Annotated in this window: 55 protein-coding genes and 1 pseudogene; 19 read left to right on the top strand and 37 right to left on the bottom strand. The window is 67.7% G+C overall.

Annotated elements, in window-relative coordinates:
* From BST44_RS30695 to BST44_RS21580, 4 genes are all read right to left on the bottom strand, one after another.
* Nucleotides 1-697 (bottom strand): hypothetical protein (locus BST44_RS30695; protein ID WP_142274626.1); only part of this gene is annotated, 697 nt, incomplete at its 3' end.
* A 40-nt stretch (nucleotides 698-737) separates the two neighbouring features.
* A complete protein-coding gene (locus tag BST44_RS21590; RefSeq protein WP_083179132.1) occupies nucleotides 738-1,205 on the bottom strand; it encodes a lipoprotein LpqH in 468 nt (155 codons plus the stop codon).
* Between the two features lie 146 nt (nucleotides 1,206-1,351).
* A complete protein-coding gene (locus BST44_RS21585) occupies nucleotides 1,352-1,999 on the bottom strand; it encodes a S1 family peptidase (RefSeq protein ID WP_083179131.1) in 648 nt (215 codons plus the stop codon).
* 171 nt (nucleotides 2,000-2,170) lie between these two features.
* The gene (locus tag BST44_RS21580; protein WP_208619865.1) at nucleotides 2,171-3,037 is read right to left on the bottom strand and encodes an alpha/beta fold hydrolase; all 867 of its coding nucleotides are present in this window, start codon (nucleotides 3,035-3,037) and stop codon (nucleotides 2,171-2,173) included.
* Between the two features lie 62 nt (nucleotides 3,038-3,099).
* On the opposite strand from BST44_RS21580, the gene BST44_RS21575 reads away from it, so the two are divergent.
* Nucleotides 3,100-4,584: an amidase gene (locus BST44_RS21575; protein ID WP_083179130.1), complete on the top strand. Its 1,485-nt coding sequence runs from the start codon at nucleotides 3,100-3,102 to the stop codon at nucleotides 4,582-4,584.
* Here BST44_RS21575 and BST44_RS30490 read toward each other — a convergent pair whose 3' ends face one another.
* On the bottom strand, nucleotides 4,585-4,761 hold the full coding sequence (locus tag BST44_RS30490) for a hypothetical protein (RefSeq protein WP_167380239.1): 177 nt from the start codon (nucleotides 4,759-4,761) through the stop codon (nucleotides 4,585-4,587).
* 189 nt (nucleotides 4,762-4,950) lie between these two features.
* Nucleotides 4,951-6,099: a TDT family transporter gene (locus BST44_RS21570; protein ID WP_083179129.1), complete on the bottom strand. Its 1,149-nt coding sequence runs from the start codon at nucleotides 6,097-6,099 to the stop codon at nucleotides 4,951-4,953.
* Between the two features lie 105 nt (nucleotides 6,100-6,204).
* Between BST44_RS21570 and BST44_RS21565 the strand changes: the two genes are divergently transcribed.
* On the top strand, nucleotides 6,205-6,432 hold the full coding sequence (locus BST44_RS21565; protein ID WP_244184893.1) for a hypothetical protein: 228 nt from the start codon (nucleotides 6,205-6,207) through the stop codon (nucleotides 6,430-6,432).
* Between the two features lie 278 nt (nucleotides 6,433-6,710).
* Complete coding sequence (locus BST44_RS21560) at nucleotides 6,711-8,267, top strand: LCP family protein (RefSeq protein WP_142274625.1); 1,557 nt, start codon at nucleotides 6,711-6,713, stop codon at nucleotides 8,265-8,267.
* A 125-nt stretch (nucleotides 8,268-8,392) separates the two neighbouring features.
* On the opposite strand, the gene BST44_RS21555 is transcribed toward BST44_RS21560, so the two are convergent.
* A complete protein-coding gene (locus BST44_RS21555) occupies nucleotides 8,393-9,184 on the bottom strand; it encodes an SDR family NAD(P)-dependent oxidoreductase (protein WP_083179126.1) in 792 nt (263 codons plus the stop codon).
* 76 nt (nucleotides 9,185-9,260) lie between these two features.
* Between BST44_RS21555 and BST44_RS21550 the strand changes: the two genes are divergently transcribed.
* Nucleotides 9,261-10,154: an NAD(P)-dependent oxidoreductase gene (locus BST44_RS21550; protein WP_083179125.1), complete on the top strand. Its 894-nt coding sequence runs from the start codon at nucleotides 9,261-9,263 to the stop codon at nucleotides 10,152-10,154.
* On the opposite strand, the gene BST44_RS21545 is transcribed toward BST44_RS21550, so the two are convergent.
* From BST44_RS21545 to BST44_RS21530, 4 genes are all read right to left on the bottom strand, one after another.
* Nucleotides 10,137-10,967, bottom strand: a complete 831-nt coding sequence (locus BST44_RS21545; protein ID WP_083179124.1) for an SDR family oxidoreductase — start codon at nucleotides 10,965-10,967, stop codon at nucleotides 10,137-10,139. The two genes, BST44_RS21550 and BST44_RS21545, sit on opposite strands and share 18 nt — an antisense overlap.
* A 104-nt stretch (nucleotides 10,968-11,071) precedes the next feature.
* Nucleotides 11,072-11,995, bottom strand: a complete 924-nt coding sequence (locus BST44_RS21540) for an enoyl-CoA hydratase (RefSeq protein ID WP_083179123.1) — start codon at nucleotides 11,993-11,995, stop codon at nucleotides 11,072-11,074.
* 64 nt (nucleotides 11,996-12,059) lie between these two features.
* A complete protein-coding gene (locus BST44_RS21535; RefSeq protein ID WP_083179137.1) occupies nucleotides 12,060-12,857 on the bottom strand; it encodes an ABC transporter permease in 798 nt (265 codons plus the stop codon).
* Nucleotides 12,854-13,534, bottom strand: coding sequence for an ABC transporter ATP-binding protein (locus BST44_RS21530; RefSeq protein ID WP_208619864.1), 681 nt, complete (start codon nucleotides 13,532-13,534; stop codon nucleotides 12,854-12,856). The genes BST44_RS21535 and BST44_RS21530 overlap by 4 nt, the downstream gene beginning before the upstream one ends.
* Nucleotides 13,535-13,550: 16 nt before the next feature.
* On the opposite strand from BST44_RS21530, the gene BST44_RS29690 reads away from it, so the two are divergent.
* The 3 genes from BST44_RS29690 (at nucleotide 13,551) to BST44_RS21520 (ending at nucleotide 15,845) form a co-directional block, all read left to right on the top strand.
* Complete coding sequence (locus tag BST44_RS29690; protein WP_007166428.1) at nucleotides 13,551-13,715, top strand: hypothetical protein; 165 nt, start codon at nucleotides 13,551-13,553, stop codon at nucleotides 13,713-13,715.
* Complete coding sequence (locus tag BST44_RS21525) at nucleotides 13,716-15,197, top strand: alpha,alpha-trehalose-phosphate synthase (UDP-forming) (RefSeq protein ID WP_083179122.1); 1,482 nt, start codon at nucleotides 13,716-13,718, stop codon at nucleotides 15,195-15,197.
* Between the two features lie 69 nt (nucleotides 15,198-15,266).
* Nucleotides 15,267-15,845, top strand: a complete 579-nt coding sequence (locus BST44_RS21520) for a hypothetical protein (RefSeq protein WP_083179121.1) — start codon at nucleotides 15,267-15,269, stop codon at nucleotides 15,843-15,845.
* Nucleotides 15,846-15,851: 6 nt separating this feature from the next.
* On the opposite strand, the gene BST44_RS21515 is transcribed toward BST44_RS21520, so the two are convergent.
* From BST44_RS21515 to BST44_RS21460, 12 genes are all read right to left on the bottom strand, one after another.
* Complete coding sequence (locus BST44_RS21515) at nucleotides 15,852-16,343, bottom strand: mammalian cell entry protein (RefSeq protein WP_083179120.1); 492 nt, start codon at nucleotides 16,341-16,343, stop codon at nucleotides 15,852-15,854.
* Nucleotides 16,343-17,032, bottom strand: coding sequence for an Rv1363c family protein (locus BST44_RS21510; protein ID WP_208619863.1), 690 nt, complete (start codon nucleotides 17,030-17,032; stop codon nucleotides 16,343-16,345). The genes BST44_RS21515 and BST44_RS21510 overlap by 1 nt, the downstream gene beginning before the upstream one ends.
* Nucleotides 17,032-18,756, bottom strand: coding sequence for a virulence factor Mce family protein (locus BST44_RS21505; protein WP_083179118.1), 1,725 nt, complete (start codon nucleotides 18,754-18,756; stop codon nucleotides 17,032-17,034). The genes BST44_RS21510 and BST44_RS21505 overlap by 1 nt, the downstream gene beginning before the upstream one ends.
* 13 nt (nucleotides 18,757-18,769) lie before the next feature.
* The gene (locus BST44_RS21500) at nucleotides 18,770-19,924 is read right to left on the bottom strand and encodes a virulence factor Mce family protein (protein ID WP_142274624.1); all 1,155 of its coding nucleotides are present in this window, start codon (nucleotides 19,922-19,924) and stop codon (nucleotides 18,770-18,772) included.
* On the bottom strand, nucleotides 19,925-21,361 hold the full coding sequence (locus BST44_RS21495; protein ID WP_083179116.1) for a virulence factor Mce family protein: 1,437 nt from the start codon (nucleotides 21,359-21,361) through the stop codon (nucleotides 19,925-19,927).
* Nucleotides 21,358-22,389: a virulence factor Mce family protein gene (locus tag BST44_RS21490; RefSeq protein ID WP_142274627.1), complete on the bottom strand. Its 1,032-nt coding sequence runs from the start codon at nucleotides 22,387-22,389 to the stop codon at nucleotides 21,358-21,360. Before BST44_RS21490 ends, BST44_RS21495 begins: the two co-directional genes overlap by 4 nt.
* A 22-nt stretch (nucleotides 22,390-22,411) precedes the next feature.
* On the bottom strand, nucleotides 22,412-23,464 hold the full coding sequence (locus BST44_RS21485; protein WP_083179114.1) for a virulence factor Mce family protein: 1,053 nt from the start codon (nucleotides 23,462-23,464) through the stop codon (nucleotides 22,412-22,414).
* Nucleotides 23,464-24,666 (bottom strand): MCE family protein, encoded by a 1,203-nt coding sequence (locus BST44_RS21480; protein ID WP_083179113.1) that lies wholly within the window; start codon nucleotides 24,664-24,666, stop codon nucleotides 23,464-23,466. The genes BST44_RS21485 and BST44_RS21480 overlap by 1 nt, the downstream gene beginning before the upstream one ends.
* 19 nt (nucleotides 24,667-24,685) lie before the next feature.
* Nucleotides 24,686-25,528 carry an MlaE family ABC transporter permease gene (locus BST44_RS21475; RefSeq protein ID WP_083179112.1) on the bottom strand — a complete coding sequence of 281 codons (843 nt, stop codon included), beginning with the start codon at nucleotides 25,526-25,528 and terminating at the stop codon, nucleotides 24,686-24,688.
* Nucleotides 25,529-25,535: 7 nt separating this feature from the next.
* On the bottom strand, nucleotides 25,536-26,300 hold the full coding sequence (locus BST44_RS21470; protein WP_083179111.1) for an MlaE family ABC transporter permease: 765 nt from the start codon (nucleotides 26,298-26,300) through the stop codon (nucleotides 25,536-25,538).
* Nucleotides 26,301-26,536: 236 nt separating this feature from the next.
* Nucleotides 26,537-27,451, bottom strand: coding sequence for a 3-oxoacyl-ACP reductase (locus BST44_RS21465; RefSeq protein ID WP_083179110.1), 915 nt, complete (start codon nucleotides 27,449-27,451; stop codon nucleotides 26,537-26,539).
* Between the two features lie 44 nt (nucleotides 27,452-27,495).
* A complete protein-coding gene (locus tag BST44_RS21460; protein WP_007166442.1) occupies nucleotides 27,496-27,687 on the bottom strand; it encodes a ferredoxin in 192 nt (63 codons plus the stop codon).
* 201 nt (nucleotides 27,688-27,888) lie between these two features.
* Here BST44_RS21460 and BST44_RS21455 point away from each other — a divergent pair, with 201 nt between their 5' ends.
* From BST44_RS21455 to BST44_RS21435, 4 genes are all read left to right on the top strand, one after another.
* Complete coding sequence (locus tag BST44_RS21455) at nucleotides 27,889-29,070, top strand: acyl-CoA dehydrogenase (protein WP_083179109.1); 1,182 nt, start codon at nucleotides 27,889-27,891, stop codon at nucleotides 29,068-29,070.
* A gap of 37 nt (nucleotides 29,071-29,107) precedes the next feature.
* Complete coding sequence (locus BST44_RS21450; protein WP_083179108.1) at nucleotides 29,108-30,205, top strand: acyl-CoA dehydrogenase family protein; 1,098 nt, start codon at nucleotides 29,108-29,110, stop codon at nucleotides 30,203-30,205.
* 4 nt (nucleotides 30,206-30,209) lie between these two features.
* Nucleotides 30,210-31,745, top strand: a complete 1,536-nt coding sequence (gene fadD17 / locus BST44_RS21445; protein ID WP_083179135.1) for a long-chain-fatty-acid--CoA ligase FadD17 — start codon at nucleotides 30,210-30,212, stop codon at nucleotides 31,743-31,745.
* Nucleotides 31,746-32,073: 328 nt separating this feature from the next.
* A complete protein-coding gene (locus tag BST44_RS21435; protein WP_083179106.1) occupies nucleotides 32,074-32,787 on the top strand; it encodes a serine hydrolase in 714 nt (237 codons plus the stop codon).
* Here BST44_RS21435 and BST44_RS21430 read toward each other — a convergent pair.
* Genes BST44_RS21430 through BST44_RS21415 form a run of 4 tightly spaced genes read right to left on the bottom strand, consistent with a single transcriptional unit; the run spans nucleotide 32,773 to nucleotide 37,573 of the window.
* The gene (locus tag BST44_RS21430) at nucleotides 32,773-34,323 is read right to left on the bottom strand and encodes an acetolactate synthase large subunit (RefSeq protein ID WP_083179105.1); all 1,551 of its coding nucleotides are present in this window, start codon (nucleotides 34,321-34,323) and stop codon (nucleotides 32,773-32,775) included. The genes BST44_RS21435 and BST44_RS21430 overlap by 15 nt on opposite strands.
* Nucleotides 34,320-35,144, bottom strand: coding sequence for an amidohydrolase family protein (locus tag BST44_RS21425; RefSeq protein ID WP_083179104.1), 825 nt, complete (start codon nucleotides 35,142-35,144; stop codon nucleotides 34,320-34,322). The genes BST44_RS21430 and BST44_RS21425 overlap by 4 nt, the downstream gene beginning before the upstream one ends.
* A gap of 24 nt (nucleotides 35,145-35,168) precedes the next feature.
* Entirely contained in the window at nucleotides 35,169-35,936 is a 768-nt protein-coding gene (locus BST44_RS21420; protein ID WP_083179103.1) for a fructosamine kinase family protein, read from the bottom strand.
* Nucleotides 35,933-37,573 (bottom strand): acyl-CoA synthetase, encoded by a 1,641-nt coding sequence (locus tag BST44_RS21415; protein WP_083179102.1) that lies wholly within the window; start codon nucleotides 37,571-37,573, stop codon nucleotides 35,933-35,935. Before BST44_RS21415 ends, BST44_RS21420 begins: the two co-directional genes overlap by 4 nt.
* 64 nt (nucleotides 37,574-37,637) lie before the next feature.
* Here BST44_RS21415 and BST44_RS21410 point away from each other — a divergent pair, with 64 nt between their 5' ends.
* Together BST44_RS21410 and BST44_RS21405 are read left to right on the top strand one after the other, a co-directional pair.
* The gene (locus BST44_RS21410; protein ID WP_083179134.1) at nucleotides 37,638-38,459 is read left to right on the top strand and encodes a crotonase/enoyl-CoA hydratase family protein; all 822 of its coding nucleotides are present in this window, start codon (nucleotides 37,638-37,640) and stop codon (nucleotides 38,457-38,459) included.
* Between the two features lie 105 nt (nucleotides 38,460-38,564).
* Nucleotides 38,565-39,406: pseudogene (locus tag BST44_RS21405) on the top strand (type IV toxin-antitoxin system AbiEi family antitoxin).
* 63 nt (nucleotides 39,407-39,469) lie between these two features.
* Here the strand turns inward: BST44_RS21405 and BST44_RS21400 are convergent.
* From BST44_RS21400 to BST44_RS21390, 3 genes are read right to left on the bottom strand one after another with little or no spacing between them, the layout of a single operon-like run.
* Nucleotides 39,470-40,663 (bottom strand): cytochrome P450, encoded by a 1,194-nt coding sequence (locus BST44_RS21400; RefSeq protein ID WP_439330745.1) that lies wholly within the window; start codon nucleotides 40,661-40,663, stop codon nucleotides 39,470-39,472.
* Nucleotides 40,660-41,376: an acetoacetate decarboxylase family protein gene (locus BST44_RS21395; RefSeq protein ID WP_083179100.1), complete on the bottom strand. Its 717-nt coding sequence runs from the start codon at nucleotides 41,374-41,376 to the stop codon at nucleotides 40,660-40,662. Before BST44_RS21395 ends, BST44_RS21400 begins: the two co-directional genes overlap by 4 nt.
* Nucleotides 41,377-41,419: 43 nt before the next feature.
* Nucleotides 41,420-42,460, bottom strand: a complete 1,041-nt coding sequence (locus tag BST44_RS21390; protein WP_083179099.1) for an LLM class F420-dependent oxidoreductase — start codon at nucleotides 42,458-42,460, stop codon at nucleotides 41,420-41,422.
* A gap of 65 nt (nucleotides 42,461-42,525) precedes the next feature.
* Here BST44_RS21390 and BST44_RS21385 point away from each other — a divergent pair, with 65 nt between their 5' ends.
* The 4 genes from BST44_RS21385 to BST44_RS21370 are packed head-to-tail and all read left to right on the top strand — an operon-like array spanning nucleotide 42,526 to nucleotide 46,207.
* Nucleotides 42,526-43,521 (top strand): Zn-ribbon domain-containing OB-fold protein, encoded by a 996-nt coding sequence (locus tag BST44_RS21385; protein WP_083179098.1) that lies wholly within the window; start codon nucleotides 42,526-42,528, stop codon nucleotides 43,519-43,521.
* A 16-nt stretch (nucleotides 43,522-43,537) separates the two neighbouring features.
* Entirely contained in the window at nucleotides 43,538-44,602 is a 1,065-nt protein-coding gene (locus tag BST44_RS21380; protein ID WP_083179097.1) for a thiolase family protein, read from the top strand.
* Nucleotides 44,602-45,807, top strand: a complete 1,206-nt coding sequence (locus BST44_RS21375; RefSeq protein WP_083179096.1) for a thiolase family protein — start codon at nucleotides 44,602-44,604, stop codon at nucleotides 45,805-45,807. Before BST44_RS21380 ends, BST44_RS21375 begins: the two co-directional genes overlap by 1 nt.
* Nucleotides 45,800-46,207, top strand: coding sequence for a nuclear transport factor 2 family protein (locus BST44_RS21370; RefSeq protein ID WP_083179095.1), 408 nt, complete (start codon nucleotides 45,800-45,802; stop codon nucleotides 46,205-46,207). Before BST44_RS21375 ends, BST44_RS21370 begins: the two co-directional genes overlap by 8 nt.
* Here the strand turns inward: BST44_RS21370 and BST44_RS21365 are convergent.
* Nucleotides 46,204-46,728, bottom strand: a complete 525-nt coding sequence (locus BST44_RS21365; protein WP_083179094.1) for a gamma carbonic anhydrase family protein — start codon at nucleotides 46,726-46,728, stop codon at nucleotides 46,204-46,206. The two genes, BST44_RS21370 and BST44_RS21365, sit on opposite strands and share 4 nt — an antisense overlap.
* Before the next feature lie 126 nt (nucleotides 46,729-46,854).
* Here BST44_RS21365 and BST44_RS21360 point away from each other — a divergent pair, with 126 nt between their 5' ends.
* Both BST44_RS21360 and BST44_RS21355 read left to right on the top strand, forming a co-directional pair.
* Complete coding sequence (locus BST44_RS21360) at nucleotides 46,855-48,015, top strand: 3-ketosteroid-9-alpha-monooxygenase, oxygenase component (RefSeq protein ID WP_083179093.1); 1,161 nt, start codon at nucleotides 46,855-46,857, stop codon at nucleotides 48,013-48,015.
* Nucleotides 48,016-48,020: 5 nt separating this feature from the next.
* Complete coding sequence (locus BST44_RS21355; RefSeq protein WP_083179092.1) at nucleotides 48,021-48,476, top strand: hypothetical protein; 456 nt, start codon at nucleotides 48,021-48,023, stop codon at nucleotides 48,474-48,476.
* Nucleotide 48,477: 1 nt separating this feature from the next.
* Here BST44_RS21355 and BST44_RS21350 read toward each other — a convergent pair whose 3' ends face one another.
* The 6 genes from BST44_RS21350 to BST44_RS21325 form a co-directional block, all read right to left on the bottom strand.
* Complete coding sequence (locus BST44_RS21350; RefSeq protein ID WP_083179091.1) at nucleotides 48,478-49,623, bottom strand: sulfotransferase family protein; 1,146 nt, start codon at nucleotides 49,621-49,623, stop codon at nucleotides 48,478-48,480.
* Nucleotides 49,623-50,405: an SDR family oxidoreductase gene (locus tag BST44_RS21345; RefSeq protein ID WP_083179090.1), complete on the bottom strand. Its 783-nt coding sequence runs from the start codon at nucleotides 50,403-50,405 to the stop codon at nucleotides 49,623-49,625. Before BST44_RS21345 ends, BST44_RS21350 begins: the two co-directional genes overlap by 1 nt.
* Nucleotides 50,402-51,529: a hypothetical protein gene (locus tag BST44_RS21340; RefSeq protein ID WP_083179089.1), complete on the bottom strand. Its 1,128-nt coding sequence runs from the start codon at nucleotides 51,527-51,529 to the stop codon at nucleotides 50,402-50,404. The genes BST44_RS21345 and BST44_RS21340 overlap by 4 nt, the downstream gene beginning before the upstream one ends.
* Before the next feature lie 88 nt (nucleotides 51,530-51,617).
* Complete coding sequence (locus BST44_RS21335; protein ID WP_083179088.1) at nucleotides 51,618-51,920, bottom strand: amidohydrolase family protein; 303 nt, start codon at nucleotides 51,918-51,920, stop codon at nucleotides 51,618-51,620.
* A gap of 53 nt (nucleotides 51,921-51,973) precedes the next feature.
* The gene (dmpG, locus tag BST44_RS21330) at nucleotides 51,974-53,032 is read right to left on the bottom strand and encodes a 4-hydroxy-2-oxovalerate aldolase (RefSeq protein WP_083179087.1); all 1,059 of its coding nucleotides are present in this window, start codon (nucleotides 53,030-53,032) and stop codon (nucleotides 51,974-51,976) included.
* Nucleotides 53,029-53,946 carry an acetaldehyde dehydrogenase (acetylating) gene (locus tag BST44_RS21325; RefSeq protein WP_083179133.1) on the bottom strand — a complete coding sequence of 306 codons (918 nt, stop codon included), beginning with the start codon at nucleotides 53,944-53,946 and terminating at the stop codon, nucleotides 53,029-53,031. The genes dmpG and BST44_RS21325 overlap by 4 nt, the downstream gene beginning before the upstream one ends.
* Between the last annotated feature and the right edge of the window lie 8 nt (nucleotides 53,947-53,954).

Raw genomic sequence — 53,954 nt, 5'->3', positions numbered from 1 at the left:
CCCGGGGGGGCGGCGGGGGCCGGGGCGGGGCGCGGCCCCCCCCCCCGCCCCCGCGGGGGGGGGGGGGGGGCGGCGCGCCGTGGGCCACGACGCTGAAGCCCGCACGCGCGTCGCCGGGCCCGCCTATCTGGGCGTTGCCGCTGGCGTAGGTACCGCGGGGAACGTAGGGCGGGTGCGGGGGCTGGGTGCTCGGCGGGTTGAGGGCCTGCCTGCCTTGCGGCGGAGGGTTGTGCTCGTTGGCGGGCGCGTTGGATTGTCCGCCCGGCGGGTTCTGCCCGTGCTCGCCCGGCTGGTTGTCCGGACCGTTCTGCTGGGGATACTGTCCGTGCTCGTTGGGTTCCGGCGGGTTGTCCGGCCCACCCTGCGGCGGGTTGTTCGGCCCGCCCTGCGGCGCGTTGCCCGGCCCGCCCTGCGGCGCGTTGTCCGGCCCGCCCTGCGGCGCATTGTTCGGCCCACCCTGCGGCGGGGTCTGCCCATGCCCGCCCTGGGGAGGGTTGTTTTGCCCGCCCGGCCCACCAGCGGGGCCGCTCGGCTGCCCTCCGGGGCCGCCGGGGTTGCCCCCGCCTCCGCCGCCATGACAGCCGGGACAGGGCGGCGGGGGGTCGAGCGGAGCCGCGAAGGCCGAACCGGTGTTCAAGGTAACCGCCGAGATGCTCAGGCCCGCCGCGACAGCCGCCGCACTGACGACACGTTTCATAGACATAACTGCGTCCCCTCTTGGGTGTCGGCCGCCCGCGCTACGGGCAGGTCACGTCCAACTCGAATGACTTGGTCACCTGCTGCGGTTGCTGCGGATTGCTCATGTCGAGCCCTGTCGCGGTGCCCTTGATTGCGTAGGTCTTCCCGTTCACCGCGGCCCCGGCGTTCCCGCCCTGGTTGGGGGCGGCGTCGGAAAAGCCGAGCGTGATGCCGTTGACAGTGCCCAGTCCGACCGAATGGACGATGGGCGGGTTCGCGGTGCTGACCACGGCGCCAACCCCGGCGGTCGGGTCACCGATGCCGATGTTGGTGTTGTCACCCGATGGTGTGCAGGTGACCTGGCCGCTGACGTTCTGAGCCTGACCGTCGACGATGACCTGCGGGCCCGCCGCGGACGGCGCCGACGAACCCGACGATCCCGTGCTGGATTTGTTGCTCGAACAGCCGGCGCACGCGGCGACCACTACGGCCACGCCCGCCACACCGACGACCATCCCATGCTTCACTACTGCTCTCCTTCGTGTCGCCGGTGTGGCACTGCACAACTCATTGGCCTCGTCAACGGGGCGAGCCCCCCACCAATACCGCGGGTCGTGATACCCGGTACCCGGGAGCTGCAAACGCTGTGAACGTGGCCGAGCGTGCTTGCCCGTCAAGGCAGAACGCGAAGGCCCCACTTGCCCAGCACCGGGTCGACGAGCGTGAAGTCGGTCGTGTAATCGTCACCGTCGGGCGAGGACGTCAACAGACCTACCGCACTTACGGTGCCGTCGGGGTTCTTGACGAAACCAGGACTGCCGCTGTCACCGTTGAGGCTGAACACGCTGGCTTCCACGACGCCGCCGTCCACGTGTCTCACGAAACCACACGTTTCACCGGTCACCGCACCTACCTTGCAGAAGGGCATGCCCTCACGAATCTGGTCCGCGTTCAACACATCCCGGACCTCGTAGCGTCCGCCGACATGCCCGAGGGGGACTCCGACGCTCGGGTCCAAGAGGATGATCGCGGCGTCCCTTGCATCACCCTCCTTCTCGCTGGCGGTGATCTTTCCGAGCGGGACGTCATTGCCGTATGTCCACGATGAGCCGTCGTGCCCGTCACAGTGGCCGCTGGTCATCAGGTAATAGCTGCCGTCACTGCCCTGGGCCGCGAATCCCGCTGTGCACGAGTTGTTGTCGTCTCCGACCTTGATGCCCGGCGTCACGCCCGCCTCCGCTCGCGCCGGACTCGCGAGCGTCGTCGAAGCGACGACCACGGCACCGACCAGACCCCACCCTCGCAACCACCGCATGGCCACGCCGCCTCTCTTCATGTGTCGGGCAGCATGTTAACAGCGCACGCACGTTTCGGCCCCCTGGGCGCGAAGTTCCCGGCCGCCGGCTCACGTGACCGAATTGACGTGAGCGACAGAACTTTTAGTGAATGACTTGCCGCGCAATGCGGTTCGGCTCATCCGAGATGCCGAGCGTCAGCCATCGGCATGGCGGGCAAGGAAGCCGAGGATGGCGTCGGCGAAGACGTCGTTGCGGTCGCCGGCGACCATATGCCCGGCACCGCGCACGTCGGTGAATTCGACCTGCGGGAAGCGTGACAGGAATTCGTCGGCGCGATCCTGGCTGACCAAATCGCTCATCTGACCCCGGATCAGCAGCATCGGCACGCCGGCGCGCAGGATCGCGTCCACGGCCGCGTGCATGCGGTCGGGGTCGGTGACCTCGAACGGGGGAAACGCGGCGGTCCCGCTGATGAACTGGGGATCCCAGTGCCAATACCAGCGATCACCCCGGCGGCGCAGGTTCGTCGTCAGGCCGTCGAGGTCCGTCGGGCGCGGCCGGTGCGGGTTGTACTCCGCGATCGCGTCAGCGACCTCGTCGAGGGAGGCGAACCCCGATTCCACCCGCTCGGACATGAAGGCGTGTATCCGGTTGGCCCCGGACTGGTCCATGTTCGGCACGATGTCCACCAACACGACCGCGCTGGCGATACCCGGCGAGAGCTCACCCGCGAGCAACATCGAGGTGAAGCCGCCCAAGGACGCGCCAACCAGCACCGGTTGCGGCGGCAGCGCGGCCAGCACTTCCTGGACGTCACCGGCGAAGCTGACGACGCGGTAATCGCCCTCGTCGGACCAGTCGGATTCGCCGTGGCCACGCAGGTCGACGGTGACCGCTTGCCAGCCGCGCTGCGCCACGGCCGCAGCGGCCTTGCCCCACGATCGGCGGGTCTGCCCACCGCCATGCAGGAACACCACGGCCCGCGCCTGCGGATCGCCCAGGCGGTCTGCGACGATACGCACGCCGCCGGGCCCCTGGATCGAAAACGATTCAACTGCCATGGGCATCAGGTGATACTAAGCCGCTTCAATACGATGCAGCGGGGCGTCCCGAGGAGAAAACGATGCGGCTTGACGAGTACATGTCCTTGGATGCGACCGCGCTGGCCGGACTGGTCGAGCGCAAGCAGGTCACGCCGCCCGAACTGCTCGCGTTGGCGCGGCGACGCGCGGACGCGGTGAACCCGCGGCTGAACGCGATCGTCCGACCCCTCGGCGAGGTGGCCGACCGGCGGGCCGCCGACCCGAACCTGAGCGGCCCGTTCGCCGGCGTGCCCTTCCTGATCAAGGACCTTGCCCAGGAGTATCGCGGCTTTCCGACCGCGAGCGGTTCCCGGTCGCTGGCCAACGACGTGGCCGACCGGCACGCCCTGGTCACCCAGCGGTTCCTGGACGCGGGGCTGGTGATCTTCGGCATGACCAACACCCCGGAGTTCGGGGCCAAGGGCGTCACGGAATCGGACTATTGGGGACCGGCGCGCAACCCGTGGAACACCGACCACACTCCGGGCGGCTCATCGGGAGGATCCGGTGCCGCCGTCGCGGCCGGAATCGTTCCGGCGGCCGGCGCCAACGACGGCGGCGGATCGATCCGCATCCCCGCCGCCTGCAACGGGCTCGTCGGCCTCAAGTTCAGCCGGGGTCTGTCACCCTATGGCCCGCAGACGGGCGAGCCGATGTTCGGCATGGTGACCCAGGGCGTCGTTTCGCGCACCGTGCGCGACAGCGCCGCCCTGTGCGACGCGGTCATCGGCCGCGATCCGCACGCCGCCTACGAAGTCGCCCTTCCGTCAGGCACTTTCGCCGAGCACATCAACCGTCGTCCGGAGGGGCTGCGGATCGGATACTCGTGGTCCTCGGCGATCAACCCGCATCCCGGCCGGGAGGCCATCGCCGCGGTGGAACGGGCGGTGGCGCTGCTGGGCGATCTGGGACATCGGGTGGAGGAGGTTCCGCCGCCGTACGACGACGACGCGTTGGCCCGTGACTTTCTGACCATCTGGTTCGCGCAGCTCTATCACCACGTCGCCGACGCCCGACACCGCACCGGCGCACGCGACCGTGATTTCGAGGCCGACACGCTGGCGGTCAGTGAACTCGCCCGGTCCGCCGGCGTCCTGGCGCCCATCTTCGCGTTGGAAAACAGGAACAATCACATTCGCTCGCTGGCCTCGTTCCACCAGACCTTCGATTGCCTGCTGACCCCCACGCTGGCCACGCCGCCCCTGCGGGTCGGCGCCACCGCGACACCGCGGCCCCTGCAACACGTGGCCCGCGTCGCCAGCAGGCTGCGCGCGGGAAAAGTCATGGCGCTCAGCGGGATTCTCGACCAATTGGTCCAGGAAAGCCTGGGATGGGTGCCCTACACGCAACTCGCCAACATCACCGGGCGCCCCGCGATCAGCGTGCCCCTGCATTGGACCGATAGCGGGCTTCCGCTCGGCGTGCAGTTGGTGGGGCGGCTGGGCGCCGACGGCGACCTCCTGCGGCTGGCGGCCCAACTCGAGGAAGCCAGCCCGTGGGCGCACCGATATCCGGCGCCCGCGTGACTAACCCGGGTCGCGTTCGCTCCGCGGCGCGTGATCGCCTCGCCACAGCCGAGCGAACCGCTTGGCGACGTCGCCGAGCCGATTCCCCGCTCGTTGGGACGCCTTGATCTTGCCGAGGGTCTGCTCGCCCTCCGCGGCGTAATCCTTGACCGATTCGTCGCCTTCCTCAGCACGCATCCTTAAAACCTCCGGTCCTGGTAGAGCTTTTGCTGTCCCTGTTCGGCGCTCGACGGCGGCAGACGCCCGGCTTGGTCGGCAATCGCTCGGTCCGCCGCGGCACTCGTCGTTGCGCCCCCCGATCGGGCTCAGGATGGCCTACCCACGGGCCCCGGGAGTCGAAACCTCAGCGGCACCGGCCTCCGCCGCTCAGGTCACCGGTTCCTTGCTGGCCTTGACGGGCGCCGCGCTCGGCGGCAGCCGGAGCAGGTTGCCGCGCAGGCTCCCCCGCGCGGTACGGGCAGCCACCAGCAACCAGGTGAACAACAGCCCTGCGTAAGCGATCGCCGCCGCCACCCGGAACGCGGGCAGGTGAGTGTGGCCCGCCAGCTGCGAGGTCCCCGTGACGAAGGTCCCGACCGGGAAGGTCAAGCTCCACCAGGTGAGCGCGAACGGCATGCCGCGCCGCAGCGTGCGCACGGTCAGCGCGGTGGCCAACGCGATCCACAACACCGCGAAACCCCACACCGGAACCCCATAGAGGACGGCGAAAGCATTCAAGTCCTCGGCCAGTTCAGGGTCGACGGCCAGTCCGGCGCTGGCACCCAAAAGCCCCGCGGCGGTGATGGATTGGCCCAGCGGTCCCAACACGATCCACAGCGTGGGCACGCGCGCGGAGCCCGACGTGCCGTACAGGGTCAGGCGCGCCCAGATCATCGCGATGATGTTCAGCGAGGCCAGCAACGAGAGCCCGAACATCGCGTAGCAGCCGTACAGCATGGTCGCGCGCGCGGTGCCCGCCGACATGTGCGGCAGCAGCAGGGCGCCCGTGGCCGCGGTCACCATCGGCGGAACCACCGGCATCAGCCAACCACCAAAGGCCGCGTCGGGCTCGACGTTGTGCTGGGTGAACATCAGGAACGGAATGCTCACCGCGGTGAACAGGCCGCCCAGCGTTCCGGCGGTCCACAACACCCAATCCAGATCGACGGCGATGCGCCCACCGATCAGGTCCCGTCCGACCAGCACCGCTCCCCCACCGACCGTCATCAGCGCCATCGGCGCGGCGCCGTAGAAGTGCGCCATCTGCGGATTGCGCGCATGGGTGCGCGCCACGGTGGGGTGGCGCAACCAGTGCCCGCCGACGAGCAGGATCAGCGCCACCAGCAGGACGGCGGCGATCACCCAGACCACTTGGGCGAATGCGCGCAAGCCCACCACATGCACGGGCAGGGTGGCACCGGCGATGGCGACGATCCCGGTGCCCATGACGGACGCGAACCAGTTGGGCCCGATGTTGCCCAGTACCTCGACCCGGGTTTGCGGCGACGGTGTCCGGTCCGGGTTTGCGACGGCCATAGCTGCAAAACCCTACTGCGTGCGGCCGAACCGGGCGGGCCAGCCGCATACACTCCAACGGTGATGCATCCGACGCCGACGAGGCGGGCACGCGGCAGAGTTCCGATGACCGTCGGGATCGCTGTGGTGGTGCTCCTCGCCGTTCTCGCCGTCCCCATCAAGCAACGATGCGGGGCGCCGGGCCTGTCGTGCGCGACGGCGGTGGACCCGCGGGGCAACGTTCACTACTACTACGAGGTCGAACCGCTCGGTGTGTACGTGGCCGAGGTCATCACCGGCTCGAACATCACCGTTTTCTACGATTCGGGCGAAGACCTCGTCAACGCCCGCTAGTAGCGGTGTCGGCTCGGTAACGACTTCGGGGCGATCTCCCCGCCGGTGTGACGTTGTCGAGACCACGGCGCGACACCGAACGCAGAAAACGCTGGTCACGCGCATATCGCCGCCGCGCGCGGGGGCCCGGCGCGCCGGGCGGGGCCGGCCTGGAGGGCCTTCTCGATTGGGGGCTTCACAGCAAGCTAACGCATACTTGTCACCATGCTCGAAGCGACATCGCCGCAAACCGCCGTTGCGGTGCCTGGTGATGCGCTGGGTGTGGGCAGAGGTTTGTGATGGCCCGCTCGGGCGGTGCCCATCGCCGCCATCGAGCCGTCCGTCGACCCTCACGTTTTCGCAGAGGGCTGACGCGCACCCTGGGCGCGCTGGTCTCCGTCGCGGCGGTCGGCCTGACCGGGGCCGGGTACTACGTGGCGCACGGGGCACTGGGCGGGATCACCGTTTCGAACGCCCTACAGCCCGACGACCCGCGGTCCAGCGGCGACAACATGAACATCCTGTTGATCGGCCTGGACTCGCGTAAAGATCAGGACGGCAACGACCTGCCCTGGTCGATCCTCAAGCACCTGCATGCGGGCGATTCCGACGACGGCGGCTACAACACCAACACGCTGATCCTGGTGCACGTCAGCGCCGACAACAAGGTCGTCGCGTTTTCGATTCCGCGTGACGACTGGGTGCCCTTCACCGGGGTCCCCGGATACAACCACATCAAGATCAAGGAGGCGTACGGCCTCACCAAGCAGTACGTCGCGAACAAACTCGCCAACCAGGGCGCCAGCAGCCAGAAAGAGCTCGAGACCAAGGGGCGCGAGGCCGGCCGGGCGGCGACCCTGCGCGCGGTGCGAAACCTGACCGGCGTGCCGATCGACTATTTCGCCGAGGTCAACCTGGCCGGGTTCTACGACCTGGCGCAAACCCTGGGCGGGGTGGAGGTCTGCCTCAACCATCCCGTCTACGACTCGTATTCCGGCGCCGACTTCCCGGCCGGCCGGCAAACACTCGACGCCGCGCAGGCCCTGGCTTTCGTTCGCCAGCGCCACGGGCTGGAAAACGGGGACCTGGACCGCACCCATCGGCAACAGGCCTTCATTTCGTCGGTCATGCAGGAGCTGCAGGCCGCCGGCACCTTCACCAACCTGGACAAGCTCAAGAGCCTGATGGCGGTGGCACGCAAGGACGTCGTGCTGTCGGCCGGTTGGGACGAGGAGATGATCCAGCGGCTGGGTTCGCTGGCGTCCAGCGGGAACGTCGAATTCCGGACGTTGCCGGTGGTGCGCTACGACAACATCGACGGCCAGGACGTCAACATCATCGATCCGGCCGCGATCAAAGCCGAGGTGGCCGCGGCCATCGGCGCCTCGCCCCCGACCACGACTCCGGCCACCACGGCCGCCAAACCGAACCCGTCGACCGTCGTCGATGTGATCAATGCCGGTAACACGAGCGGTCTCGCGACCGAGGTGTCGCGCGCCCTGCAGAACCACGGCTACACCACGGGGCAGACCCGCGACCGCAACTCGGGCGAACCGACCGCGAGCACGGTCGCGTACGGCGTCGGCGCGCAGACCGACGCGGGCAACGTGGCCAAACTGCTCGGCCTCGACGCGCCCAGTCGGCCCGACCCCAGCGTGCAGCCCGGACACATCCGAGTGACCGTGGACACCAATTTCTCGGTCTCGATGGTCGACGACGGCACCGCGGATGACACGTCGACGACCACGACGTCCACCAAGGCCAAGACGTACTACTACAACGGCACCACCACGACCTACCCGACGCCGGATCAGGGCAAGCCGATCGACGGCGGCGGCGTGCCGTGCGTTAACTAGCGGCGATCGCAAGCGCGGCGAAGCCGGGCGCCGCGGGTCGCCGCCATTGGACCCGCGGCGATCGCAAGCGCGGCGAAGCCGGGCGCCGCGGGTCGCCGCCATTGGACCCGCGGCACGGTTGCAGGCTAGGCGTGCGTTCCGCCGTCGATGCGGATCTCGGTCCCGGTGATGAAAGCGCCGTCCTCGGAGACCAGCATGGCGATCACCCCGGCCACCACGGACGGGTCGGCCATCCCGGTGCCGCTTGACTCCACGGTGGTGGGCAGGATCGGCATCAATCTCGAAAACAGCGCCCAGTCCGCGTCTTTCGGGATGTAACCGCCGGTCGCATCGGTGATGCCGGACTTGATGCTGCCGGGCGCCACGCACACCGCGCGCAGGCCCTCGCGCGCGTATTCGAGCGCCAGCGAATGGGTGAAGGCCTGGATGCCGCCCTTGCTCGCCGCGTAAGCCGCCATGTAGGGGTGGGCGAACGATGCCGAGGTCGAACTGAAGTTGACGATCGCACTGCGCGGATTTGCCAGCAGTGTTGAAAGTGCTTCGCGTACAACGAGAAACGTCCCGGTCAAGTTGACTCCGACGATTTGGTTCCACAGTTCCAGGCTGGTCTGGTGGGTGTGCGCGGCGCGCAGGATGCCGGCGGCGTTCACCACCGAATCCAGACCGCCGAGGGATTCGACGGCCCGGCGCACGCCGTCGATCACCGAATCCTCGTTCCCCACGTCCATCGGCATGGTGGTGAGGCGGCCGGCGGTCGCGGCCTGGCCCGCGCGGGTCCGCGTGGCCTGCAGGCCCTCCTGCGCGACGTCGGAGGCCACCACGGCCGCGCCCTCGTCCAGGAGGCGCAGCGCGGTCGCCTGGCCGATTCCCGATGCGGCGCCGGTCACCAGGATCCGCTTGCCTTCGAGTCGCTTCATCGCTGCTCCCGTGCTCGTCGCGTCGTTAGGCGCCCATCATCGCAAAGGACGGCCCCGAACAAGGCAGAGTGGACGCATGGACATCGGATTCATCGGCTTGGGGAAGATGGGCCAGGCGATGGCCGCGAACCTGTTGAAGGCGGGCCATCACCTCACCGTCTACAACCGCTCGCCCGGCAGGGCGGCGTACCTGGTCCAGCGGGGCGCCGCCGCCGCAGCAACGGTCGCCGAGGCGTGCACCGGCGAGGTGGTGTTCACCATGCTGGCCGACGACGCCGCCGTCGAGGCCGTGACCTTCGGCGACGACGGCCTCGTGGCTTCGCTGGCGGCGGGCGCCACCCACGTGTCGTCGAGCACCATCAGCGTGGCCCTCTCGGAGCGCCTGGCGACCGCGCACGCCGAAGCCGGTCAGGGGTACGCCGCGGCGCCGGTGTTCGGCAGGCCCGAAGCGGCTGCGGCCGCAAAGCTTTTCGTGGTCGCGGCGGGCCGGCCGCAAACCCTGCAGCCATTGGCGCCGGTGTTCGACGCGATCGGGCAGCGGACCTTCGTGGTGTCCGAACAGCCGCACACCGCCAACCTGGTGAAGCTGAGCGGCAACTTCCTGATCGCCTCGGTCATCGAGAGCGTCAGCGAGGCCGTGGCGCTGGTGGCCAAGGCCGGGGTTGACAGGCAGCAGTACGTCGACATCCTCACGTCGACGTTGTTCGCGGCGCCCGTCTACCAGACCTACGGCGGGTTGATCGCGCGCCGGGAATTCGAGCCAGCCGGGTTCGCCGCCCAGCTTGGCCTCAAAGACGTTCGGCTGGCACTCGCCGCCGCCGAGCAGCTGCAGGTGCCCCTGCCGGTGGCGAGCCTGTTGCGCGACCGCTTCCTCACCCTGGTCGCCACGGGTGGCGCCGACCTGGACTGGTCGGCCCTGGCCACGCTCGCCGACCGAGACGCCGGCCTGTCTTCAGACGACTCCGCGTAGCCCGTCGGCGCCGAATGCCGGCTCCAGCATCGCCGAGTAGTCCGGACCGCGCCGCAGCATGAGCCCGCCGTCGACGTTGATGACCTGCCCCGTGATATAGCAGGCGGCGTCGCTGAGCAGGAACATTGCCAGGTTGGCGACGTCCTCGACCTCGCCGGGCCGCGGCAGCGGCGTGCACTCGCGGTAGTCCTCGCTCACCTCCGGCAGGGCGAACACCGGCGCGACCAGGTCGGTGCGGATCAGGCCGGGCCGAATGCTGTTGACGCGCACCCAGGACGGGCCGAGCTCGTCGGCGGCCAACTGCATCATGTGGTCGACGGCCGACTTGCTGACCCCGTAGGCGCCGAACCACCGGTGGGTGTTGCTGGCCGCGATCGACGAGATGCCCACGAACGAACCGCCGCCGCCACGGACCAGCTCGCGGGCGACGTGCTTGAGCACGTACATGGTGCCGTTGACATTCAGGTCGACGGTGCGTCGCCAGCCTTCCGAGTCGATCTGGGTGATCGGCCCGATGGTCTCCGAGCCACCCGCACAATGCACCGCCCCGTGGAGTTGACCGTGCCAGGCCGTCGCCGCGTCGACCGCGCGGGCGGCCTCCTCCTCGTTGGTGACGTCGGTCGGCTCGTAGCGAATCGAGCCGGGACCCCCGAGCGCTTCGATCTCGCTGACCGCCCCGGCCAGCCGGTCGGGGTTGCGGCCGGCGATCATCACCGAGGCGCCGGCCGCGACCAGCCCGGCGGCCACGCCTTTGCCGATGCCGCTGCCACCGCCGGTGACCAGATATGTCCGGTTTTCGAAAGAAAGCTGCACGCGACGCCCTCTCAAACTGAAACAGGTTCTAGATATCGAACCACGGGAAGAACTCGCCGCGGCAGCGGGTGCGGGTCACACCCGGCGCAAGCGAGCGCTCAGCACTACGGGGTGTCGCGGCGGGCCACCTGTGTCGGCTTGGCGTTGCGCCAGTCCTCCACATCGGGCGGCAGGCCGACCGCGTACCTGTTCTCGTTGTGGGCCGCCCAGTGCGCATGCCCCAACTCGTGGATGTGGAACGCGTGACGCAACGCCTCGGTGAATCCCATTGCGTCCGAAGCGGCGTTGACCGAGTCCTTGACCAGCAACGCCGCCATCGTGGGACGGTCGGCGATGCGCCGCGCGAAGTCCAGTGTCTTTTCTGCCAGCTCGTCGACCGGGAACACCTTGGACACCATGCCGAGCCGGTAGGCCTCGTCGGCGTCGAGCGCATCACCGGTGAGCAGCAGCTCTTTGGCCTTGCGGGGACCGAATTCCCAAGGGTGAGCGTAATATTCGACGCCCGGCATGCCGAGACGCACCGCAACCACATCGCTGAACTTCGCGTTGTCGGCGGCCACGATCAGGTCGCACGCCCAGATCAGCATCAGGCCCGCGGAGATCGCATTCCCCTGCACCTGGGCGATGGTGATCTTCCGCAAATCGCGCCAGCGGCAGGTGTTCTGGAAGAAGTAGTGCCACTCCTGCAGGTAGATCTTCTCCGCGATGGGATCGCGGGTCCCGCCGTTGATGCGGAAGCTCGGCAGCTGGCTGCGCTCGGCGATCGCCAGCTCCGAACCCAGGTCGTGACCCGCGGAGAAGTTGCGCCCCCGCGCCGCCAGGATCACCACGCGCACGGTGTCGTCGGCCTCGGCGCGCAGAAACGCCTCGTCGAGCTGGACCAGCAGTCCGCGGCTTTGCGCGTTGTGGGCGTCGGGCCGGTTGAGCCAGATCCGCGCGATGCGGCCCTCGTCGAGGGTCTCGTAGGTCACCAACTCGTCAGCATCGGCGTTGCCCGTCTGGGAACCGGCTTGCTCGGAGAGTGTCATTCGGCCCACCTCACTCGTTTTCACGTCCGACGTCTTTACACATTACGGTCAGTGTGTAAGCGGGTCACCGGTGGGTGGCGGAGCCGCCCGTCCGCCCGCCGAGCGGCAGCAGCCGGTGGTCGCGGGTGAAGGCCAGGCGGACGAGTCCCAGCGCGACGATGACCGTGGTGGCCGCGACCGAGCCCAGGATCAGGAACATCACCACGGCCTGGACCAGCACGGCCTGCACGGGGTGGACGCCGGCGAGGATGAGACCCGTCATGGCGCCCGGGAGGAACACCAGCCCGGTGGCTTTGGTCGTCTCGATCTGCGGCGATATCGCCGAACGCAACGCGGTCCGCAGGTAGGGGGCGGCGGCCTGCCGGGAGGGGAGCCCCAGGGCGAGCCTGGCTTCCACCTCGTCGCGCTTGTCGCGCAGCTCGTCGACCAGCCGCCGGGCCACCAACACCGTCGCGGTCATCGAGTTGCCGATCATCATCCCGGCGATCGGCACCAATGTCCGCGCCTGCAGGGGAAACACCCGCAGCCCGAAGATCACGCCGAGGGTGATGACCGCCGCGGCGGCGAACGCGGCGACCGCCAGCGGCCCCAGCCGGGGCACCTCCGGCGCCCGGCGACGGGCGAGGTCCCCCGCGTAGGCCACCATTCCGGCCACCCAGGCCCAGGCCCACCACACGGAGCGGCCGGGTTCGAACAGCAACGTCAGTGCGCCGCCGACGAGCAGCAACTGCACCAGGGCGCGGGCCGCCGCCCACACCAGCTGCCCCTGCAGCCCCAACCGCTGCCACAGCGACACCGCCGCCGCGAACGCCACCAGGACCAGCGACGCGGCCAGGCCCGCCCAGCCCACCTGGCCGCTCACCACGTCACCGACCCGACCGGGCCGAGCCCCAGGCTGCGGCCCCGTTCGATGCGCAGGACCCTGTCGGCGGCCCGCTCGACCTGCGCGGCATCGTGGGTGACCCACACCGCCGGGATGCCGTCGGCGGCCAGCTCACGCACGGCCCGCTCGATCACCCGGGCGGCTTCGGCGTCGACGGCCGAGGTCGGCTCGTCGAGCAGCAACACCTGCGGCTGGGCCATCAACGTGCGGGCCAGGCACATGCGCTGCGCCTCTCCACCCGACAGCGCGGTGGCGTCGCGGTCCAGCCACGACCCCGTCAGCGCCACCCTCGCCAGGGTGTCCCGCATCCGCGTGTCGGACGCGTCGGGATCGGCCGCGCGCAGGTTGTCGGCCACCGTCCCCGGGAACGGTGTCGGACGCTGGAAACACATGCCCACCCGGCGCCGCAGCCACAACGGATCGACGCCTGCGACGTCTTCCCCGTGGAACAACACCGTGCCGCTCGTCGGCACCTCGAGGCGATTGCACAAGCGAAGCAGGGTCGATTTGCCCGATCCGGACGGACCGAACACGGCCGTCACGCCCCGCCCGGGAATGCCGGCCGTCAGGCCTTCCAACGCCCGCACCCCGTCCCGCTCCACAATCACGTCGAGGAACTCGAACATCAAGTCCTCACTCACCTGCCCATCGTGCATCACCTACAGTTAAGTCATGGCTACGAAATCTGACCCTGGCGAGATCGGCGACGTCGAGCCGGTCGCCGACAGCACCGCCAGTCAGGCCAGGCGAGTCGTCGCGGCGTACGCGACCGATGCCGACGAGTGCCGCGTCTTCCTGTCCATGCTCGGCATTGGGCCCGCAAAACTCGACGCGTAGATGGCTCCCGGGAACGGGCACGACTCGAAGACGCCGACGTTGGGGCATTCCGACTTCGTGGTGGTCGCCAACAGGCTGCCCGTAGATCAGGAGCGGCTCCCCGACGGAACCACGTCGTGGAAGCGCAGCCCGGGCGGGCTGGTGACGGCGCTGGAGCCGCTGCTGCGCCGCCGGCGCGGCGCGTGGGTCGGTTGGGCGGGGGTCGCCGAAGAAGAGGTCGATTTCGATGACGAGCCGATCGTCCAGGAGGACTTGGAGCTCCGCCCGGTCCGGCTGAGCGCCGATGACATCGCCCAGTACTACGAGGGGTTCTCGAACGCCACACTCTGGCCCCTGTATCACGACGTCATCGTCAAACCGATCTACCACCGCGAATGGTGGGAACGCTACGTCGAGGTCAACCGGCGCTTCGCCGAGGCCACCTCCCGCGCCGCCGCCCGCGGCGCGACCGTGTGGGTGCAGGACTACCAGCTGCAACTGGTCCCCAAGATGTTGCGCGAGCTGCGGCCCGACCTGACCATCGGCTTCTTCCTGCACATCCCCTTCCCCCCGGTGGAACTGTTCATGCAGTTGCCGTGGCGCACCGAGATCATCGAGGGACTGCTCGGCGCCGACCTGGTCGGCTTCCACCTGACCGGGGGCGCCCAGAACTTCCTGTTCCTGTCCCGGCGACTGATCGGCGCCAACACCTCCCGCGGCTCGGTCGGGGTGCGCTCGCGGTACGGCGAGGTCGATCTCGGGTCGCGAGTCGTCCGGGTGGGCGCCTTCCCGATCTCCATCGACTCCGGCTCGCTCGACCACGCCGCCCGCGACCGCGACGTTCGGCGGCGCGCCCGGGAGATCCGTGCGGAGCTTGGCAGCCCCCGCAAGGTGCTGCTCGGCGTCGACCGGCTCGACTACACCAAGGGCATCGACGTGCGGCTGAAGGCCTTCTCGGAGCTGCTCGCCGAAGGGCGCGCGAAACGCGACGACACCGTGCTGGTGCAGCTCGCGACGCCCAGCCGCGAACGGGTGGAGAGCTACCAGATCCTGCGCAATGACATCGAGCGCGAGGTGGGCCACATCAACGGCGAATACGCGGAGGTCGGCCATCCGGTGGTGCACTACCTGCACCGCCCGGTCCCCCGCAACGAGTTGATCGCGTTCTTCGTGGCCGCCGACGTCATGCTGGTCACCCCGCTTCGCGACGGCATGAACCTGGTGGCCAAGGAATACGTCGCCTGCCGCAGCGACCTCGGCGGCGCGCTGGTGCTGTCCGAATTCACCGGTGCCGCCGCCGAGCTTCGGCAGGCGTATCTGGTCAACCCGCACGACCTCGACGGCGTCAAGGACGCGATCGAAGCCGCGCTCACCCAGCCCGTCGAGGAGGGCCGGCGCCGGATGCGGGCAATGCGGCGCCAGGTCCTCGCGCACGACGTCGACCGGTGGGCGCGGTCGTTCCTGGAGGCGTTGGCGGAGCCGCGTTCGCAGGACGCCGAGTAAGCCGCCTGAACCCATGGTGTTGCCGCGTAATCGCTGTGATACTCAAGGGGTTGTGGAGGGAGGGGTCAGATGAAGCTCCGTCGCGGGCTGGCCGCGGGCGCCGGCATCTTCTCGGCAGTCGCCATCGGGATCGCGCTGGACTCCGGCGACCCGGCGCACGCCGTGGGTCCGCCACCGGACGGCAACTACAACTACAACGAGGCCGGTGTTTCCGGGGTGACGTGGACGGTCACGGCGCTGTGCGACCAGCCGTCGGGAACCCGCAACATGAACGACTATTCCGACCCGATCGTCTTCGCGATGAACTGCGCCCTGAACATCGTGAGCTCGACGCCCGAACGCATCACCCCCGCGGACAAGTTGCAGAACTTCAGCGGCAGGGCCCGAATGTCCAGCATGCTGTGGACCTTCAAAGTCGAGAAAACGGACGGTGTTTCGTGTCCCGGCGGCGGCACCGCGCCATCCACCGACACTTATGCGTTCAGCGACGAGAACATGAGCGGCACCCACACCAGCCTGCACGGCGCCGTCTGTGGGCTGCAGCCGGAGATGAAGAAGCAGCCGTTCTCGCTGCAGATGGCCGGGCCACCGCCCAGCCCGATCCAACGTTACCCGTTGTACTGCAACGGCATTGCGATGTGCTACTAGAACTTACTAGATCGGCGTGATGTAGGCGATCAGCCACTGTTTGCCGATCTTCTTGAAGTCGACCCGCAGCCTGCTGCCGTCGTAGAGCGGCTGCCGCGACTTGTCGGTCACAGTCCGGTTCATGTAGACCATCACCGATGCCGAATCGCGCTTGGCGGACATGACTCCCACGCCGACGACGCTGGCCTGGACGACCACCTCCCGCTTCTTGGCCTCCGGAATGATCTGTGTGTTGGCGCTTTTCCGGAACTCCTGGCGATAGTCCGGGGTCAACAACGGGTACGCGTCGCTGAGGCTGCGTTCGACCGTCTGATAGTCGTAAGCGAAGACCTCGGGAATCTCCTTGGTAGCCAAGCCCGGCAGCACCGCCCGGGCGGCCTCCTCCCCGCGCGTCTGCACCCGTGCCCAGTAGACCCAGCCGCCCGCCGCGGACAACCCGATTAATACCAAAGCCAGGAGGCAGCCCGCGACGACGAGCAGCCTGCGCCGCCACCGCATCAATTGCCCCCGTTGGGATACTTCAGGTCGTAACCCGTCATCCGGCCCTGCTCGTCCTCGTGCACGATGACCCGCAGGCGGTAGGGCATGGAAGGCTTGTTCACCCCGTCGATGTCGGCGACCGTGACGCGCACCGAAACGAGCACCGACGCGTTGTCGGTGACGTTGTCGATGCCCTCCAGGGCGGCGCCGTTGATGACGGCTTCCGACGTCGCGTCGGTGGAGCGGAAGATGCCCTTGAGGTTTTCGATGTTGTTGTTGGCTCCGAGCATGGCGCGCAGCGGCCCGCTGGTGCCGTTGAAGAACCGGTTCACGCTTTCGTCGATGTTGTCCTGCTTGTAACTGAACATGTTGACCACCGTCTGCGTGGCGGTGTCGACGAAGCGCTGGTCGCGCGCCTGTTGGGCGTTCGCATGCCGTTGCTGGACGACGAGCACGGCCAGGCAACCGGCCAGTGCGCCGATGGCCAGCAACATCGCGGCGAACGAAATCCACGCCACCAGGGCGCGATTCGGCTGCCGCCGCGGCGGCGGCTTGACCGACTTCAGCGTCTTGGCGGGCTGCGCCGGCCGCGTCGGCGCGGTGTCGACCTGCACCGTGGCGGCCCGCGTCGCTTCGGCTATCGCGGGACCGGCCGCCCGGGATGCCCGACGACGAACGCGCGCACTGGTCGCTGGCTCTTCTGCCACTACATCGGCCTCGGATCAAGCATCAGGTCCACCCAATTCTCGGCGCTGGACACGCCGCTAGCACCGGCCGCGAAAATACCAGTGCCGCCTGCCGGGTCCCTGAATGCTCCGGTCTTCTCGTCGTAGGTGGCATACGCCGGACCGCTGGCCTGCGGCTGCGGACCGGGTGGCGGCCCCCACGGCTTCTCCGGGCCCGGACCCGCCGGCGGGGGATTGATCCCCTCCGGCGGCGCCGGCGGCGGCAGCCACTTGGGATACGGCAGCTGCGGCGGCACCGGCGGAACCCCGGGCGGCTGCCACGACGTGAACGGCGGCGGCGGCCCGTTGTCGTTCGGCGGCGGCGGATCGTATGCCGGCTGCTTGTTCGGCAGCGGCCCCGGCCCCGGCACCACCCCGGGCGGCGGCGGCCCGACAATGGGAGTGCCCGGGTCCGGCTCCGCACCCGGCGGGATATACGGGAACTTGTTGGGCGGCAACACGTTCAGACCATTGGTCATCGGGGTGTCGTAGGGCACCGGCGGACCGCGCCACGGGTTGCGGCCAATCGGAACGTAGCCCTTCGGGTCCCGGCAGAGCTGAACGGTGGGCGCCCGTTTGCCGGGGAACTCCTGGCACGGATAGTTGCGCGCGCCCCGCACGGTGCTCGGATCGTTCTGCGCCACCTTGCAGTACATGTCCCTCGGCAGCTCGCGCACCGTCTCGTCGGCCGGCGTGCGCATCAACGGCGGGGGCAGGAAGCCGACGGCGCACGGCGGTGGGTCGTTGAGGTCCAGCTTGAAGTCCAGCTTCGCGCCCTCGTCCTGCGGTGCGCCACCGGCGGCCGTGGTGATCGCGGCGAACAGCGCCGGCAGCACCACCAGCAGCTGCTCGATCGACTTGTGATAGATCACGCCGACCCGGCCCAGGTTGGCCAGGCTGGCGGCCAGCGTCGGGAAGGACGGGCGGATGCCGGAGAACGCGGTGCTGGCCTCGTCTGCCGCGCCGGGGGCCGTGGCCAGGGTCTCGCGAAGTTGCGGATCGGCCTGGCGCACCTCGGAAGTGAACCGCGCGAGCCCGTCGGACAGCGACTTGATGTCGGCCCCGGCGCGAATCTGCGACTGCAGGAACGGGCCGGCCTGGTCGATGAGCTGGGAGACTTCCGGGTAGTTGGCGTTGGCCTCGTCGACCAGCAAGCGGGCCGACTCGAACAGCCGGGCCAGCTCGGGCCCCGACCCGTTGGCCGCGATGAACGTCTCATGTAACACCTCGCGCAAGCGGGTGTCACCCAGGCTGTTGGTCAGCGCCTCCGCCCGTTTCAACAGCTCGGCAACGTCCTGCCCGATCCGGGTGTTCTGTTGCTCGATCCGGAATCCGTTGCGCAGCTTGGTCCCCGACGGCGTGCTCGGCGGCACCAGGTCGATGTATTGCTCGCCGACCGCCGAGACGCTCTTGACGGTCGCGGTGACGTTCGACGGGATGGGGGTGCCGCTGTTCAGCCGCATTCCTGCCGTGACGCCATGGGGATTGAGCCCCACCGATTCCACCCGGCCCACGGCGACGCCACGGTAGGTGACGTTGGCGTTCTTGTACAGGCCGCCGCCGGCGACGAAATCGGCGGTCCCGGCGTAGGTGCCGAGCCCGAACGTCGCGGGCAGCCGCAGGTAGAAGATCGCCATCACGGTCAACGTGACGGCGGTGATCACCGCGAATATCCACAGCTGGATCTTGGTCAGTCTGTCGTGCATCTGCGCCCGCCCCCTACTGTCCTGAAGCCGTGCCGGGCGGAATCTTGAACGGGTCGGCGGCCTGTCCGGACAGGTTGGCCATTTCCCCGACCAAGAAGTCGGGGGGATTGAGGATCTCGTTCATGTGAGCCATGTTCGGGTCGAAATACGCCGTGGTGAAGAACGTTTCACCGATGCGGCGCAGCGTGAGGTCGAACGTGGTGAACACGTTGAGATAGTCACCGCGGACCGCGTTCTTGATTCCGAAGTTGGGGAACGGAAATGTCAACAAGAGCTGCAGCGACGTGACGAAGTTCTTCCGGTTGTCGGCGAGCGCCTTGGTCACCGAGTACAGGTCCTTGAGGTCAGCGGCGAAGTCCACCTTGGTCTTTGCCAGCACATGCGACGTCACGTTGGCCAGCTTCTTGAGCGCGGCGAACGCCTCGACGATGTGGTCGCGGTTCTTGTTGAGGACCCGGATCGCGTCCGGCAGCGTGTCTAGCGCCCGGCCCAGGTTGTCCTTGTCGCGCGCCAGGCTCGCCGAGAATCGGTTCAAGCCGTCGACCGCGTCGATGATGTCGTTGACCTGCCGGTTGAGCCCGGCCGTTAGTTCGGCCAGCCGGGGGATCAGGCCGTCGAACTGGTCCTGCCTGCCCGCGACGGCCTGATAGGTCTCGTCGGTGATCTCTTCCAGGGCACCCACATTGCCCTTGTTCACCACGACGCCGAGGGCCGACAGCACCTCTTCGGTGGTGGGATAGCGCCCGGTGTTGGACTCGGAGATCTTCGACCCGTCGGTCAGTTTGCCGACGGCCGGCTTGCCTTTGGGGCGGGCCAGGTCGACGTGCATCGAACCCAGCAGCGACGTCTGGGCGACCGTCGCCGTCGCGTTGGCGGGCAACGTGACGTTCTTGTCCAGTGACAATTTCACTGCCGCGTAGAACGATCCGTCGGGCCGTTGCTCGGCCTGAATGCCCGAGACGCTGCCGACGGTGACGTCGTCGACCATGACCGGAGAGTTCTGCGGCAGCGTGGCCACGTCGGGCAGGTCGACGGTGATCGAGTAGGCGCCGCCGCCGTGACCCGCCGTGCCGGGCATCGACAGCGAGTTCAGACCGTTGTACTGACAGCCGGCCAGCAGCACGGTGCCCGCCGCTAAAGCACCACCGCGCAACCACATTCGGTTCACTCAGCCGCCCCCTTGGTTGGGCGGCGGCGGCGCCTGCGCCGGCGCCGGTCCGGGTAGCGGCCCAAAGGCGCTCCCCGCGGCGGGTCCGGGGGGCGGACCGGCATTACCCAACGCCGGCGCGGGGCCGGGAGCCGGACCCGCCTGCGGGGCGGTCGGAACCAGCAATGCCTGGAGGTCCGTAGGGTTCTGGGCGGCGGGCGGCGTCTTGGCGCCGTTGGCCGGGACCCAGGTCAGCTCCGGGACCGGCGTCGCCGACTTGGCCTGGGTCTCCGGGGTGTCGTAGATGATCTGACCCTTGTACGCCGTGATCGTGTTCAGCGGGTGGAACATGATCGGCGGATAGTTCACGGTGAGCCGGCGCAGCACCGGCCCCAACCGCTCGCGGCACAGCTCGGCACGCCGGTAATAGTCGGGCGCGCGTGGCCCGGCGGCGGTCTCGAAAGAGCCCCCGCAGATGAACTGCACGGGGTTGGCGAACTCCGGAATCGACAGCAGGCCGTTGAGGGTGCCCTGCGCGGGGTCGTAGATGTTGTAGAAGTTGGCGATGCCGGGCCCCGCGACGTGCAGCACCTGCTCGATGTTGTCGCTCTGGTCGCTGAGGGTCTTGGCCAGATCGTTGACGTTGTTGACCGTATCGATCAGCGTCGAGTTGTTCTCGTGCAGGAAGCCCCTGACGTCGGAGAGCGCCTTGTTGAGCGTGCCCAGGGTGTTGTCGAGGTGCCGCGAGCTGTCGGCCAGCACCTGGGAGACCGAGGCGACGTTGCCGGCGAACTGCACGATTTGTTCGTTGCTGGCCGACAGCGCGTTGACCAGAACCTGAAGGTTTTTGACCGTGCCGAAGATGTCGCTGCGCGAATCGCCCAGCCGCCCAGCGGCTTGCGAGAGTTCACGCAACGCGTTGTGGAAAGATTCGCCGTTGCCGTTGAACGTGTCCGCGGCCTGGTTGATCGCCCGTCCCAAGGGCCCCTGCATCGATCCCGTGGTGGGACCGAGCTGCACGGCCAGTTGCGTCAGTGATTCTTTGACCTCGTCCCACTCCACCGGAACCCCGGTCCGGTCAAGGCCGATGCGTCCGCCGTCGGGCAGCACCGCGCCCCCGGTGTATGCCGGGGTCAACTGAATGAACCGCGCCGCCACCAGGTTAGGCGACATGATGATGGCTTTCGCGTCCTTGGGGATCTTCACGTCCTTGGACACCGACATGGTGATCCTGACGTCGGAGGGCCGCGGCTCGATCGTGTCGACCTGACCCACCGGAACGCCGAGGACGCGAACCTGGTCACCGGGATAGAGCCCGACGGCGGACGTGAAGTAGCCGACGATGCTGCGCGTATTGCCGCTCGACGACAGCACATAAACGCCACCCACCAACACCGCGACGAGCGCGATGGCGGTGGTGTAGCGCAGCCCGCGGCTGGCGGCGATCCGTCGGATCATGGCGACTTCGGCCTAATGATCCAGCGCTCCTGGATGAGGCCGCGCAGATAATCGGCGAGGCTGGCCGGCATCTTGCCGGGCTGGTAGAAGAAGTCGAACATCGTCGCCAGCAGCGGCGCGGGGATCACACCGTAGACGTTGACGTTGAATCCCGGTCCCGAGCCCACGACCTCGCCCAGCTCGGTCGCGTAGGTGGGCAGCCGTTTGAGGGCCTCGGTGATGTAGTCGCGGCGCTCGTTCAGATTGCTCAGCACGTCGTTGAGCTTGCTCAGGGCCGGGCCGAACTCCTTGCGGTTGTCGGCGACGAAGCCGGAGATCTGCGCGGACAGGCCCTGGATTCCCGAGATCAGCCGCCCGAGGGCGGCGCGCCGCTCATCGAGCGCGGCAAACAACTCGTTGCCGTCGTCGATGAGTTTGTTGACCTGGCCGGCCCGCTGGGACAGCACGCCTGTCACCGACTTCGCATGCGCCAGCAGGCTTTGCAGCGCCTCGTCCCGGCGGTTGAGGGTTCGCGACAGCGTCGTCACACCGTCGAGCGCACCGCGCAGCTCGGGGGTGGCGTCATGCAGCGTGTCGGTCAAGACGTTCAGCGCCTGCTCGAACTGCGGCTTGTTCAGGTTGTTGGCGTTCTGGCCGAGATCCTCCAGAGCGCCGGCGAGCGTGTACGGCGTGGTCGTGCGGCTGAGCGGGATGGTGGTCGACCTGCCGCTACCGGCCGGGCTCACCGCGATGGAGCGCTCACCGAGGATGGTGTCGGTGCGGATCGCAGCGAGCGACTGATCGCCAACGGCGACATGGCGATCCACGCTGAAGCTGATCTTGGCGCTGTCTCCGGCCAGGCCGACAGACGTCACCTTGCCCACCTTGAAGCCCGAGACATATACCGCGTTGCCGGGATTGATACCGCCGGCGTCGGAGAAGTAGGCGTCGTAGATCTTCCCCTGCGGCCAGAACGGCAATCCCGCGTAGCCGAAGGCGATGAGCACGACGCACACCACGAGCACCACCCCGAAGACGCCCGTGCGCATCGGGTCGCGCTCATGCTTTCCGTTACTTGGCAAAAGAGCACCTCCCCTTGCTGGGATCCACCTGCCCACCGAGGGGCAGCAGGATGTCACCACCCGCCGGGCCATTGATCTTGATCGTCACCGAGCAGAAGTAGATGTTGAAGAACGACCCGTAGGCACCCAGCGCCGCCAGCCGCAGGTAATCCTCGCCCAGCTGCTCGACGTCGTTGTCGACCTCGGCCTTGCGGTTGTCCAGTTCGGTCGCCAGCGGACGGGTGTTCTCCAGGACGCCCTGCAGCGGCCGGCGCGAATTCTTCAGCAGCTCGGTCAGATCCGTCGTCGTCGAGGCCAGCGGCGGAATGGCGCCCGCGATGTCGTCCTTGTTCTTGGCCAGCCCGCTGATCAGTTGCTGCAACTGGTCGACACTCGCCGAGAACTGGGCGCTGCGCGCATCGACGGTCTTGAGCACGGTGTTGAGGTTGTTGATCACGTCACCGATGAGTTGGTCGCGTTGGCCCAGCGCCGATGAGAACGCGCTGGTATTGGCCAACACGTCGGACAGCGCACCGCCCTGGCCCTGGAGCAGCTCGATGACGGCGCTGCTGATGGTGTTGATTTTATCGGCGTCCAAGCCCTTGAGCACCGGGCGCAGGCCCCCCAGCAGCGCATCGAGATCCAGCGCGGGCTGGGTGTGCTGGGCGTTGATCGTCGCGCCCGGCGGCAGCTTCCTCAGCTCGCCCGGCCCCGAGGTGATCTCGAGATACCGGTCCCCGACCAGGTTCTCGTAGCGGATCACCGCACGGGTGGAGGAATACAGCCTGTAGCGCTTGTCGAGTCCGAACGACACATCGATGGTGTTGTCGGGATTGAGCTTCACGCCGGACACCGCACCGACCGGCACGCCCGCGATGCGGACCTTCTGGCCCGGCTTCAACCGAGACACATCGGTAAACGTTGCGTGGTAAGTGCTTTCGGGACCGAACCGGAAGTCACCGAAGACCACCACCAGTCCCGCCGAGACGAGCAGCATGGCCACCGCGAAGATGCTGACCTTGATCATCATCGAGCGGTGCGTCGGCGTAGCCCCGGCCGCCATCAGAAGTCGTCCCGTTCCGCGAAGGCGCCGTGGAACAAGAACTGCAGCGTCGAGGGCGCGTCGAACTGCAGTTCGGTGAACGGCTCGTAGGGGATGTTGGCGTTGTCGGTCACCAGGAACGGGGCGCGATAGAACGACCCGCCCGTCTGTTTGGTGGGAATGTCGGGCAGCCCGCGGCAGTTCGGTCCGCCGGAGGCGTTGACGACCGGCAGGGACTCGGGGAACGTGTACGCCGGCGCGCCGAGCACGAAGCTCGACGACGTGAACAGGCCGGCCTTGCGGACGCCGAGCAGGGGGGCGAATTCCTTGATACCGCGCTCGATGCCCGCGAACAGGCAGCCGAACTCCGGCGAATAGTCCGCCGCCACCTTCAGCGGGGCCCGCAGCCGGTTGATCGCGTCGATGAAGTTCTGTTCGGCCGGCTCCAACGTCTCGTAGGCGTTGTTGGCCAGGCCGATGGTGGCGAGCAGCGTGTCGTTGAGGTTGTTCTGCTGGTCGACGACGGTCTTGTTGATCGTCGGCAGGTTGTCGAAGACGGTGTTGAGATTCGGGGCGGCGTCGGCGTAGATGTTGGTGACGATCGCCGCCTTACGGAAATCCTCCTGCAGCGCAGGCAGTTTCGGATTGGCTTGGCGCGTCAGCGTGTTCAACCCCGACAAGGTGCCGCCGAGGTCGTCACCGTGACCGCGCAGACCTTCCGACAGCGCGCTCAGCGTCCCATTGAGTTCGACCGGGTCGATCTTGTGCAGCAGGTCGATCAGCGACTGGAACAGGGTGTTGACTTCCAGCTGCACCGCCGAGGCCGCGACGTGCGCGTTCGGGCGCAGCGAGGTCGGCGAAGGGTTCTGCGGCGGAAGGAATTCGACCGACTTGGCGCCGAAGATGGTGTTCCCCGCGATGTGCACCGTCGCGTTCGACGGGATGAAGTGCATTTCGTCGCTGTTGATGCCCAGCGTTAGCCGCGCCTGGTCGCCCGAGTAGTCGATCGTCTCGACCTTGCCGACTTGGATCCCGCGGTATTTGACCTTGGCACCCGTTTCCATCACCAGCCCGGCTCGGGGAGACGAGACCGTCACGGTGTCGATCGAGGCGAAAGCCGCTGTGTAGGAAAGGTAAGTCACGGCGGCGAACGCCACCAACAGGCCGGCCAGCACCGCGGCTGCCAGCCGGACGGAGGTACGTCGCGTGTGTGTCTCTGCCATGTTCGTGTAAGCGGTCCTCTTACCCGGAGAGGTTGAAGTTACCGGACGCGCCGTAGACGGCGAGTGAGATGAACAAAGTGATGACGACCACGACGATCAGCGAGGTCCGCACGGCCTGCCCGACCGCGATCCCGACGCCGACCGGTCCGCCGCTGGCGTTGTAGCCGTAGTAGGTATGGACGAGCATCACCGCGATGGACATGACGATCGCCTGCAGGAAGGACCACAGCAGGTCGGTCGGAATCAGGAAGGTATTGAAGTAATGGTCGTAGAGGCCCTTCGACTGCCCGTTGATGTACACCGTGGTGAAGCGGGCGGCGAAGAAGGCGGCCAGCACCGACAGTGAGTACAGCGGGATGATCGCGATGAGGCCGGCGATCAGGCGGGTCGACACCAGGTACGACACCGAGTGCACGGCCATGCACTCGACGGCGTCGATCTCCTCGGACACCCGCATGGCCCCCAACTGGGCGGTGGCGCCGGCGCCGATGGTGGCGGCCAGCGCGATGCCCGCGATCACCGGCGCGATGATGCGGACGTTCAAGAAAGCCGAGAGGAACCCGGTCAGGGCTTCGATGCCGATGTTGCCCAGCGACGAGTACCCCTGCACGGCGACAACACCGCCGGAGGCCAGTGTCAGGAAGGCCGCAACCCCGACGGTTCCGCCGATCATGACGAGCGCGCCCGAACCCATCGTCATCTCGGCGATCAGCCGGACCGTCTCCTTGCGGTAGCGGGTGAGCGCGTTGGGGACGTAGCGGACGGTCTGCCCGTAGAACAGCGCCTGCTCGCCGAAGTCGTCGACCGGCTCCTGCAACCGGGAGGCGAGGCTGCGCAACCGGTAGGTGACGTCGTAGCTCATCGAGTGCTCACTTCGCCGAGATCCGCACGCCGACGGCGGTCATCACGACGTTGATGACGAACAGACAGATGAACGCGTAGACCACGGTTTCGTTGACCGCGTTGCCGACGCCCTTGGGTCCGCCCTTGACCGTCAGCCCCCGGTAGCAGCCCACCAGCCCGGCCATGAGGCCGAACAGTAGCGCCTTGACCTCGGCGAGCACCAACTCGCGCAGCCCGGTCAGGACGGTGAGCCCGTTGATGAACGCGCCCGGATTCACGCCCTGCAGAAAGACGGAGAACACGTAACCCCCGGACAGGCCGATCGCGCACACCAAACCGTTCAGCAAGAGGGCGACGACGGTGGAAGCCAGGACCCGGGGAACCACCAGGCGGTGGACCGGGTCGATCCCGAGCACCCGCATCGCGTCGATCTCCTCGCGGATCGTCCGCGCGCCGAGGTCGGCGCAGATCGCGGTGGCTCCGGCACCGGCCACGACGAGCACGGTCACCACCGGACCCAGCTGGGTGATGGTGCCGAATGCCGTTCCGGCGCCGGACAAGTCGGCGGCCCCGATCTCGTGCAGCAGGATATTGAGGGTGAACGCCACCAGCACGGTGAACGGGATCGACACCAGCAGGGTCGGGACCAGCGACACCCGCGCGATCATCCAGGTCTGTTCCAGGAACTCGTTCAACTGGAACGGCCGGCGAAAAATCGCACGGCCGGTGTCGATCATCATTTCGAAGAACCCGCCGACGGCGCGGGCGGGAACCGCGAGTTGCTCCCTCAACTTGGTTTCCCCCCTTGGTTGTTCGCGGCGAAGTCTATGTGCTGCCTTTGCGTCGACGGCGTTCTTACCCGGCCCGGTGTGAGCCGGATCATATTAACCCAGAAGAAGTTAACGGTGTCAACGAACAACATTTCTTTATCCGAACCGATAACTCACCTGGTCAGACGCACTTGTCATGTGTCAAACTGAAACAGGTTATACCTGCTCATTCCCCCCCGGAAAGTAACCTCACACGGTTATTGCTCCATCAGTCCGACCGCGGAAAAGTTCCGCTCCGGATCCCGCCCAGCAAAGTACTCTTGCAGAGTTGCGCTCAGTTGCGCCGGCTCCCATGCGGGTCCCGCGGCGCTGAAACGGTGCTCCGCGGTCGGCGCCGCAACCAGTGTCACCTGCGGACCGTAAACGATGAAGACCTGGCCGTTGACTTCTGCGGCCGCCGGCGATGACAAGAACGTGACCAGGTTGACCACATGCTCCGGCGAAAGCGGATCGATCCCGCCGGACTCCACATCCGGTGCGGCACCGAAGACGTCGGCCGTCATAGCGGTGCGGGCGCGGGGGCAGATCGCGTTGGCACACACGCCGTAGCGGCCCAGCGCCCGCGCGGCCGTCAGGGTGAGCGAGATGATGCCGGCCTTGGCGGCGCCGTAGTTCGCCTGCCCCACCGGGCCGACCAGCCCGGCCTCGGACGCGGTGTTGACGAGGCGGCCGAAGACGGTTCCCCCGGAATCCTTCGCCTTGGAGCGCCAATACGTGGCCGCGTTGCGGGTCAGCAAAAAGTGGCCGCGCAGGTGCACCGCGATGACCAGGTCCCACTCCTCGTCTGACATGTTGAACAGCATCCGGTCGCGCGTGATCCCGGCGTTGTTGACGACGACGTCCAGTCCCCCGAGGCCGTCGGCCTGGGCGACCAGCTCGTCGGCGGTGGCCCGCTCGCTGATGTCGCCGGCGACCGCCACGGCCTTGGAGCCGGCCGAGTTGATCTCGTCGATGACGTCGGAGGCATCCAGCGCGGCGGCGATGTCGTTGACGACGACCGTGGCGCCGAGCCGGGCCAGGCCAAGAGCTTCGGCGCGCCCCAGCCCCGCGGCGGCACCGGTCACCACCGCGACCTTTCCGGACAGATCGGTCGCGTTCGTGCTGCTAGTCAATTTATGAATACCTCTAGTTTCTGGTGGCGCAGTTCGGGCCCGGATTAGTCGCCGCGCAGCAGCGCCGCGCGCGGGCATTCGGCGATCGCCTGCTCGGCCAGGTGCTCCTGGTCGGCGGGGATCGGGTCGAGCTTAACGACGGCGTAATCCTCGTCGTCCAGGTCGAAGATATCCGGCGCGATTCCCATGCACACAGCGTTACCTTCACACCGGTCGTGGTCGACGATCACCCGCACAGCACCCTCCTTGCACCTGGTCTTCACCTGAGGACATGCCCCATCAGTATGTAGGACCACCATAGGTCCCGGATACCGCTTGGGAAACGGTCGCTGGAAACTCAGACTAGAACGTGTTACAACCGGGAAGACGAACGGGTAGTCGGCGGCCGAGTAACGTCGGCTAATCGAGGCGAGTCACGTTAACAAAGGACGGCTGGAATGCGCATCAGTTACACCCCTGAACAGGAGGAGCTGCGTCGCGAGCTGCGGTCGTACTTCACCAAGCTCATGACGCCGGAGCGCCGCGAGGCGCTGACCTCCTCGGGCGGCGGCGAGGTCGGGACCGGTACCGCGTACCGCGACACCGTCGCGCAGATGGGCAAGGACGGGTGGCTCACCCTGAACTGGCCCAAGGAGTACGGCGGCCAGGACCGCTCCCCGATGGACTCGCTGATCTTCACCGACGAGGCGGCCATCGCCGGTGTCCCGGTGCCGTTCCTGACGATCAACAGCGTGGCGCCGACCATCATGGCGTTCGGCACCGATGAACAGAAGAAGTTCTTCCTGCCCAAGATCGCGGCCGGGGAACTGCACTTCTCCATCGGCTACTCCGAGCCCGGCGCCGGCACCGACCTGGCCAACCTGCGCACCACCGCGGTGCGCGACGGCGACGACTACGTCATCAACGGCCAGAAGATGTGGACCAGCCTGATCGCCTATGCCGACTGGGTCTGGCTGGCCGTGCGCACCAACCCGGAAGCCAAGAAGCACCGCGGGATTTCGATGCTGGTCGTGCCGACCACCGCCGAGGGATTCTCCTGGACGCCCGTGCACACCATGGCCGGGGTGGACACCAGCGCCACCTATTACTCCGACGTGCGAGTCCCGGTGACGAACCTGATCGGCGAGGAGAACGGTGGCTGGAAGCTGGTGACCAATCAGCTCAACCACGAGCGCGTCGCCCTGGTGTCGCCGCAACCGATCTTCTTGGCCCTGCGCGAGGTTCGCGAGTGGGCGCAGAACACCAAGGATGCCGGCGGGGCGCGGCTGATCGACGCGGAGTGGGTGCAGATCAACCTCGCGCGCGTGCACGCCAAGGCCGAGGTGCTCAAGCTGATCAACTGGGAGCTGGCATCGTCGAACAGCGAATCCCTGTCGCCCGCCGACGCGTCGGCGGCCAAGGTGTACGGCACCGAGCTGGCCACCGAGGCCTACCGGCTGCTGATGGAGGTGCTCGGGACCGCGGCCACGCTGCGACAGGATTCGCCCGGCGCGCTGCTGCGCGGCCGGGTGGAGCGAATGCACCGCGCCTGCCTGATCCTGACCTTCGGTGGTGGCACCAACGAAGTACAGCGCGACATCATCGGCATGGTCGCTCTGGGCCTGCCCCGAAACCGCTGAGTATCGCTGAAGCCACTCCCCTTAAGGACGAATAACCATGGACTTTTCGACAACCGAAGCGGCAAACGATCTCGGCGGCCTCGTCGACACGATCGTGAACTCGGTGTGCACACCCGAGCGCCAGCGTGAGCTCGACAAGCTCGACCAACGATTCGACCGCGACCTGTGGGCCAAGCTGATCGACGCCGGCATCCTGTCCAGCGCCTCGGCCACCGCGGTGGGCGGCGATGGGTTCGGGGTGCTCGAGCAGGTCGCCATCCTGGTGGCGCTCGGTCACCAGCTGGCGGCCGTGCCCTACCTGGAATCGGTGATGCTGGGCGCCGGAGCGTTGGCGCGGTTCGGCACCGAGGAGCTGCAACAGGATTGGGGCGCCCCGGCGGTCAGCGGCGAGAAGATTCTCACCGTCGCGCTCCTGGGCGAGATGGGCGAGGGGCCGGTGCAGGCCACCCGGGCCGGCGACGGCTACCGCCTCACCGGCACCCGCACCCAGGTCGGCTTCGGGCCGGCCGCCGACGCCTTCCTCGTTCCGGCCGAGACCGATTCCGGCACCGCCGTTTTCGTGGTCGCCGCCGGTGATCCCGGCGTTTCGGTGACCGCGCTGGCGACGACCGGCCTGGGTAGCGTCGGTCACCTCGCGCTGGACGGCACCGAAGTGGACGGCACCCGCATGGTCGGTGGCCCCGAGGTCGTGGTCTGGCTCGACACCCTTGCCGCGTTGGGCCGCAGCGCCTTCCAGCTGGGAGTGCTGGAACGCGGGCTGCAGCTCACCGCCGAATACGCCCGCGAGCGCGAGCAGTTCGATCGTCCGATCGGCAGCTTCCAGGCGGTGTCGCAGCGGCTGGCCGACGGCTACATCGACGTCAAGGGCTTGCGGCTCACCCTCACCCAGGCGGCCTGGAAGGTCTCCGAGGACGTGCCCGCCGACATCGACGTGGCCAGCGCGGCGTTCTGGGCCGCCGACGCCGGGCACCGCGTGGCGCACACGATCGTGCACGTGCACGGCGGCGTCGGCGTCGACACCGATCACCCGGTGCACCGCTACTTCCTGGCGGCCAAGGAGGCCGAGTTCGCGTTGGGCGGCGCCACCGGTCAGCTGCGTCGCATCGGCCGTGAGCTGGCGGAAACCCCTGCCTGACTTCGTGCTTCCGCCCGACCCGACGGTAACCAAATTGCTGGTACCGCTGGCTGAGATCGACGACCGGGGCGTCTACTTCGAAGAGTCCCACACCAGCTGGCGGGAGCACCTGCGCCACGGTGCCGCGATTGCGGCGGCGCTGCGTGGCCGCCTCGACCCGGCGAAGCCGCCGCACGTCGGCGTGCTCTTGGAGAACACCCCGTTCTTCTCGGCGATGCTGACGGCGGCGGGGATGTCCGGGATCGTGCCGGTGGGCCTCAACCCGGTGCGCCGCGGCGACGCGCTGGCGCGCGACATCGCCCACGCCGACTGCCAAGTGGTGCTCGCCGACTCCAATTCGGCCACCGCCCTGGGCGGCATCGACCACGTGGACGTCGATTCCGCCGAGTGGGCCGAAGAAGTGGCCGCCCATCGCGACGCCGAGCCAGGTTTCCAAACGGCAACGGCGGCCGACCTTTTCATGCTGATCTTCACCTCGGGCACCAGTGGTGAGCCCAAAGCAGTGAAGTGCAGCCACGGCAAGGTCGCGATCGCGGGCGTGACGATGACCCAGCGCTTCGACCTCGGCCGCGACGACGTCTGCTACGTGTCGATGCCGCTGTTCCATTCCAACGCCGTGCTGGTCGGCTGGGCGGTGGCGGTGGCCTGCCGGGGCTCACTGGCGTTGCGGCGCAGGTTCTCCGCCTCCAACTTCCTGGTGGATGTCCGCCGCTTCGGCGCCACCTACGCCAACTACGTCGGTAAGCCCCTGTCCTACGTGCTCGCCACGCCCGAGCGGCCGGACGACGCGGACAACCCGCTGCGGGCGGTCTACGGCAACGAGGGCGTCCCGCGCGATATCGAACGATTCGCGCGCCGGTTCGGCTGCGTCGTCCAGGACGGATTCGGTTCTACCGAAGGCGGGGTGGCGATCGCGCGCACCCCCGACACCCCGGACGGTGCCTTGGGCCCGCTGCCCGAGGGCGTCGAGATCGTCGACCCCGACACCGGTGCACCGTGCGCGCCCGGAGTGGTCGGCGAGTTGGTGAACACCGCGGGGCCGGGCCGCTTCGAGGGCTACTACAACGACGAGACCGCCGAGGCCGAGCGGATGGCGGGCGGGGTGTACCACACCGGCGATCTCGCCTACCGCGACGAGGCCGGTTATGCGTATTTCGCCGGCCGGCTTGGTGATTGGATGCGAGTCGACGGCGAGAACCTGGGCGCCGCCCCGATCGAGCGGGTGCTGTTGCGGCACCCGGACGTGACCGAGGTGGCCGTATACGCGGTGCCGGACCCGGTGGTCGGCGACCAGGTGATGGCCGCGCTGGTGCTGGCGCCGGGGGCCGAGTTCGACATCGAGAAGTTCCGCGCCTTCTTGGCCGGGCAGTCCGACCTCGGGCCCAAGCAGTGGCCGTCCTACGTCCGGGTCAGCACCGAACTCCCGCGCACGGTGACCTTCAAGGTGCTCAAGCGCCAGTTGGCGGCCCAGGGTCTCGAGTGCGACGATCCGGTCGTGCGAATCGAGCCTCAAACGGCCAGGGGAACGGCCGGCTCATGAACGTTCGCAGGGTGCTCGCCGCGTTCGCCCTTCTCGGATCTGTCGGCTCCGCCGCGTTCGGGTTTGGCGCCGGTCGCGCCGCGGCGGATCCCGTGCCCCCGCCGCCTCCCCTGCGGCGGCCACTGCCTGTGGTGTGGGCACCGCAGACACCGGAACCCGATCCGTGGGAACCTCCCCCGCCGGAGGCGCCGCCGCTGCCACCGTTGCCGCCGGGCTAGCGGCGCGTCGCCGGCCACATCGCACCGCGTGTCGAGGCGTTCGGAGATAATGCGACATTGCACCCGGGCGCCGGGATCGAAGGAGACGCGATGGTTGGTCCGATCGACGCATGACTTCCCGACCCCTGGAGACCGCGCTCGAGGCGAGCTTCGACCAATTGTCGGCCGCCGTCCCGGCGGACGTCGGCATCGCGATCGCACGGCCGGATCGCACCTACTCCCTGGGCCGATGGTGGTCGGGTGTCGCGTGGTCGACGATCAAGGTGCCGTTGGCGATCGCCGCGCTGCGCAGCGACTGGCTGCACGCCAAGGACCTGGCCGTCAAGGCCATCACCGAATCCGACAACCGCGCGTCGGAGCAATTGTGGTCTCACCTGGGCGATCCCGGGGAGGCGGCACGGCGGGTGCAGGGCGTTATCGCCGAGGGCGGTGACACCGCCACGGTGGTCGAATCGCGCCGGCTTCGGCGTGGCTATACCGCGTTCGGCCAGACGCAGTGGACGCTGCAGCGGCAGGCCCGGTTCGCGGCCGAGTTGCCGTCTATCCCCGACTCGGCCGACGTGATCGACCTGATGAAGCGGCTCACCAGCGGCCATCGCTGGGGGCTGGCCGCCAAAGGCTTTGCCGCGAAGGGCGGTTGGGGGCCCGGGATGCATGGGGACTACCTGGTGCGGCAGTTCGGGATCGTGCCCACCGCGTCCGGGCAGTGGGGCGTGGCTCTGGCGGCCAGGGTGCACGACGGCGTGTTGGAGACCGGCGTCGACGTCCTGAACACGATGTCGGAGTGGGTCCTCGCCCGGCTCCCCGGGCTAGCCCGTTATTGACGGCACCACGGCGTCGATCAGGTGCGGCCCGGGTTCGCTCAGGGCCTGACGCAGCGCATCGGCGAGGTCCTCGGCGGTGACGACGCGGCGGGCCGGCACCCCCATACCCTCGCTGATTCTCACGAAATCCATTGTGGGCCTGGATAAGTCGAGTAGTTCCAGCGCCTTGGGACCGGGTGCCGATCCGGCGCCCACTCGGGCCAATTCGATCCGCAGGATGTCGTAGGCGCTGTTGTCGTAGATCACGGTGGTCACGTTCAGGTTTTCCCGCGCCTGGGTCCACAACCCCGAGATCGTGTACATCGCCGACCCATCGGATTCCAGGCAGAGCACCGGGCGGTCGGGCGCGGCCACCGCGGCGCCCACGGCGGCCGGGATGCCGTAGCCGATCGCGCCGCCGGTCAGCGTCAGCCAGTCGTGGGCCGGTGCGCCCGCCGTGGCCTGCGCGAGCAGCACCCCTGAGGTGTTGGATTCGTCCACAACGATCGCCCCCTCCGGGAGCAGCGCACCGATCACGTCGGCCGCCGTCGCGGACGTGAGGGCGCCCGCCGGCAGCCCCGGCCGCGCCGCGGCCGCGACGGGCGCGACGGTCCCGGGCGCCACCTCATCGGCCACCGCGGCCAGCGCCTCGGCGGCGCCGCCGTGCCCGGCGAGCAGATGCACCTCACAGCCGGCCGGGACGAGGTCGCTGGGTATGCCCGGGTAGGCGAAGAAGGACACCGGCGACTTCGCGCCCGCCAGCACCAGATGCTTGGCCCCGTCCAGCTGCGCGGTCGCGGCCTCGGCGAAATAGGCCAGCCGGTCGACGGCGGGAACGCCGGCGCCGCGCTCCAGCCGGGTCGGGAAGGTCTCGCACAACAGCCTGGCCCCGGTCGCCTGGGCGATCCGGGCGGCCGCGGCGAGCCCGGGACCGCGGGTGGCGTCACCGCCGATCATCAGCACGGTCGGTTCGCCCGAGCGCAGTACTTCGATCACCTCGAAGGCCAACCGCGGCTCGGCCCCGGGGGGCTCCGCGGGCGTCGTCGTGGCGGCCTGCGCCCCGTCCGACCACGACACGTCGGCCGGCAGGATCAGCGTCGACACCTGCGAGCCCCCTTGGCTCGCGGCGATCGCCTCGGCCGCGTCGGTCCCGACGTCCGCGGTGCGTTCGGTGCGACGCACCCATCCCGAGACGGTGCCGGCAAGGGCGTCGATGTCGGATTCCAGTGGGGCATCGTACTTTTTGTGATAGGTGGCATGGTCGCCGACGACCACCACCATCGGCACCCGGGCGCGCCGGGCGTTGTGCAGGTTCGCCAGGCCGTTGCCCAGGCCGGGACCCAGGTGCAGCAGCACCGCGGCCGGCCGGCCGGCGATGCGGGCGTAGCCGTCGGCTGCGCCGGTGGCGACACCCTCGAACAGGGCCAGGATGCCGCGCATTCGGGGCACCGTATCCAGCGCGGCCACGAAGTGCATCTCCGAGGTGCCCGGGTTGGCGAAACAGACGTCGACGCCACCGTCGACCAGGGTGTTGATCAGGGCCTGGGCACCGTTCACGGGTTTGCCTCCAGTCTGAAGACGCGCTCGGCGTTGCCGTGCAAGAAGTCTCGGCGGCCCTCGTCGGCCAGGGCGAGTTCCGCCAAGCCCGCCAGCGCGTGCGCGTGGGTCATCATCGGGTAATTGCTGCCGAACAAGACTTTGCGTTGCCCCGTACCGGTTTTCATGAACCTGATCAGCTCCGGCGGCAGCCGGTGCAGCGTGTAGGCCGACGTGTCGATGTAGACGTTCTCATGCTTGCGGGCGACGGCGACCATCTCCTCGGTCCACGGATACCCGACGTGGCCGCACACGATCACCAGCTCGGGAAAGTCGAGGGCGACCTGGTCGATGTAGGGGATCGGGCGTCCGGTCTCCGAGGGCCGCAGCGGGCCGGTATGGCCCACTTGTGTGCAAAACGGGACCCCCAGCTCGACGCATTCGGCGAACAGGGGGTAGTAGCGGCGGTCGGTGGGCGGCGCATTCCACAACCACGGCACCACCCGCAGGCCCAGGAATCCGTCTCGCACGCGGCGCCGCAGTTCGCGCACCGCTTTCATCGGACGATCGAGGTCGACGGTGGCGAGTCCGCCAAACCGCTTCGGATGCAGGCTGATCCATCCGGCGACCTCGTCGTTGGAGATCAGGTCCTGGCCGCCGGGCCCCCGCCAGGCGCTGAGCAGGCCGAAGCGGACGTCGGCGTCGTCCATCGTCGCGATGCTCGCCTCGATCGGGACGTCGGCGTCCGGTATGGAGTCGCCGGTCCAGCGGCGCAGGGATGCCAGCATGTCGCTGCGCAGGAACCGCGCAGTCGGGTGTTGCATCCACACGTCGACGGTCATCGAGATCCAACAGTAGACGGGCCGTCAGAGGGCCAGTGCGGCCCGGGCGCAGGCGTGCGTCCGCTGCGCGTGCCCGCCGCCGAACAGCACGACATGAGCCAGCAGCGGAAAAAGTTGATGCAGGCCGATCCGATTGCGCCAGCCGGGCCGCAGCGGCCGCACTCGCTGATATCCCGCGATGACATCGTCGTAGTGCGGGCAGCCGAACAGGGCGAGCATCGCCAGGTCACCTTCGCGGTGGCCGGCGTGCGCGGCCGGGTCGATCAGCACCACCCCGTCAGGTGTCCACATCACGTTGCCGCCCCACAGATCGCCGTGCAGCCGCGCGGGCCGGTCACCGTCGTCGAGGTCGCCGGCGCGGCACCGCGCTGCGACGGAATCGATCGCGTCACGGGTGGCCGCATCGAGGCGGCCCCCCGCAAGGTCGACCATCGGCGCCAACCGCTCCTCGGCGTAAAACTCGCCCCAGCGGTCGTGTTGGCGCAGCGACATCGGCAGCGGCTGCGACAGCGGCCCGAAGAAACCCGGGCCGTCCCACCCGTCGGGCCCGGCGCCGAACGCGGGCGCGCCGGCGTCGTGCGTGACGGCGAGCCTGCGGCCGAAATCGTGCGCCGCCCCGGGCGTCGGGGGGGCCGAATCGAGCCGCCCCAGGGTCAGGCTCGTCGCGTCGACGGAGACGACGTGCGCGCACGGCACTCCCCCGTCGACGCCGGCCAGCCAGCGCAACCCGGCGGCTTCCCACGCGAAGTAGCCGCCGGGGGCGGCCGGGTTGCGCTTGACGAAGTCGCTCAAGCGGTCGCGTGAGCGGCGTGCACGTCGTCGGCGGGCCGCGCCTCGGTCTGCTCCTTGGCCCACCGGTAGTCCGGCTTGCCCGCCGGCGAACGCTTGACCTCGTCCACCAGCCAAAGGCTGCGCGGCACTTTGTATCCCGCGATCTCGGACCGCACGAAGCGGTCCAGTTCGGCCAGCGTCGGCCGGGAACCCGGCCGCGGCTGCACGACGGCCGCCACGTGCTGGCCGTAACGCGGGTCGGGCACACCGACCACCAGAGCGTCGAAGACGTCGGCGTGGCCCTTGAGCGCCGCCTCGACCTCCTCGGGGTAGATCTTCTCCCCGCCGCTGTTGATCGACACCGATCCGCGGCCCAGCATCGTGACGGTGCCGTCCTCCTCGACGATCGCCCAGTCGCCCGGGATCGCGTAGCGGACACCGTTGATGGTCTTGAACGTCTCGGCGGTCTTCTTCTCGTCCTTGTAATAACCGACCGGGATGTTGCCCTTCTTGGCGATGAAGCCGCGCACCCCGGAGCCGGGCTCGACCTCGTTGCCCTCTTCGTCGAGCACGACGGTGCGGTGGTCGATGGTCACGCGCGGGCCGCCCGCGTGCGGCGCGTCCTTCGCGACGATGCTGGTGCCACCGAATCCGGTCTCCGAGGATCCGATCGAGTCGGTGATGACCCGGTTCGGCAGCAGCTCGAGGAGCCTTTCCTTGATGCTCGGCGAGAACAGCGCCGCGGTGCTGGCGAGCAGGAACAGCGACGACAGGTCGTAGTCGTGGTCCGTGTCGAGCGCGTCGAGCAGCGGCCGCGCCATCGCGTCCCCGGTGAAGAACAGCAGGTTCACCTTGTGCTCGTGGATGGTGCGCCACACGTCTTCGGCATTGAATTCCGGTGCGAGCACCGTGGTTTGGCCGGAGAAGATCGACATCCAGGTGGCCGACTGGGTCGCGCCGTGGATCATCGGCGGAATCGGGTAGCGGACCATCGGCGGGTTGGCGGCGGCGGCCTTGGCCAGGTCGTACTCGTCCTCGACGAATTGGCCTGTCGCGAAATCGGTTCCGCCGAAGAGCACCCGGTAGATGTCCTCGTGGCGCCACATCACGCCTTTGGGGAAGCCCGTCGTGCCACCCGTATACAGCAGGTAGATGTCGTCCTCGCTGCGGTCGCCGAAGTCGCGTTCGGGTGAGCCCTGCGCGATCGCCGAGTAGAACTCGACCCCGCCGTAGCGCTGGTAGTCGTTGTCCGAACCGTCCTCGATGACCAGGATCGTCTTGACGTTGGGGGTGTCCGGCAACACGTTGGCCACCCGGTCGGAGTACTGGCGCTCGTGGACCAGCGCGACCATGTCGGAGTTGTCGAACAGGTAGCGCAGCTCGCCCTCGACGTAGCGGTAGTTGACGTTGACCAGGATGGCGCCCGCCTTCACGATGCCGAGCATCGCGATGACGATCTCGATGCGGTTTCGGCAGTACAGCCCGACCTTGTCGTCCTTCTTCACCCCCTGGTCGATCAGGTAATGGGCCAGGCGGTTGGCCTTCTCCTCCAGTTGGGCGTAGGTGAGCTTCTCGTCGCCGCAGATCAGGGCGACACGGTCCGGCACAGCGTCGATGGCGTGCTCTGCGAGATCGGCAATATTCAGGGCCACGGCCACCAAATTAGAACGTGTTACATTTCTTGACAAGCTCATGCCCCTCGTCGACGGAAAGGCGGTAGCCGTGGCTCAGGCTCCAGCAAACGAACAGGCGGGCCCCGCCGAAAAAGACGCCCTCGTCGAACAGCGCGGTCACACCCTGATCGTCACGTTGAACCGGCCGCACGCCCGCAACGCCCTGAGCACCGAAATGATGGAAATCATGGTGCAGGCCTGGGACCGCGTCGACAACGATCCCGACATCCGCTGCTGCATCCTGACCGGGGCCGGTGGCTACTTCTGCGCGGGCATGGACCTCAAGGCGGCGACCAAGAAGCCGCCGGGTGAGTCGTTCAAGGACGGCAGCTACGACCCGTCGCGAATCGACGCGTTGCTCAAAGGCCGCAGGCTCACCAAACCCCTCATCGCGGCCGTCGAAGGGCCCGCGATCGCCGGGGGCACCGAAATCCTGCAGGGCACCGACATCCGCGTCGCCGGCGAGAGCGCCAAGTTCGGGATCTCGGAGGCGAAGTGGAGCCTGTACCCGATGGGCGGGTCGGCCGTGCGCCTGGTGCGGCAGATCCCCTACACGGTCGCCTGCGACCTGCTGCTGACCGGCCGGCACATCACCGCCGCCGAGGCCAAGGAGATGGGCCTGGTCGGGCATGTGGTGCCGGACGGACAGGCGCTGTCCAAGGCGCTCGAGATCGCAGAGGTGATCGCTAATAACGGACCTTTAGCCGTGCAGGCGATCCTGCGGGCGATCCGCGAGACCGAGGGCATGCACGAGAACGAGGCCTTCAAGATCGACACCCAGATCGGGATCAAGGTGTTCCTGTCCGAGGACGCCAAGGAAGGGCCGCGCGCGTTCGCCGAGAAGCGCAAGCCCAACTTCCAGAACAAGTAACGCCTCCTTTGCGCCGAGCGTGAAGCTGTTGCGAATTTCCGACCGGATTTTCGCAATGGCTTCACGATGGGCGACCCGTCGGTGCCCCTCGGCATACTCCGCGGGATGGGAAAGCCATTTCTTGGCAGCGAGGCCGTCGCGTCCGGGCTGGTGACGCCGTACGCCTTGCGCACCGGCAGGTTCGTGGCGATCCACCGCGACGTCTACGTGCCCCGCGATGCCGAGATCACCGCCGTGGTGCGTGCCGAGGCGGCGTGGTTGTGGTCACGCCGACGCGGGGTCATCGCCGGCCGTTCGGCCGCGGCGCTACACGGCGCCAAATGGGTCGACGGGCAGGCACCCGCCGACTCATCCACCAGAATCGCCACGCGCCAACAGATGTCCGCACTTGGGCTGATCGCATCGAAGACGACGAATGCACGACGATCCAGGGAATGTCGGTGACGACCCCGGCGCGCACGGCATTCGACCTAGCCTGTCGCAATCCGGTCGGGAAGGCCGTCGCTGCGCTCGATGCCCTGGCTCGGGCAACCCGCCTGAAGGTCGCCGATGCCGAATTGATTGCGGAACGCCACAAAGGCCACCGGAACATCCGGCGGGCCAGGCGCGCGCTCGAGCTCGTCGATGCCGGTGCGCAGTCACCCCGGGAAACGTGGCTGCGACTAACGGTCATCGGGGCCGGATACCCTCCGCCGCAGACCCAGATCCCCGTCTACGGCGAACATGGCGAGCTTGTCGCGGTAGTCGACTTGGGGTGGGAAGACGTCAGAATCGCCCTCGAGTACGAAGGGGATCACCATCGGCTGGATCGCAGGCAATTCCGCAGGGATATCGCTCGCTTCGAAGCGCTGCAGGACCTGGGCTGGATGACCATTCGGGTCACGTCGGAAGACACGCAGGGCGGCGTCCTGGCGCGGCTGGCCGACGCATGGCGTCGCCGAGCGTGAAACTGTCGCGAGTTTTGCGCCGTTTTCTCGCAACAGGTGCACGCTCGGTGACGAGCCGCGCCGTCAGCCCAGCGGCGCGCTCGGCGTGAACGCCACCGGCATCTTCTCCAGCCCGGACACGAAGTTGGCCGGCCGCAGCGGCAGCTCGGCGTCCGAAGCCAGCCGCATGTCCGGCAGGCGTTGCAGCAGCCGCGTCTGCATGATGGACAGCTCCAGCCGGGCCAGCTGGTTGCCGAGGCAGAAGTGCGTTCCGAACCCGAAGGCGAGGTGGTTGTTCGGGTAGCGCTCGATGTCGAAGCTTTCCGGGTCGTCGAAGACCTTCTCGTCGAAGTTCGCCGACTCGAACAGCAGGATCATCTTCTCGCCCTGGCGCAGCTGGGCGCCGTGGAAGTCGGTGTCGGCGGTGATGGTGCGCGCCATGTTCTTCACCGGCGCCGTCCAGCGCAGCATCTCTTCGATCGCGTTGGGCAGCAGGCTCAGGTCGGCCGCCAGGCGCCGGTGCTGATCGGGATGCAGCAGCAACTGCCGCGTCCCGCCCGACAGCGTGTGGCGCGTGGTCTCGTCGCCGCCGATCAACAGCAGCAGGACCTCGGTGACGATCTGGTGGTCCTCGAGCCGGGAGCCCTCGACCTCCGCGTGCACCAGCACGCTGACCAGGTCGTCGGTGGGTTCGGACTTGCGGGCCTCGATCATCCCCATCATGTATTGGCTGTAGGCCGCGAAGGCGTCCATGGTGACCTGGACGTCCGCTTCGGCCGCGGTGCTACTCAGCGCCCCGACCAGGTCGTCGGACCACTTGAGGAACATGGTGCGCTCCTCCGGGCGCACGCCGAGCATGTCACCGATGACGGCCATCGGCAGGGGCGCCGCCAGGTCCCAGACGAAGTCGCACTCGCCGCGTTCGCACACCGCGTCGATCAGCGTGTCGCACAGCGAAACGATCTTGGATTCCAGGTCTTTCACGCGCTTGCGGGTGAAGCCGGAGTTGACGAGCTTGCGCCGCAACAGATGTTGCGGATCGTCCATCTCGATCATCATCTCGACCCCCGGCTGGTCGGGGCGGATGCCGCCGGCGTTGGAGAACAACTCCGGGTTGCGTTCGGCCTCGATCACCGCCTGATAGGTCGACGCGGCGGCTAATCCGTTGCGGTCCCGAAAGACCGGCTCGTTCTCGCGCATCCACTTGTAGACGGGCCGAGAGTCACCGGCGTAGAAAGTCCCGTCGGTGAGGTCGACGTCGGGTTTCGTCATGGTCATGAGATCTCCTGGGCATCACCGAACGACATTTGCACGTGATCAACACTGCTGGACACCAGGGCACGCTTTGGGAGGCCCAGCGACGCAAGCTCTTTGGAGTACGGATGGTCGCCGAGTCGAATGCGCACTCCGCCGAACCGGGTGCGCACGCCGTCCAGGGTGTGTTCGAAGGCGGTTTCGCGCGTGACTCCGTCGCGGTGCGAGTAGGTGCGTTGCGATTGCCGGCGCGGCGTCAGCCGGAACGGCAGGCCGCGGCGAAATTCCATGCCGATCACGGGTTGGCCCTCGATGCTGAGCTCGAACCCGAACTCGCGGCCTTCGGCAACGGTGAAGTCGCCCATCACCTTCGGGTAGCCCCAGATCTTGGTTCCGGCTTCCAGGGTGAACGCCTGGTCGACGGGAAGGTGGTGAATGAAGGCGCCGGCCGACTGCAGGGCGCGCGGTCCGCTGGCCCGCGAACCGGGCGGGTTGACCATCACGCTGGTGCCGAACTCGTGATACTGGCCGAGGTCGCCGTCGATGTAGTGCATCAGCATCAGCACCACCATGGCGCGCCCGGGCAGGTAGCGGCAGACCTGCAAACCGCTGTAGTCGATCATCTGCTGCGCGGCGTCGGCGTCGACCGAGAACATCGCCATGTGCTGATTTGCCTTGCGGATCTTCACGGGCATCGTCAGTACCGTGCCCGCGATGGTGTGCTGCGAGGCTGTCATCGGGTCAATCTAGAACGTGTTCTATTCGTAGGGCAATACCGGGTCAGATGAGCGTGGCGAGCTCCCTGATCTGCGCCTCGTTACGCCCGTTGACCACCATCATGGTGACGCCCGCCGCCTCCCATACCTTGACCTGCTCACGGACGTAGTTGATGTCGCCGACGATCGCGGCGTCGTCGACGACCTCGTCCGGGATGATCGACGCGGCCTTATCCTTCTGGTTGCTGCGGAACAGCTTGGTCACGTCGTCGACCACCTCGGCGTAGCCCATCCGGCGGTACACGTCGGCGTGGAAATTGGTGTCCTCGGCGCCCATGCCGCCCATGTAGAGGGCCAGGTAGGGCTTCATCGCCGCGAACGCGGCGGGGCGGTCGTCGGTGATGACGATGTTCGCGGTCGCGCAGATCTCGAAGTCCTCGCGGCTGCGCCGCGCGCCGGGCCGCGCGAATCCCTCGTCGAGCCATTCGTTGTAGGTATCCGCCATCCGCGGCGTGTAGAAGATGGGCAGCCAGCCGTCGCAGATTTCGGCGGCCAGCGCCACGTTCTTCGGGCCCTCGGCGCCCAGCATGATCGGGATGTCGGGACGCAGCGGGTGGGTGATGGGCTTGAGCGGCTTGCCCAGGCCCGTGATCGGACCCCCGGCCCCCTCCTTTAATGGCAGCGGATAGTGCGGGCCGTCGCTGGTGACCGGCTTCTCCCGCGCCCACACCTGCCGCATGATGTCGATGTATTCACGGGTGCGGGCCAGCGGCTTGGGGAACGGCCGGCCGTACCAGCCCTCGACCACCTGCGGACCGGAGACGCCGAGCCCGAGAATGTGCCGACCCCCCGACAGGTGGTCGAGCGTCAGCGCCGCCATCGCGGTTGCCGTCGGGGTGCGCGCGGACAGCTGGATCACAGAGGTGCCCAGCCGCAGCCGGTGCGTCGACGATCCCAGCCAGGCCAGCGGCGTGTAGGCGTCCGACCCCCACGCCTCGGCGGTGAACACGGCGTCGAATCCGGTTCCCTCGGCGGCGGCGACGAGCTCCGCGTGGTTCTCCGGCGGCTGAGCGCCCCAATACCCGAGTTGCAACCCCAGCTTCATAGTCACTGACCCTTCCGGCCGACCCGATGTTGAAACCGTTCTTAGAACCTGTTCTACTCGATGGCGTGACAGCCAGCTCGAGCAGCCCGACCTTGACGGATCACCCTGAGCCACCGCTCTCCGCGCCACTGACGTTGTCTTTCGACTACACCCGTTCGGTCGGCCCCACGCTAAGCAAGTTCTTCACCGCATTGCGTGCGCGCCACATCCTGGGTGTGCGCGGATCGGATGGCCGCGTGCACGTACCGCCGGCGGAATACGACCCGGTCACCTACGAGCCGCTGGGCGAGATGGTGCCGGTCTCCAGCGTCGGCACCGTCGTCTCGTGGACGTGGCAGCCCGAGCCGCTGGAGGGCCAACCGCTGGACCGCCCGTTCGCCTGGGCGCTGATCAAGCTCGACGGTGCGGACACCACGCTGATGCACGCCGTAGACGCCGGCGAACCGAGTGCCATCAAGAGCGGCGCCCGGGTGCACGTGCACTGGGCCGACGAGCCGGTCGGCGCGATCACCGACATCGCCTACTTCGAGCTCGGCGAGGACGCCGAACCCGTGTCCGAACAGGCGGCCGGAGAACAGGATCCGGTGACCATGGTCGTCACGCCGATCTCGCTGACGATCCAGCACACCGCATCCCACGAGGAGAGCGCTTACCTGCGCGCCATCGCACAGGGCAAACTGCTGGGGGCGCGCACCGGCAAGAATGGCAAGGTCTACTTCCCGCCGCACGGCGCGGACCCGGCCACCGGCCAGCCCACCACCGAGTTCGTCGAGCTGCCCGACAAGGGCACGGTCACGACGTTCGCGATCATCAACATCCCGTTCCAGGGCCAGCGCATCAAGCCGCCCTATGTGGCGGCCTACGTGCTGCTCGACGGGGCCGACATCCCCTTCCTGCACCTGGTCGCCGACATCGACGCCCACGACGTGCGGATGGGGATGCGCGTGGAGGCGGTGTGGAAACCCCGCGAGGAGTGGGGCTTTGGCATCGACAACATCGAGTACTTCCGGCCGACGGGGGAACCCGACGCCGACTACGACACCTACAAGCACCACCTGTAAAGGGCTTACTTACCACATGAGCGCTCGCAACGTTGCGGTCGTCGGCTTCGCCCACGCCCCACACGTACGCCGCACCGACGGCACCACCAACGGCGTCGAGATGTTGATGCCCTGCTTCGCCGAGCTCTACGAGGATCTCGGCATCACCAAGGCCGACATCGGCTTCTGGTGCTCGGGGTCATCCGATTACCTTGCCGGACGGGCCTTCTCGTTCATCTCGGCGATAGACTCGATCGGCGCCGTCCCGCCGATCAACGAATCGCACGTCGAGATGGACGCGGCATGGGCCCTCTACGAGGCCTACATCAAGCTGCTGACCGGCGAGGTCGACACCGCGCTGGTGTACGGCTTCGGCAAGTCCTCGGCCGGGATCCTGCGTCAGATCCTGTCGCGGCAGACCGACCCCTACACCGTCGCGCCGCTGTGGCCGGATTCGGTCTCGATGGCCGGGCTGCAGGCCCGCATCGGGCTCGACACCGGCAAGTGGACCGAAGAGCAGATGGCGCGGGTCGCGTTCGACTCCTTCGCCAATGCCCGCCGGGTGGATTCCGTGGAGCCGTCGATCAGCGTCGCGGAGTTGCTCGAAAGGCCGTTCTTCGCCGAGCCGCTGCGGCGTCACGACATCGCGCCCATCACCGACGGCGCGGCCGCCATCGTGCTCGCGGCCGACGACCGGGCGCGCGAGCTGCGCGAAAACCCCGCCTGGATCACCGGGATCGAGCACCGCATCGAAACCCCGTCGCTGGGCGCGCGTGACCTCATCGAATCCGTGTCGACCAAGGCGGCGGCCCACGCGGCCACCGGGGGCAGCACCCACAACCTCGACGTGGCCGAGATCTGCGCGCCCTTCACCCATCAGCATCTGATCATCGAGGAAGCGATCCGGATACCTGGGCCGACCAAAGTCAATCCGTCCGGCGGCGCGCTGGCCGCCAACCCGATGTTCGTCGCCGGCCTCGAGCGCATCGGGTTTGCGGCGCAACACATCTGGAGTGGGTCGGCCGAGCGGGTGCTCGCGCATGCCACCAGCGGGCCCGCGTTGCAACAGAACCTGGTCGCGGTCATGGAAGGAAAGAACTGATGGCCGGTGCAGGACCGAACCTCGCCGCGGTACTCGGTACCGGACAGACGAAGTACGTCGCGAAGCGACAAGATGTCTCGATGAACGGCCTGGTGCGCGAGGCGATCGACCGCGCGCTGGCCGACTCCGGTTCCACCTTCGACGACATCGACGCCGTCGTCGTCGGCAAGGCGCCCGATTTCTTCGAGGGCGTCATGATGCCGGAGCTGTTCATGGCCGACGCCGTGGGAGCGACCGGCAAGCCGCTGATCCGGGTGCACACCGCCGGCTCGGTCGGCGGGTCGACCGGGGTGGTGGCCGCCAGCCTCGTGCAGTCCGGCAAGTACCGGCGGGTGCTGGCGATGGCCTGGGAGAAGCAGTCGGAGTCGAACGCCATGTGGGCGCTGTCGATTCCGATTCCCTTCATCAAGCCGGTGGGCGCCGGCGCGGGCGGCTATTTCGCCCCGCACGTGCGGTCCTACATCCGCCGCTCCGGGGCACCGCTGAACATCGGCGCCATGGTCGCCGTCAAGGACCGGCTCAACGGGGCCCGCAATCCGTTGGCGCACCTGCACCAACCCGACATCACCGTCGAGAAGGTGATGGAGTCGCCGATGCTCTGGGACCCGATCCGCTACGACGAGACCTGCCCGTCGTCCGACGGTGCCGCGGCCGTGGTGATCGGCAACGAGGAGGCCGCCGACGCACGCCTGGCGCAGGGACACCCGGTGGCGTGGATCCACGCGACCGCGCTGCGCACCGAGCCGCTGCAATTCTCGGGCCGCGACCAGGTCAGCCCGCAGGCCGGGCGCGACGCGGCCGCCGCGCTGTGGAAGGCGGCAGGCATCACCAGCCCGATCGACGAGATCGACGCCGCGGAGATCTACGTGCCGTTCTCCTGGTTCGAGCCGATGTGGTTGGAAAACCTCGGCTTTGCGCCCGAGGGCGAGGGCTGGAAACTCACCGAAGCCGGGGAGACGGCGATCGGCGGGCGGCTGCCGGTCAATCCGTCGGGCGGCGTGCTGTCGTCGAACCCGATCGGCGCCTCGGGCCTGATCCGGTTCGCCGAGGCGGCCATTCAGGTGATGGGCAAGGGCGGGGATCACCAGGTGCCCAACGCACGAAAGGCGTTGGGGCACGCCTACGGCGGCGGCTCGCAGTACTACTCCATGTGGGTGGTCGGCGCGGACAAGCCCACGCCCGAAAAAGTCGGCGGCGATGGCTGAACACCCCGCGCACGAGGCCGGCCGGCGCTCCCGCGAGGCCGTGACGGCCCGGGACAAGGAGGCGTGGCTGGCGGTGTTCGCCGACGACGCCATCGTGGAAGACCCGATCGGCCCGTCGCCGTTCGACCCGCAGGGCATGGGCCACCGGGGCCGCGACGCGATATCGGCCTTCTGGGACAAGGCCATCGCCCCCACCACGAAAATCGAGTTCGTCTTCCGCGACACCTACCAGTGCGGCAACGAGGAAGCCAACGTCGGACACATCCTCATCACCCATGGTGACTACCAGGTGACCGCGGAAGGCGTGTTCACGTACCGGGCCAACGACGAGGGTCAGATGACCGCCCTGCGCGCGTACTGGGAGATGGACCGCGCGGCCGCGACGGCCCGCAAGGTCTAGAGCGGCTCGAGGCCCGCCAAGTGCCGCTGCGCCAGTTCGCGGTAGGCCTGCGGATTCACCTTGATCCACATCTCCGCGCCCGTTCCCGCGACCGGGCCCTTGATCTGCGCCGGCGCGCCGACCGCCAGCATCCCGGCCGGGATCTGGGTGCCCGCCGTCACCAGCGAGTGGGCCGCGATCAGGCTGCGCGCGCCGATCACCGCGCCGTCGAGAACCGTGGCGTGGTTGGCGATCAGGGCCTCGGAACCGACGTGCACCCCGTGAATGCAGCACATGTGCGCCACGGTGGCGCCCGGGCCGATGTCGACCGGGATCCCGGGCGGCGCGTGCAGCACGGACCCGTCCTGCACGTTCGCACCCTCCCGCACCACGATGGGCCCATAATCGCCGCGCAACACGGTGTTGAACCACACCGAGGCACCGGCCTCGACGACGACGTCGCCGATCAGGGTGGCGGTCGGGGCTACAAACGCGGTCGGATCGACCCGCGGCGCACGACCCTCGAAAGCGAACAGCGGCATCGTCTAGATATACCCCGAGCGCGCAGCCGCCGCGCGTATCCGCAGCCAGACGCGCCGTCATTGCGCGCCCCCGCCGCAAAACTGTAACGTGTTCTAGTTAGAGGGCCAGTGAGTTGGAGGTGACAGGTGAGTACCGACACCAAGGCGGTCGGCATCCGGGAGATCGATCCCGGCGCATTGCCGACGAGGTACGCCCGCGGCTGGCATTGCCTGGGCGTCGCGAAGGATTTCCAGGACGGTAAGCCGCACTCGATCGAGGCGTTCGGCACCAAGCTGGTGGTCTTCGCCGACTCCCACGGCGACATCAAGGTGCTGGACGGCTACTGCCGGCACATGGGTGGTGACCTGTCGGAGGGCACCATCAAGGGTGACGAGGTGGCCTGCCCGTTCCACGACTGGCGCTGGGGCGGTGATGGCCGCTGCAAGCTGGTGCCGTACGCCAAGCGCACGCCCAAGACGGCGCGCACCCGCTCGTGGGCGACCGATGTGCGCGGGGGCCTGCTGTTCGTCTGGCACGACCACGAGCAGAATCCGCCCGACCCCGCGGTCCGGATTCCCGACATCCCGGAAGCCGCCAGCGACGAGTGGACCGAATGGCGGTGGAATCGCATCCTCATCGAGGGGTCGAACTGCCGCGACATCATCGACAACGTCACCGACATGGCGCACTTCTTCTACATCCATTTCGGCTTGCCGACGTACTTCAAGAACGTCTTCGAGGGCCACATCGCGTCGCAATACCTGCACAACGTGGGCCGGCCGGACGTCAACGACCTGGGCACCTCCTACGGCGAGGCGCACCTGGACTCGGAGGCGTCCTACTTCGGGCCGTCGTTCATGATCAACTGGCTGCACAACAGCTACGGCGGCTACAAGGCCGAGTCGATCCTGATCAACTGCCACTACCCGGTGACCCAGAACTCGTTCGTGCTGCAGTGGGGCGTCATCGTCGAGAAGCCCAAGGGCATGGACGAAAAGATGACCGAGAAGCTGTCGCGGGTGTTCACCGAGGGCGTCAGCAAGGGCTTCCTGCAGGACGTCGAAATCTGGAAGCACAAGACCCGCATCGACAACCCACTGCTGGTCGAGGAGGACGGCGCCGTGTACCAGCTGCGCCGCTGGTACCAACAGTTCTACGTCGACGTCGCCGACATCCAGCCGGAGATGGTGGAGCGCTTCGAGATCGAGGTCGACACCACCCGCGCCAACGAGTACTGGAACGCCGAGGTCGAGGAGAACCTGAAGGCGGCCAAGGATTCGGAAGAAGTCCCCGCGGAGCAACACTGACCGACATGCCCGACGATCAGCCGGCAGTTCCTGACGTCGATCGGCTCGCTCGATCGATGCTGTTGCTGCACGGCGACCACCACGACCACGACGAGCGACCCTCGAGTTCGGATAGCAACGGCGGATCATGGTCGAAGTCAAGGGATTTCAGTAACGACCCGCAACGCGCCGCCGCCGTGGCCGAGGCCAGCCGCGCCGACCGCGAACGCTACCTCAGCTCGGGGCTGCTGCCGGTGGACTGCCGTTTCTGCCACGTCACGGTCACCGTGCGGCGGCTCGGTCCCGGCCACACCGCGGTGCAATGGAACACCGAGGCGTGGCAGCGCTGCGCGCACTTCACCGAGGTGCGCAACTCCGGTGGCGACACCGCGCGCACCCGGTCGTGCCCCAAGTTGACGGACAGCATCGAGCATGCGGTCGCGGAGGGTTATCTGGGCGAGCCGGCGCCCCAGGACGACTGATCTACAGCCCGGCGAAGCGCTCCTTGACCTCTTCGGCGGTGAGCCCGTAGTCGGCCAGCGAGTACTTGTGCTTCGGGGCGCGGGCGCCGGTCTGGCTCTCGGCGTGGCTGTCCTCCATGGCCTTTCGCGCCTCGTCGGTCAGGTCCATGCCGAAGCGGCGGTACACACCGGCGACCGTCCCGAGCGGATCGGCGATCAGGTCGTGATAGTCGACGTCGCAGAACTGGGCGGGGTCGTACTTGGCGCGTGCGGTGTTGAACAGTCGCAGCCCCCGCGACCAGGTCTCCATGGCGTCAGCACCGATCTGGGCGCCGGAGAAGGTCGTCGACCAACCCTCGGCGGTGTGCTGGGCCAGCGAGCACATCGACGCCAGGATGGTTTCCACCGGCCGGTGGGTCTGGATCACCAACGCGTCTGGATACGTCGCCATCAACGCGTCCAGGGCAAACAGGTGACTGGGATTCTTGAGCACCCACCGCTTGTCGGCGTCGTTCAAGCCGATCAGCTGGAGGTTGCGGCGGTGCCGCCGATACGACGGTGTCCAGTCCTGCCGCGACAACCACTGCGAATAGGTGGGCAGGTGCGAAAGCGTCTCGTAGGACACCGAATGCAACGACTGCCGCAGCAGCTGCCAGCACTCCTCCAGCTCGTAGGCGGCCATGAAGTGCAGGCCGGTGTACTCAGGATTCTCGGCGTGCGCCTTCTCGAACTGCGCGTTCAGCTGGCTGTACCACGGATTGGAATCCCAGGTGTCCCGCGGCGGGCGCGGCTGCGGAAACTCCGCGAGCCACAGGTGCAGGCCCTGGTGCACCGGGTCCGCGCCCAGCAGGCGATGCAGAATCGTGGTGCCGGTGCGCGGCAGGCCGGTGACGAAAATCGGCCGCTCGATGCTCACGTCGGCGTGCTGCGGGTATTGCTTCCAGGCGGACTCCGAGAACAGCCTGGCCACCAGCGCACCGCGCAGAAAGAACCGATTCATCTTGCTGCCGAACTCAGTGAGTCCCGCGTCGCGCTGGTAGGACTCCAACAAGACCCCGAGGGCTTCGCGATAGTTGTCGTCATCGACGCCGAAATCGTCGAGGCCGACCAGCTTGGTGGCCGACGCGTGCAGGTCCTCGACGGTGCCGACGTCAGTGCGCGCTGCCATCAGGTGTGGTACTCCCCGCAGTTGACGTCGAGGGTCTGCCCGGTGATGCCGCTGGACAGATCACTGGCCAGGAACAGGATCGCCGAAGCCACCTCGTCCTCGGTGGGCAGCCGCTTCAGGTCGGAGTTCGCGGCGGTGGCCGCGTAGATCTGGTCCGCCGTGGTGCCGTACTTGCCGGCCTGGTGATTGAAGTAACCCTGCAGCGTCTCGCCCCAGATATAGCCGGGTGCAACCGAATTCACGCGGATTCCCTGCTCGCCGAGCTCGGTGGCCAGCGAATGCGACATCGCCAGCAGCGCCGACTTGGCCATCTTGTAGGCACCGTACTTGGCCTGCGAGTGCCGCAGCACCATGGAATTGACGTTGACGATCGAGCCCTTCGACTCGGCAAGCGCATCGGTGAAGCCCTGGATCAGACGCAGCGCACCCAGCGCACTGAGCTCGATCGCGTCGCGGATGTGCTGGAAGCTGGTGCCGGAGAACGGTTTCAGCGACGGCACCCGGAACGCGTTGTTGACGAGCACATCGACCTTGCCGTAGGCCTCCAGCGTGGCGGCCACCAGGTTGCTGACCTGGTCGTCGTCGGTGATGTCGGCGCGCACCGTCGTCGCCCGGCCTCCGATCTCGGCAATCTGCTTGGCGACGTCGTCCAGGCGTTCCTGGGTGCGGGCCGCCAGCACCAGGTCGGCGCCTTCCCTTGCGCATCGGTGCGCCAGCGTCGTGCCCAGGCCCGGGCCTACGCCGCTGATCACCACTACCTTGCCGTCGAGCAACTTCGTCATCCCAGCATCCTTGCTTGAATCTGTTGGTGGCGCAGTGCGATTCGCGCGCGCCAGTCGTCCTCGGAGATCTTGTTGTGGTCGAAATATGGCAGCGCGCCCGGCACCTGGTCAATGTCGACCACCTCGACCGCCGGACCGTCGGCCTCGGTGAGCTCCCGCGACACCCGCTGCCAACGGAACTGCAGAAAGCCGCGCCGATGGCCCAGCGTCTCAACCCAGTTGGTCACCCCCGGGTTCTGGTCGGCGACGACGATGCGCACCATGCCGTCCGGATCCGCTTGCGCCTGAGTGTTGTTCAGCGACGTCTGGTGGTTGATGTAGTCCAGCGAGATGTACCACAGGCTGCCCAGTTGAAAGCCGAGGTAGGGCGCGTCGGAGACCGGGATGGTGATCACCAGTGCCTGATCGGGGCGCAGGTCGTAGTGGCCGACCGACGAGTACTGGGTCGCCAGGCCGCCCGGCGTCAACCGGGGCGCGACCATCGTGTTGACCGGAAGATCGAGATAAAACCACTGCGGAAACTGCAGCCAGGTCTTCACCCGGTTGACGAGTTGCTTCCCGGCTGTGGCGTAGCGCCTTTCGATGGTGTCGCGTGTCAACGGCGGCGGGGCGGTGCCGGCGGTGTCGAGCCGGGAGATTGCCAGCGTGCCGCGCTGCGCGGACCAGTCGCCGTAGACCTCGCGGATGACGAGCTGCCCGTTGCTGGTGGGCCGCACCCGCCACTCGAAGCTGCCGTCGGCGGCGATCTCGAGTTCGCGGTCGTCGAAGGCGGCCTGGCTGGCCGGCACGTTGTCGTCGGTGTATTCGCCGCCGAGCAGCTGAAAGCTCAGGTCGGTGGTGGTTCCGCGGCGGCCGGTGACCACGTAGTCGTGGTCGGCGTGCACCCGGGTACCGAAGTAGAGCGTGTCGGGATTGTCCAGGCCCATCTTGGTGAACGGGCCGGTTCCCGACTGCAGGAACGGGTGGTCACGGTCGTAGTCAACCGCCAGGTGGATACAGGCCGAAATGCAGCCGGCCAGGTACTGCAGCCCTTCGAGCAGGTCGGCTTCGGTCTCGATGAAGGGCGCGTCGGCGACGAGCTTCTCGGCTTCGGCGATCGCGTGGGTGAGAGGATCAGTGAACACGCATAGACGCTAGAACGTGTTCTACTTTTTCGTCAATGGCGAACGTTCCCGCGCGTCGGGTACAACGTTCGAGGACGAGGCCGGCTCGCTAGGGCGGGCAGGAGTGGGACAGGTCGATGAGGTGCTGGCGTACGTCGGGATGCCGGTTCAGGTAGTCGATCACGTTGGGACCGCCACCCTCCGCCTCGGACCTGGCCTGCAGCTGCGCATGGAGGTCCGGATGCCTCTGCAGGTACGAGTTGATGGATGCACCCACGTCCTGATTGCACTGGGGAGCGGCGTTGGCCGTTGGCAGCGCGATCATCGTCGCGGCGATGGCGGTGAGTAGTCCCCCGGCGAGCAGGCCGTACCGTCCCCGGCGAGGACCGACTGTCTTGTCTGTCGTGCTCATGCGCGCCAGGCTACTCGCGGTTCCTTTGCGCCGCCTGTGCGTGCGGAGGCGGGCTACTTGGCGACCGCCGAACCGCTCTCTTGCTCGCGTTTGATTTCGAGGGCGATGTCGATGAGTTGGTCTTCTTGGCCGCCGATGAGTTTGCGTTGGCCGGCGCGGTGTAGGAGTTGGTGGGCGGGGACGCCGTAGCGTTCGGATTGGCGGATGGCGTGTTTGAGGAAGCTGGAGTAGACCCCGGAGTAGCCCATGATCAGGGCGTTGCGGTCGAGTAGGCATTCGGTGGGCATGGTGGGGGCGACGACTTCTTCGGCGGCGTCGGCGATGTCGAAGAAGTCGATGCCGGTTTTGACGCCGATCTTGTCGAACACCCCGATCAGGGCCTCGACGGGGGCGTTGCCGGCTCCGGCGCCGAAGCGGCGGCACGAGCCGTCGATTTGTTTGGCGCCCGCGCGCACGGCCTCCACGCTGTTGGCCACCCCCAGGCCGAGGTTCTCATGGCCGTGGAAGCCGACCTGGGCGTCCTCGCCGAGCTCGGCGACCAGCGCGGCCACCCGGTCGCGGACCCCTTCGAGGACCAGCGCGCCCGCGGAGTCGACCACGTAGACGCATTGGCAGCCCGCGTCGGCCATGATGCGGGCCTGTTGTGCGAGCTTGTCCGGGGAGATGGTGTGGCTCATCATCAAGAACCCGACGGTTTCCAGGCCGAGTTCGCGGGCCAGCCCGAAGTGCTGGATCGACACGTCGGCCTCGGTGCAGTGGGTGGCGATCCGGCAGATCGAGCCGCCGTTGTTCTGGGCGGCCTTGATGTCCTCTTTGGTGCCCACCCCGGGCAGCATCAAAAAGGCGATCTTGGCTTCCTTGGCGGTCTGGGCGGCCAGCGTGATCAGCTCCTGCTCGGGGGTTTTGGAGAAGCCGTAGTTAAAGCTCGACCCGCCCAGCCCGTCACCGTGGGTGACCTCGATGACCGGCACCCCCGCGGCGTCCAGGGCGGCCACGATCGCAGCCACCTCGTCTGTGGTGAACTGGTGGCGTTTGTGGTGAGAGCCGTCGCGCAGCGAGGTGTCGGTCAGCCGCACATCCCAGATCGGGTTGAAGAAAATGTCGGTGGTCATGATTGCGCTCCTTGGGCCGCCGCCAGGGATTCCTTGGCGATCTCCTCGCCGACCTTGGTCGCCGCGGCGGTCATGATGTCCAGGTTGCCCGCGTAGGGGGGCAGGTAATCACCGGCGCCCTCGACCTCGACGAAGGTGGTCACCACCGCCTGCCCGCCGGAGTGCAGCGACGGCTCGTCGAACTGCGGCTCGTTGAGCAGCCGATACCCGGGCACGTAGGTCTGCACCTCGGCCACCACGTCGTGGATGGACTTGGCGATCGCGTCGCGGTCGGCGTCTTCGGGGATCGCGCAGAAGATGGTGTCGCGCATGATCATCGGCGGGTCGGCGGGGTTGAGGATGATGATCGCCTTGCCGCGCTTGGCCCCGCCGATGGTTTCCACGCCCTTGCTGGTGGTCTTGGTGAACTCATCAATGTTGGCCCGGGTGCCCGGACCCGCCGACACCGAGGCCACCGACGCCACGATCTCGGCATAGGGCACCTCGACCACCCGACTCACCGCGTAGACGATCGGGATGGTCGCCTGCCCCCCGCAGGTGATCATGTTGACGTTCGGGGCATCCAGGTGCTGCCGGAGGTTGGCCGGCGGGATCACCGCCGGACCCACCGCCGCCGGCGTCAAATCGATCGCCCGAATCCCCGCCGCCGCATACTTCGGCGCGGCGTCGCGATGCACATAGGCGCTGGTCGCCTCAAACACCAGATCGGGCCTCTCCGACTGGGCCAACAACCAATCCACCCCCTCATGGGTGGTCTGCAACCCCAACTTGCGGGCCCGCGCCAAACCCTCACTGTCGGGGTCGATCCCCACCATCCACCGCGGCTCCAACCAGTCGGACCGCAACAACTTGTACAGCAGGTCAGTACTGATATTGCCCGACCCGACAATGGCCACACTCGCCTTAGCCGGCATGACGCTCC

The sequence above is a fragment of the Mycobacterium scrofulaceum genome, assembly GCF_002086735.1.
Classification (GTDB): domain Bacteria; phylum Actinomycetota; class Actinomycetes; order Mycobacteriales; family Mycobacteriaceae; genus Mycobacterium; species Mycobacterium scrofulaceum.
Note: the sequence above shows the minus strand (reverse complement) of the source record. Positions and strands in the feature narration are given on the sequence as shown.

Coding starts and splice junctions, on each gene's coding strand:
- BST44_RS21580 (WP_208619865.1), bottom strand. CDS start 3,037: ATGGCAGTTGAATCGTTTTCGATCCAGGGGCCCGGCGGCGTGCGTATC.
- BST44_RS21575 (WP_083179130.1), top strand. CDS start 3,100: ATGCGGCTTGACGAGTACATGTCCTTGGATGCGACCGCGCTGGCCGGA.
- BST44_RS30490 (WP_167380239.1), bottom strand. CDS start 4,761: ATGCGTGCTGAGGAAGGCGACGAATCGGTCAAGGATTACGCCGCGGAG.
- BST44_RS21570 (WP_083179129.1), bottom strand. CDS start 6,099: ATGGCCGTCGCAAACCCGGACCGGACACCGTCGCCGCAAACCCGGGTC.
- BST44_RS21565 (WP_244184893.1), top strand. CDS start 6,205: ATGACCGTCGGGATCGCTGTGGTGGTGCTCCTCGCCGTTCTCGCCGTC.
- BST44_RS21560 (WP_142274625.1), top strand. CDS start 6,711: ATGGCCCGCTCGGGCGGTGCCCATCGCCGCCATCGAGCCGTCCGTCGA.
- BST44_RS21555 (WP_083179126.1), bottom strand. CDS start 9,184: ATGAAGCGACTCGAAGGCAAGCGGATCCTGGTGACCGGCGCCGCATCG.
- BST44_RS21550 (WP_083179125.1), top strand. CDS start 9,261: ATGGACATCGGATTCATCGGCTTGGGGAAGATGGGCCAGGCGATGGCC.
- BST44_RS21540 (WP_083179123.1), bottom strand. CDS start 11,995: ATGACACTCTCCGAGCAAGCCGGTTCCCAGACGGGCAACGCCGATGCT.
- BST44_RS21530 (WP_208619864.1), bottom strand. CDS start 13,534: ATGCACGATGGGCAGGTGAGTGAGGACTTGATGTTCGAGTTCCTCGAC.
- BST44_RS29690 (WP_007166428.1), top strand. CDS start 13,551: ATGGCTACGAAATCTGACCCTGGCGAGATCGGCGACGTCGAGCCGGTC.
- BST44_RS21525 (WP_083179122.1), top strand. CDS start 13,716: ATGGCTCCCGGGAACGGGCACGACTCGAAGACGCCGACGTTGGGGCAT.
- BST44_RS21520 (WP_083179121.1), top strand. CDS start 15,267: ATGAAGCTCCGTCGCGGGCTGGCCGCGGGCGCCGGCATCTTCTCGGCA.
- BST44_RS21515 (WP_083179120.1), bottom strand. CDS start 16,343: ATGCGGTGGCGGCGCAGGCTGCTCGTCGTCGCGGGCTGCCTCCTGGCT.
- BST44_RS21505 (WP_083179118.1), bottom strand. CDS start 18,756: ATGCACGACAGACTGACCAAGATCCAGCTGTGGATATTCGCGGTGATC.
- BST44_RS21495 (WP_083179116.1), bottom strand. CDS start 21,361: ATGATCCGACGGATCGCCGCCAGCCGCGGGCTGCGCTACACCACCGCC.
- BST44_RS21490 (WP_142274627.1), bottom strand. CDS start 22,389: ATGCGCACGGGCGTCTTCGGGGTGGTGCTCGTGGTGTGCGTCGTGCTC.
- BST44_RS21485 (WP_083179114.1), bottom strand. CDS start 23,464: ATGGCGGCCGGGGCTACGCCGACGCACCGCTCGATGATGATCAAGGTC.
- BST44_RS21480 (WP_083179113.1), bottom strand. CDS start 24,666: ATGGCAGAGACACACACGCGACGTACCTCCGTCCGGCTGGCAGCCGCG.
- BST44_RS21475 (WP_083179112.1), bottom strand. CDS start 25,528: ATGAGCTACGACGTCACCTACCGGTTGCGCAGCCTCGCCTCCCGGTTG.
- BST44_RS21455 (WP_083179109.1), top strand. CDS start 27,889: ATGCGCATCAGTTACACCCCTGAACAGGAGGAGCTGCGTCGCGAGCTG.
- BST44_RS21450 (WP_083179108.1), top strand. CDS start 29,108: ATGGACTTTTCGACAACCGAAGCGGCAAACGATCTCGGCGGCCTCGTC.
- BST44_RS21435 (WP_083179106.1), top strand. CDS start 32,074: ATGACTTCCCGACCCCTGGAGACCGCGCTCGAGGCGAGCTTCGACCAA.
- BST44_RS21425 (WP_083179104.1), bottom strand. CDS start 35,144: ATGACCGTCGACGTGTGGATGCAACACCCGACTGCGCGGTTCCTGCGC.
- BST44_RS21400 (WP_439330745.1), bottom strand. CDS start 40,663: ATGACCATGACGAAACCCGACGTCGACCTCACCGACGGGACTTTCTAC.
- BST44_RS21395 (WP_083179100.1), bottom strand. CDS start 41,376: ATGACAGCCTCGCAGCACACCATCGCGGGCACGGTACTGACGATGCCC.
- BST44_RS21390 (WP_083179099.1), bottom strand. CDS start 42,460: ATGAAGCTGGGGTTGCAACTCGGGTATTGGGGCGCTCAGCCGCCGGAG.
- BST44_RS21380 (WP_083179097.1), top strand. CDS start 43,538: ATGAGCGCTCGCAACGTTGCGGTCGTCGGCTTCGCCCACGCCCCACAC.
- BST44_RS21375 (WP_083179096.1), top strand. CDS start 44,602: ATGGCCGGTGCAGGACCGAACCTCGCCGCGGTACTCGGTACCGGACAG.
- BST44_RS21370 (WP_083179095.1), top strand. CDS start 45,800: ATGGCTGAACACCCCGCGCACGAGGCCGGCCGGCGCTCCCGCGAGGCC.
- BST44_RS21365 (WP_083179094.1), bottom strand. CDS start 46,728: ATGCCGCTGTTCGCTTTCGAGGGTCGTGCGCCGCGGGTCGATCCGACC.
- BST44_RS21355 (WP_083179092.1), top strand. CDS start 48,021: ATGCCCGACGATCAGCCGGCAGTTCCTGACGTCGATCGGCTCGCTCGA.
- BST44_RS21350 (WP_083179091.1), bottom strand. CDS start 49,623: ATGGCAGCGCGCACTGACGTCGGCACCGTCGAGGACCTGCACGCGTCG.
- BST44_RS21345 (WP_083179090.1), bottom strand. CDS start 50,405: ATGACGAAGTTGCTCGACGGCAAGGTAGTGGTGATCAGCGGCGTAGGC.
- BST44_RS21335 (WP_083179088.1), bottom strand. CDS start 51,920: ATGAGCACGACAGACAAGACAGTCGGTCCTCGCCGGGGACGGTACGGC.
- dmpG (WP_083179087.1), bottom strand. CDS start 53,032: ATGACCACCGACATTTTCTTCAACCCGATCTGGGATGTGCGGCTGACC.
- BST44_RS21325 (WP_083179133.1), bottom strand. CDS start 53,946: ATGCCGGCTAAGGCGAGTGTGGCCATTGTCGGGTCGGGCAATATCAGT.